The following is a 57,671-nucleotide window of genomic DNA, read 5'->3' as shown; positions in this document are numbered from 1 at the left end:
GTGAGATGCCGGTATCGAGCAGACGCTTGACGATTTTCAGGACGAGGATGTCCTTGAAGGAGTACAGACGCTGGCTACCTGATCCGGCAGCGCCACGGATGGACGGAACAACCAACGACGTTCGTGCCCAGTAGTCGAGTTGGCGGTACGTGATCCCAGCGATCTGGCACGCGCTGGGCACTCGATATCCGACGAGGTCGTCGGGGATGGAATCATCCGGGAACAGGCCCGGCTGCAGCTCTTCGGAAGACATTTCTGCAGTCGGCTCGGCACTATCGGCTATGCCCGTTCCGCGCTCATTCGACTGTTCTTCCACTGCCGTCTCCCTCTCGCTTCGCCATCATGTAACCAACCTGTGCTATCAGCAGTCACGAGAATCCCGTGCCGACCGAACTTTCAGATGTGAATCCAAGGCAGGTAATTCCATGAGTGGACTTACCCAGAGTACGCCTCGATCGACAAGGCGAGAAGATCTCCACCGCACGCAACGGTAAGACCACGAGGGTGCTCGGTCAACGCAACACGCCGACCGAGACTCAACCTCTACTTGAGAGTTGAAGACTAAAGCCTGATTACGGACAAACAGGACTAACCGTCAGTTGCCTTGAAGTCGTCCGGCGAGATGGTGTCGAGGAATTCCTTGAACTTCTCGACTTCGTCTTCGCGCTCGTCGGGAATGACCAGGCCGGCTTCGGCGAGAACGGCTTCCGACGCGAAAATCGGAACGCCGATCCGCAGTGCCAATGCAATCGAGTCCGACGGACGTGCCGAGACAGTAGTCTGCTCGTCGAAGACGAGATCCGCATAGAACGTGCCCTCTTGCAGGTCCACGATCCGCACTTCCTTGAGGCTCCGGCCGAAAGACTCGATCAAGATCTTGATCAGGTCGTGAGTCAGCGGCCGCGCCGGCTCGACTCCCTGTTGTTCGAGAACAATCGCGGTAGCTTCGGTTTGCCCGATCCAGATCGGCAGGTACCGATCGCCGTCGGACTCTCGCAGCAACAGGACCGGCTGATTCTGAGGCTGCTCGACACGAACTCCGATCACACGCATTTCGCCCATCGAGCTTGCCTCCAACCTGACGTGATCCAGCCGACCGGCTCCGATGCGGTCGTACTGAAATTCTATTCGAGTGTGCCCCGCTGATCGAGGAACTCAGCGATCGAGACTTCCCCGAACGGCCGATTTGACCAGACACGTGTGCAGAGTCAACGACAGCGCGGCCAGTTCCCGGACCATTTCCTCGGCGCGATCACGCGCTCCGGCGTCACGACCCTTGGCAACCGGTCCGGCGATCTGGGTCACCAGTCCCGCTTCGCGATCGGCAGCCAACTTGAACGCCCGCAGATGGCGAACCTCCAAGCCGTACTCGGACATCGCCTTCGCGGTGCGCGCCAATGTCACGGCGTCCTCGTCGAAGAAGCCTGCCGCGCCGGGAACGACCAAACCGGTGCGGATCAGATCGGTCAGAAACCGATCGTCGATGTCGGCGCGCGCGAGAAGATCCTGACGACCGACCCGAACTTCGCGATCGACTCGGAAAGCCTCGGGTGAGACATCGCCCGTAGCGATCGACAGGACGCGGGCACGACGAGGCGCAGGAACTTCTGCACTCACCGTCGCTGCGCCACTGTCGATCGCTTCGAGTTGTTCTTTGATCACTTTGAGCGGCAGGTACTGATCGCGTTGAGCGGTCAGCACGAAGCGAAGACGCTCGCAGTCCTCGACAGAGAATCTGCGGTATCCCGACGGTGTCCGTTGTGGGCTGATCAAGCCCTCGGACTCGAGGAAACGGATCTTCGAAATCGTCACGTCGGGAAAATCTGGACGCAACCGATCCAGCACGGAACCAATCGACATTCCGGGCTGGCTCTGCTGCCGCACTGCCGTCATTAGCTACCCGCACCTGCTGACGACTCGCCGACCTGCGAACCGCCGGCACGAGGGCCGGTGAGGAACACCAGACGGAACTTGCCGATCTGAACCTCGTCACCGTTCGCGAGAACTGCCGAATCGACAGGCTCACGGTTGACGTAGGTGCCGTTGAGGCTTCCGACGTCGACGACGTGGAAATCTGCATCTTCCTGACGGAACTCGGCGTGACGACGGCTGACGGTCACGTCGTCGAGGAAGATGTCGCTGTCCGGGTGTCGACCTGCCGACGTCGTCGGCTGATCGAGCAAGAAGCGGGATCCTGCATTCGGTCCCCGCTTGACCACCAGAAGTGCGGCTCCGGCGGGAAGGCCTTCCACGCCCGAAACCGGCTGCTCGGCGGCCGGTGCTGCAGAGGAGGTGTTGTCGAGCTCATTGAGGAAGTCCGCACGGAAAACCGAAGTGGTCTCCGCCGGCGACTCCCCATAGCCCGCGTCGTTACCGTTCTCGCTCACTGTTTCTCCTCCTGGGTCAATCATCCAGATCATGAATCACTGGACTACGCAGTGCACTTTCTTCACGAGCATCTTTCACAGTCACGTTCGATACGGCCCTGCGCCCCGACTCGGCACATGCGTACCTAACGACCGTACCCTGCGCAGACCGCCGTGTGCAGCGAGACAGGCCGCGACACAACACGAGTTGGCCGGTCCACGCGCAGGTTTTCTACTCGGACGTGAGCCCCTTGTATGCCTCCGCGTCCAGAGTTGCCGCCAGAGCGGCGTCGAGTGTGGCCTCGTCGGCAACCTCGAGCTCGACCAACCAACCCGTGTCGTACGGATCGGTGTTGACGAGGTCAGGCTGTCCGTCCAATTCACCGTTGGCTGCAAGAACTTTCGCAGTGAACGGAGCAAAGATGTCGGAGACGCTCTTGGTCGACTCGACCTCACCGAGCGATTCACCGGCGGTCACGTCCTCGTCGACAGCGGGAAGCTGGACGAACACGACGTCACCGAGCTGCGACTGAGCAAAGTCGGTGATACCGACTCGAACTGAGGTCGGGCCGGTTCGCTTCACCCACTCGTGCTCCGCGGTGTAGCGCAGATCGGTAGGTGTATCGAGCTCACTCACAGTGGCTTCCTTTCACAGGCCGTCCGAAAGTCGGACGCAAAAAGATCAATTTCCGGGTTGAGCGTATTGGCGCGGATTCAATTGTCGCAAGACGGAGATCGTGACCTGCTGCGATTGCTCGACGGACGACGTTCCGCCGTTGCGTGCGACATTGTCGAAGACGCCTCCGGGAATGTTCAACGCTGCCGCCAATGTCGGCGGATCCCCGATCGCGGTCACAGTGTACGGCTGCTCGATCCGGGTTCCGTCCAATTCGATCTCGCCGCCGCGCCCACTCACCCACGAGTTCACGCCGATACGAATGGGTTCGCCGTTCGCACCGGCAATCGAGATGGCCTCGGCACCGGCAGCACGCAGTTCCTGGATGAGATCGAGAATCACTTCCGATCCGACGCCGCCTGCTGGATCTGTCAGGGTCATCGTCACACCCGGTCCGGTAGCGGGAGCGGTCCCCACTTGAATGGAGAGCGAGGTCAGCCGCGCCCGCGCCTCGTCAAGCGCTGCTCCCGTGTTTCCGCCGGCTTCCAAAGTGGCAAGCGATTCCTGAAGATTCGCGACTTCCTGCCGCAGCGCGGCTTCGCGACGATTCAGGTTGTCGAGAACCACCAAGAGGTCTGCAGGGCGCGCGGCGTCGAGTGAATCTCCGGCCACTGTGCTGCGTACCTGTGTCGCAATCGCGACGCCGAGCACGCCCAGGAGCACGGCAGCGAGGATGGCGAAGACGACGTTGGTGCGATGTTTCGACGGTGAACGCAACTCGTGACGACCTTCACCCGTGGTCGTGACGGGTGGTTCTTCGGGTTCAGTCGTGGCGTGGTCGGACATGCCTCACGCTCCGAACAGTCGTCGTCGCAAGGCCGCTGCGTTCCCGAAGATCCGGATACCCAATACGACGACGATGGCCGTCGAGAGTTGAGTACCCACACCCAACTGATCGCCGAGCCAGACGATCAACGACGCGACGAGCACGTTGAAGACGAAGGAGACCACGAACACCTTCGCGTCGAAGATCTCGTCCAGATACGCGCGAAGTCCGCCGAAGACGGCGTCGAGCGCTGCAACGACAGCGATCGGAAGATAGGGCTGGATGACGTCGGGCACCTGCGGGCTGAAAACAACGCCCAAGACGATGCCGACGACCAGTGCTGCGAGTCCGTACAGGGCGGAACCGGCCTTCATCGAACTCCTTCTGTCACTTGGGCTCTGTGAGTTCTGTTGCCACCCGGACCGCGCGAGGCGTTGCAGGCGGCAGTGTCAACGAATCGTCCTCGGCCACCGCGAAACCGACTCCGTACAATTGCGAGACGCTCGACATTCTCACGTAGGCGTCGCTGACGACGAACTCTCTCTGCAGCGCGCGCGTGTCGCCGATCGCCTCGACGCGGTACGGCGAGAAGACAGGTTGGTTGTCGACGAGCATCGCGCCGCCCGCCTGACGGATGGTCACCGTCGGCCCGATTCGCACGCCGCCGACGGCAATTGCCTCCGCTCCGCCCGCCCACAGGGCGTTGACGACGGTCTGCAGATCGCGATCGAGGACAACGGTCTTACCGCCGACGCTGCGCTGGGACGCGTCGGTGAGGTTCGGGCGTCCGGCCGGGTCCGTCAGGGTCACGACCAGACCTTCTCCGTGAACAGCTTCGGCTCCTGCACCGGATTCGACCGCTCGCAGTTGATCGAGGACCGCGCTGCCGCGTGCATCGCCTTCGAGCGCCACGCCGCGCGCGGCGTCCACGTCACCGCCGAGTGAATCGCGGGACGCGGCCAGCGAATCGATACGATCCTCGGCGTCACGGACCTTGGCCACCAACTCGCTTCGAACCTCCTCGGTACCGGTCACCTGTTTGGTGGCCTGCACTGCGGACACCGTGACGATGAACCCGATCAACAGTGCGCCGAGAGCCAGCCACGGCCCGGTTTTCGAGGATCTGTTCTTGGTGTGCTCGTGTTGACGTTCGAATGCCGTTGCTTCGTAGCCCGGATCGAGATGTTCGGTCATGAGCGACCGAAGCAGCGACGGTACCGGGTTACGACGGACGTCCTCCCCGGTCGACTTCATCGGGGCACGACCTCGTGTGTTCGCGCCACGTCGACGGCCTTGAGCACGTAGATCACGGCAGTCCACACGTAGAGGACGGTTCCCCAGATCAGGAAAGCGAAACCGAAGGCATGGGTGAACGGTCCGATGGCCCAGTCTCCGTGTCCGGCAAGAATCAACGGCAGCGCGAACATCAGTAGGAAGGTCGCGGCCTTACCGAGATAGACGACCTCGGGCGGCGGCAGTCCACGCCGCCGGTAGATCGGCAACGTCAACGCGAGTAGAAGATCACGTCCGATCAATACCGCCGCGACCCACCAGGGAATGAAATCGCGGGCGACGAAGGTGACGAGTGTCGTGACGACGTAGAGACGGTCGACCAGCGGGTCGAGAAGCGCTCCCAGACGGGAGGTTTGTCCGAGCACTCTGGCCAACTTGCCGTCGAGCCAGTCGGTGAACCCGCTGAGCATCAACAGTGCCAATGCCCAGCCGTCCGAGTGCGTGACGAGCAGTAGATAGGCGAACAGCGGCAGAGCGAGTAGACGCACGATACTGAGCACATTGGGAACAGTGAGAATCCGATCCGTGGGGACCAGTTCTTGTTCGCCAGAGTTCACTGCACACACCTCGCGTCGTTCGATTGCCGTGCGGCCAGCTTTCCACAGCACGACGGACTATTCGCCGAGGCGCCGTAGCCCGAACTGTCCCGAGCGTGTCGAGCTGGTCTTATCGCCAGGCGAACACCGGTTGCTCGAGGTTGTCGATGCGCGTGGTCCGTCCGTTCAGAACTTCGCGGAACTGATAGATGACGGCTCCGGTCGGCGCATGGATCAAGCTCGTTCGGAACGGCCATTGAATCACCGGGTTAGGTGACTCCTCGATGGTGACGAATCGCGAGTCCACGTCGAGCTCCTCCGACGTCACGGCATACACCTGGGCCACCTCGTCGGGATTGGGTACCAGTCCCCCGATGTCCTCACCGGACCAGACGACGAACGGTCGGATCACAAATCCCGAACGGGTGACGTAGTCGTCGAGCCGGCCGATGATGTTCGACTCAGGGACGTCGACGCCCAACTCCTCGGACAGTTCCCGAACCGCTGCTTGTTCGGACGACTCGCCCGGGTCGACGCTTCCGCCCGGCAACGCGAACTGACCGGGGTGGGCGCGCATCTTGCTCGGCCGCTTTGTCACCGGGAACACCGGTGTTCCGTCCGCAGTCCGCATGACGACGATGACCACCGACGCCGAGCGCCTTCCGTCCAATTCGACCGACCGAGGTTCGAAGGCAGCTAGTGAGGCGGCCACGTGGTCCCGATTCAGTAAATCTCCGTTCACCATGGCTCGACAGTAGCGCCACGAGACTGAGACCCCCAGCCAGTCTGGTCCATTTTGACCGCTTCGCCTGATTATCGGTCTGTATTCCTGTCATGCTGAACAGGCAGAATCCACCGTGCGGCATGGCGAGAAGAGAACGTCGATGGCTGAGCAGTCCCAGACCCCCACCCCGCAGACCGACCAGAGCGCGCCGGGCGCGCCGAATCGGGCCTCCCGCTTCGCCTCCGAAGCGCTCAGTGTCCTGCGGCGCGTGCCGTTCACCGCGATCGTCGTGCTCACCATCACCGTCGTCGGGATCGCCACGGGTGCGTTGTGGAATCACGTCCGTACCTACTCGTGGTTCGACGACATCGCCTACGGAGTCCCTGCCTTGCAGGAAGGCAAGTGGTGGACTCTCGTCACGGGGTGGTTCTTCGGATTGACGCCAGGTCAGCATGTTTCGATCATCGTCGTCTTCGCCCTCGCGGTCGGCTGGTGCGAGTGGCGCCTGGGCACCAAGAACGCGGCCATCGTCACGATCAGCGGTCAGTTGGCGGGCGAAGTGGGTGCATCACTCCTCCTCTGGGCCGGCAGCCACACCGACTGGGATTGGGCCCGCAACCTCGCCACCCACCGCGACGTCGGTGTCACCACCGCCATCATCGCCGCACTCGCCGCAACAACCGCAACTCTGCGCTCGCCCTGGCGAATGCGAGTGCGCGCCATCCTGTGTGCGTACATCGCCATCGCATTTCTCTTCGAAGGCCGCCTCGCCGACGTACAGCACCTCATCGCGGTCGCGATCTTCCTCCCGGTGGGCGAGAAGTTCTTCGGCGACGGAGAGCGTGGGTTCATCCCCCGAACCCGACGTGAGATCCGTCTGCTCGGATTCATCGGCCTGCTCCTGATCGGCGTGGTCGAGATCGCCGTCTGGTTGTTCCCCGGAAGCGGACCGTTCGGGCCGACGGAAGCCGAAACCGGTTCGGGCTGGACCGCATTGGTCGACGTGATCATCGTTGCCCTGATCGCGGATCAGTTGCGACGAGGTCGCCGCTGGGCCTGGTGGGTTGCTGTGGTCTTCGGTTCTCTGACGGTTTTGGCCACCGCCCTCGTCCTCGGTTCGGTCATCTTCTTCGACTACGAAAGCGCCGGCGCCGTCACGGTCGGTACCGCGCTGCTCTGGCTTCTCGAACTCATCTTGTTGATCAAGGGCCGTCACGCTTTTCACGTGCCGATGCGGCGCAAGATTCGAGGCGGGCCGCTGTCCGGGAACGATCCTCGCGCCGCTGCGCGGGAACTGCTCAAACAGCACGGCGGCGGAACCATGTCGTGGATGACGACGTGGGACGGCAACAATTACTACTTCGGTGAGTCGGGTGAGAGCGTCGTTGCATTCCAACGACATGTCGGTGTCGTCGTCGTTCTGGCCGATCCGATAGCGAGCCCCGACAGGCTTGCCGCGGCGGTCGACGAATTCACGACGATGTCCGAAGCCAACGGCCTCACTCCTTGCCTGTTCTCCGTAGGAAGGGAGACGGCCGATGCCGCCACACGGCGCGGGTGGCGCACCGTTCAGGTCGCCGAGGACACGATCGTCGACCTACCGGAATTGCAGTTCACCGGGAAGTCCTGGCAGGACATCCGCTCGGCGCTCAACAAGGCCAAAAAGGATGACATCACCTTCCGGATGACAACACTGGCAGACGAACCGTTCTCCGTGTTGGCTCAGGTGCGCGCCATCTCGGAGGAATGGGTGGGCGACAAGGGACTACCCGAGATGGGGTTCACTCTCGGCAGCGTCGAGGAGGCGCTCGATCGCGACGTCCGGGTCGGCTTGGCCGTCGACCCGACGGGAAGCATTCACGGCGTCACCTCGTGGTTGCCGGTGTACGGCGAGGGCGGCGTCGTCCGGGGTTGGACCCTCGACGTCATGCGTCGACGCCCGGACGGGTTCCGCCCCGTGGTCGAATTCCTCATCGCATCGTCGGCTCTCGAATTCAAAGAACAAGGTGCCCAATTTGTCTCACTGTCCGGAGCACCACTCGCCCGCAGCGACGACGGCGCCGACGCCGCATCGATGGACCGCCTGCTCGACATGCTCGGAGCCGCGATGGAACCGCTCTACGGCTTCCGGTCGCTTCACGCGTTCAAGAAGAAGTTCAAGCCCAGATACGAACCCGTTTTCCTGTGCTTCCGCGACGAGGCCGACCTGCCTCGGATCGGAATCGCACTGACGCGTGCATACCTACCCGACGCGACGGCTCCTCAGCTGATCAAGCTCGCCACCAGCAAGAGCTGACGCCGTGCGGTCCTGGTTCGAGCACACGGTCGTCGACACCGGCAGACTCCCACTGTTCTTCCTTCTGCTCGCCTTTGTCCTGACGTTCCTGTTCATCCGCTTCAGCGTTCGAATGATCCGTGCGGAGGTCTCGTGGTGGCCGGGCAATGTCACGCCCGGCGGAATGCACATCCACCACATGGTTTTCGGCCTGATGATGATGCTCGTGTCCGGTTTTGCCTTCATCGCTCTGGCCGACTATCACACCCCGATCGCCAACTGTGTTCTCGCGTCGGTGTTCGGTATCGGCAGTGCGCTGGTGCTCGACGAGTACGCACTCGTGCTGCATCTACGCGATGTCTACTGGGCCGAGGAGGGTCGCTCGTCCATCGACGCGGTGTTCGTTGCCATCGCGATCTCGTTCCTTTTCCTTCTCGGAGTCCACCCGATCGGGTTCGCGGGAGAGTTCGACCCGTACGAGCAGGACCGTAGCCTGGCGACGTTGATCGGCGTCGTCGTCGCGATCGTGATCCAACTCGGACTCGCAGTGATCACGTTGATGAAGGGCAAACTCTGGACCGGCCTGATCGGACTGTTCTTCACCCCGCTTTTGTTGGTCGGCGCGATTCGATTGAGTCGCCCGGGTGCTCCGTGGGCGCGTTCGCGTTACCGCGACAAGCCCGCGAAGATGAGCCGCGCAGTGGCGCGTGAGCAGCGCTATCGCGAGCCGATGATCCACGCGAAGATCTACGTTCAGGAAGCGGTGTCGGGAAGTTTCGGTTCCACTCCCCCGCCCCCACCACCGCTCCCGGTCGTCGATACCTCGACGCCCACGTCGAAGGTCGGACTGTCGCAGCGGCTTTCGGACAGAATTCGCTGGCGTCGCACTCGCCGAAGACTACGAACAGTCCCGGTCTGGCGCCTCCCCGTGATCCTCGTCGTTCTGTCCGTCGTGACCGCGACCATCCTCGTCGGGATCGACGGAGACCTGGTGAGCGACGGCGACGTCGGCACCATTTCCGAGGGCGTGGACGCCGGGGCCACCGCAACGCTGCTCAGCGTCATCGCCGGCGGGATGATCACTCTCACCGGTCTGGTGTTCACCGCCATCACCCTCGCAATGCAGTTCGGCGCCTCGCAGATTTCGGTGCGGGTGGTCCCGATGCTTGCGCAACAGCGAGTGATGCGGTGGTCGATCGGCATGTTTCTGGCCACGTTCGTCTTCTCCTTGATCATTGCGCTCGATCTGGCGCTCGATTCGGAGAATTCCTCACCGACCATCTCAACGGCGATCGCACTGCTTCTGGCATTGGCCAGTGCGATCCTGTTCATCGCGTTGGTGGCGAAGGTCGGGTCGATTCTCAATTCCAGTCGGTTGCTGCGTTGGATAGCGGCCCAGGGTCGCAGCGCGACGATTCGTGCCTATCCGCTGTACGAGGACTTGCCTTCCGGCGCACCGAAACCCAGTCAGCCGCTCCCCCTCCCCCAACCGCGCGAGTCCGAAACCTCCGAAAGCGCCGACGCACTGGTGATTCGCCTACGCCACCTTTCACCCGACGGCCGGATTCTGCTGGCGATCGATCTCGCACGATTGCAGCGTTTGGCCGGCCGCTGGGACGTCTCGGTCGAGGTCGTCCCCAGCATCGGCGAGTTCGTCGCCCAGAACGCGCCCCTCTTCGAGGTACGCGGACCGTCACTGAAGGTTCGTCCGGACACATTGATGTCGTGCTTGATCTTCGGTGACACGCACAGTCCGGTCGTCAGCCCCGGTGCGGCGCTGCAGTCGATCGTGGACATCGCGCTCAAGGCGCTCTCACCCGCCATCAACGATCCGGGCCGAGCCGTCCAGGCTCTCGATCACATCGAGGACCTTCTGGTACTCCTCGCCCCACGGGTCCGCTTCGACACGTCAACCTCGGATCTCACACTGATCCGGGGGCAGCAACGCACCTGGACCGACTACGTCTCTGTGGCGACCGACGAGATCAGGCACTTCAGTACCAATTCCGCGCAGGTCCAGCGTCGTCTACGCGCGGTATTCGCGACCCTGCTCGAAGCCTGCCCGCCGGATCAGCACCCTCCGCTACTCGAGCGCGTCGACGCACTCGATGCGCAATTGACCCGAGAATGGACCGGCGCACTCGACCTTCGACTCGCGAGTGTGGCGGATCCGCAGGGATTGGGCTCCGAGGCCGGGGCGACCGGAAGAATTCACCCGCTGATCATCGGGTCCGCCGAACTTCCGGACGACCGTTCACCCGGGCAGACCGAGTCGCGTTCCCAGCCAACCTAATTGACTCGCCAATCCAGCCGACCACACCTGGAAGCTGTGTCCTCCGTCGACCTCGGCGTACTGGACGTCCATCCCTGCAGCCTTTGCGGCCTCGTACAGCGTTTGAAGACCCGGGCGGTAGTCGTTGTCCTGTTTGCCGACCACGAACACTCCGGCGCTGTCGGGGAACTTCTTCTCCCGGAGCAGATCCTGCGGATTCACTGCCGCGAACGCGGCTTCGTTGCCGCCGAACGCGGCATCGACCGTCTGCTTGCGATCACCGAGGGTGGGCTCGATCTGACCGGACAGATCCAGGAACGTCGGATACACGGCGGGGAAGTTCGTCGCCATCTGGAACGCGCAGGTACCGCCGTAGGAAAGTCCCCCGATCGCCCACTTCCTCGGGTCGGGATCCACCTGGAGGTTCCCGCGCACCCAGTCGGGAACATCGCGCGAAAGGTACGTTGCGACGTTTCCGAGTTGGGAATCGACGCAGAGCGGATTCGCCAGTTCCGACCCGGTCCCGTCAGCAACGACGACAACGGGAGCCAAGCCCGAATGCGCAGCGGCGTAGGCGTCCATGGTCTGGACGAGACGTCCGCCCTGTAGCCAGTCCTCGGGCGCGCCTGGTTGGCCGGCAAGCAGTACCAACACCGGCAACTCCGGTCGTGGGTTGGTGAAATACGCGGGCGGTAGGTAGATCTCGGCGTCGCGGGCGCTGAATCCGGAGACCGTCCCCGCAATCGTGACCGTGCTGACCTTGCCGGTCGACGGCATGTCCGCTGGAGCCTTCCATTGCGAAACCGGTACCGCGCCGTCCTTGCCGTCGTCCAGGTCGGCGAGTGAAACCTTCTCCGCGTCCGAGAGTCCCAGCGCTGTTCCCAACGTCGGATACGACTGGAACTGCAGATTCACGTGAGCCGCGCTCGACACGACCACCAGGAGCACGGAGACCACGGTGAGCACGCGGCCGTCGATCCGCGTCGCCGCAAATACCCGCGAAACGCCCAGCAGCACGCCGAGAATGCCCAACCCGATCCACACGTAGACCGGACGGGCAATCGGATCGGGGAACGGGTGCCACACCTTCTCGATCAGCCAGTACAGCACGAGAGTGATCGCGATTGCCGCGACGATGCAGACCGGAATCGAGATCAGCACGTGACGCCTCGATCTCGAGAAGATCAGCCACAGAAGTGCCAGAATTCCGAGCACCGTCACCACGGGCGGAACCGGGCCCGTGACCAGCGACAGGTCCGTGATCGTGTGCACGTCGTCTCCCGTCGCAGCCCTGTTTAGACAATATCCAAGAACAGGACATTTCGGAGCTGATGGCGTCAGATCACTGCGTTCGACGCCTGGGCACGTAGGTCTCGGGCCAGGTGATCCCGACGCTCGAGAACAAGCCTCCGCAGCGACGCGGGCGCCTCCGCATTGGCCTGGATCCAGGAATCGACAGCAGAGGTGTCTTCAGCTGCCGGGAAGAGTCCGTTCACCAACCGTCGGGCGATCTCGATGCTGCGTTCGGACCACCACTTCCCCAGGGACGAGAAGTACTCTGCCGCATATCCCTCGATCAACGACGGGTCCGTGCCCGAACGGAATCCGGCGATCGTCGCATCCAGGCGGTCGTTCGAGAGTGAGCCGTCAGTGGTCGCCGACGCCCAGGCAGCCGCCTTGGTCTCGGCATCGGGAATCGACGCCGCGGCGCGGACGTACGCCGTTCGACCCGCTGACGTGCTGTCCTTGCTCAGCTCACCGTCGAAGTCGCTCACACTCGCATGGCCGGTCGCCGACAGGGCGATCCACAATGCCCACCGCAGATCAGGATCGAGAGCCAGTCCGACCGGCCCCGGGCAGGTGCCGTCGAGTATCGACCGCACCTCGTCGGCGCGAGCATCGTTGACCGCTGCAGCGGCCGACAGAGCCCGTGCCCATGCCAGCTGTCTTCCGGACTCCGGTTCGGCTTCGAACACCGCCTTCCAGGTCGTTTCCAACCAGCCTGCACTTACATTGGGCCGCAAGCTTTTCGGAACGTAGTGAAGAACCGCGTATTGGGCATCGGTCAGGATCGAGCTGAGAATCGCAAGATCTGTCTCCGCGGGAGCGAATCGTTCCACCATGTCGAGGTACCGGAACACCGAGAGCTGCGCATCACGCACCGAGTTCCACAGCGACGACCAGATCACCCCGCGCGCAAGCGGATCGCTCACGCGGTCCAGGGATGCCTCGACAGTGGACAGAGATTCCGCGTCCAATCGCACCTTGGCGTAGGTGAGGTCTTCGTCGTTGAGCAGTGTGAGTGCTCCGGGCGGAAGGTCGACCGACGTGCGTGATTCGGTGATGTCGAGTTCGACGCGTTCGGTGCGAACAAGGTCTCCGGACTCGTTGTAGTCGTAGATTCCGACTGCGAGCCGATGCGGCCTCGGGTCCGTCTGGACCAGGTGTGTTCCGTCGAGCGACAGCGTGGACACCCCGGTGGTCTGCAACCAGATTCGGGCCCATTCGCGCACGTCGCGCCCGGAAGTCTCCGTGAGCACGTCGAGCAGATCGACCAGCGTGGTGTTTCCGTACGCGTGAGCCTTGAAGTACCGGCGTGCCGCTTCGAAGAACGCGTCACGCCCGACGAACGCCACAAGTTGTTTGAGGACACTGGCGCCCTTGGCGTAGGTGATTCCGTCGAAGTTAAGCTTCGCAGCTTCGAGATCGACGATGTCGGCGACGATGGGATGAGTTGTCGGAAGCTGATCTTGGAGGTACGCCCACGCTTTTCGCTTGATGGCGAATGCCACCCAGGCATCGGTGAAGCGAGTGGCTTCGGCGCTGACCAGCGATCCCATGAAATCGGCAAAAGATTCCTTGAGCCACAGGTCGTCCCACCAGACCATGGTCACGAGATCGCCGAACCACATGTGCGCCATTTCGTGCAGGATCGTGTTGGCGCGGCGCTGATGCTGCTCGTCGGTTGCGGAGCCGCGGAACACGTATGCCTCGGTGAAGGTCACCAGTCCCGGGTTCTCCATGGCGCCGAGGTTGTACTCGGGGACAAAGATCTGGTCGTACTTGCCGAACGGATACGGATAGTCGAAGTACTCGGCGTAGAAGTCCAACCCCTGACGGGTGATGTCGAAAACGTTGTCTGCATCGAGGTGTGGAGCCAACGACGCCCGGCACAGCGCACCCAACTCGACAGTGAGTTCGCCGCGACTCCACGACGACGCCACGCGGTGATACGGCCCGGCCGCGATCGCGGTGATGTAGGTCGAGATCGGCAGCGTCGGGGCGAAAGTGACGCGTTGTGCACCGTCCACGGAGAGAGTCTGGGTCGCGGGCTGATTCGACAGGACTTCCCAGCCGTCAGGTGCTGTCACCTCGAATGTGAAGGGCGCCTTGAGGTCCGGCTGCTCGAAGCAGGCGAAAACACGCCTGGCATCGGCGGGCTCGTATTGCGTGTACAGATACGTCTGATCGTCAGCGTCGTCGACAAATCGGTGCAGCCCTTCACCGGAACGGCTGTAGTTGCCGTGAGCTGCCACCCGAACGACGTTCGATCCGCCGAGTCCGCGCAGCACGATCCGGGATCCGTCGTACTCCACCGGAATCGACGCACCGTCGACGTCCACGGAATCGACTGCAGCACCGATGAAATCGAGCCACGTGGACTCCACCGAGGACGTCAGATCAATTGTCGCGACCGTCGAAAAGGTCTTCACGGCGGAGTCGACCGCCGATCGCAGATCCAACTCCACCCGGTAACCGGCGACGGAGATGGCTCGAGATCGTTCGGCGACTTCGCTTCGATTCAGGTTCGCAGTACTCACGCACTCGATCCTGCCAGGCCGCGCGCGGCGATGTGAGCCGCCGTGCGCCTATCCCTTGAACGCGCCCTGCCAGACGGTGTCGAACGGCGTGTGTGCCGAGACGCGGCCTTCGATGCCCGCCGTGACGAACTTCTTGGCCAGAGCGACGGCTTCTCCCACGTCGGCGCCCTTTGCCAGCTCCGCGGTCACTGCGGCGGCCAGCGTGCAACCGGCACCCGAGACGCGCTCTTCGCCGACCTTGGGGGCGGAGAGAACAGTCACGTCGGTCCCGTCGAACAACACGTCGACGGCGTCGCCACCGGCGAGTTCGACACCGCCCTTTGCGAGCACGTACTTGGGTCCGAGGTCATGGATACGACGTGCGGCCTCGATGAGGTCGTCGACGCTTTCGATGCTGTCCATTCCGGCGAGGGTGCGTGCCTCGAACAGGTTGGGTGTGACGACGGTGGCGAGCGGAAGAATCGAATCACGAAGTGCTGTATCGGTATCGAGAGCCGCGCCGGGCTCCTGGCCCTTGCAGATCAGGACCGGGTCGAGGACGACGTGGCGCCAGGACTGCCGACGCAGACCCTCTGCCACAACCTCGATCGTGGCAGGAGTTCCCAACATTCCGATCTTGACGACGTCCAGATCGTGAGCTGCCGTGGCAGCCTCGATCTGATCAGCGATCACGTCAGGAGCGATCGGCACGAAGCGATGACCCCAGTTGTTCTTGGGATCGAACGAGACGATGCATGTGGTGGTCGCTACGCCGTAGACGTCCAATGCCTGGAACGTCTTCAGGTCGACCTGCAGGCCGGCACCGCCAGTCGCTTCGGACCCAGCGATGACATAGGCGAGGTCAACCACAGCACAATCTCCTTCTTCGGACTTTCGAAACGTGCGTGGATGGCCACGAACGCGGGACCCAGTTTATCAACCGTTCCGACGTCTGGTTTTCGGCTATGCGGGCACCGGAGTTCCCCACGCGACGTCGTTGTCCTCGTATCCGAACGGCGGACCGACGAACTCGCCGCCGCAGGTGATCAGCGCGAGGGTTTCGGGTCCGTCGAGGCTGTTCAATCGCTCGACCGGCAGCTCGCCGTCCTTGCCGTAGTGATCGACCGCATCGATACGGTAGTTCCAGGTCTGTCCCCCGGCGCCCGCCACGGTCACGACCGAGCCGATTTCCAGTGTCGAGAACTTCTTTCCGAAACCGTCACCCTGATAGATGTCGTTGATGTGTCCGGTGATCACCACGGTGCCCGCGCCGGAGCCGGGAAATGCCGAATCTGCCCACCATCCGATCTCACTGACATCCTCGGGCGGAATGAGCGAGCCGTCCGTCGTCGTCTTGATCGGCAGGATGTCAGCGGTGCTGTTGCCTGTGCGCAGCGTGGTCGGGACATCCGGACCGTCGACTGCGGCGCGAACTGCCGGCGGCAAATCTTGTTGGCCGGTCGCGAGGACGCGGGTCGGCGAGTCACCGTCGTCGGAACATCCGCCGATCAAGAGCATTGTCGCCACTACTGCAGCGGCCCACGTTCGGCTGGCCGTGGATCCAGGTGCCGCTGTCACGGACGAGAAGTCGGGCCGGAAGGGACATGGGAAATCGGAACGCGGTTTCCGACGTCGCGACCGGGAAGCGCGCCGCCGTTGTCCCCGACGCCACCACCGGCACCGTTGTCGCCGTCACCACCGCCGTTCCCGCCACCGCCATTCCCGCCACCGCCTGGGCCTGGGCCGGGACCAGGGCATTCACCTTCCGAATCGGTAGTGTCGCCGCTCAAAACGATCTTGACCGCAGAAAGGTTGACTGTCCGATTCTGGGCTACCTGGCCCGGAGTGGCGACATCGAAGGCGAGCTTGGCACGTACGGGGATGACCGAACCGTCGTCAGCGTCGGTGACCGTTGACCCTGACCGGCCGAGATCTTGGGTCAACGTCATTCTGGAGATCAAATCCTGATCTCCGGTCAAGCCGGCGCCGTCGATCCGAAGGGTCCCTCGGACGGGACTTCCGTGGGCTCTGATCGTCACCGATGCGCGAAACTCGAGGATGTCTCCCGGCACTGTCCGCCACGCCTCGATCGAGTTGATTTTCGTTCCAGGCGATCCAGTCGAGATGTCGTACCAACCGTCGATCACGGCCGGATCGAGTGACATCGAATTTTCGTTGATTTCCGAGTTGCACGCGCGGGTGAGCGAAACGGGGGCAGCCGATCCCACTGCGGGGAGTGCTGTCGACACAACGGTCGCCAAGACGAAGGCCGTCGCGGTGATGCCCGCGGTACGCCTGCCGAAGATCGTCATTCTCTCGCTACCTTTTTTCCGCGGACCGTAGCTTCCGGTCAATTCAGTCAAAATACCAGTACAGCTGGACAAATAGGTCGAATTCCGTGCCGAATTCTTCTTGTTTTCTGTGAACTTCGGTTACGAGCAATTTCTCCGCACACGCGTTCCGGCAAGGGGTACATCGGATCAACAGGGGTCAGTAGTTACATTTCGCCCGCACATCGGAGCAGATCGCACTGATTTCTCACCGCATTGGACAGGTATTTCCGTTTCATAGCGGTCAGCCGGTGGAACAACGATCACTACAACGAGCGTGCCGGGCACGTGTCCGGGCGCCCCCACCGAATCAAGGGAAACCGTCATGTCGGATACAACATCAGTCAAGCAGGGTTTCGCGGTAGGAACATCGATCGGGGCAGCCGTCATCTTGGTGACGGTCGGCATCGTGCAGTTCTTCCAAGGACTCGCTGCCGTCGCCGAAAACGAAGTGTTCGTAGTCGGGATCGACTACGTCTATCAGTTCGACCTGACGACGTGGGGTTGGATCCATCTCGTGCTGGGCGCGCTCGTCGCTCTCGTCGGGCTTGCACTGTTCACCGGAGCGGCCTGGGCGCGGGTGTCGGCAGTGGTGATCTGCGCGATCTCGATCATCGCGAACTTCTTGTGGCTGCCGTACTACCCCTGGTGGTCGACTCTCATCATCGCGCTGAACATCGTCGTGATCTGGGCTGTGTCGACATGGAAGCCCACCCAGACGACGCACGCCGCTGCGCATGCACCGTCAACGCCGACTCAATCTGCTTGAGTTGAAAGTATGTGTAGGTGGATGGCGTATTCCGGAGAGCCGATACTGGCCCATGACTTGCTGTTCAGGCCACAGCACTCGCTGATCGACCAGAGCCTGCATTCTCAACTCGGGGCCACGACGACAAATGGCGACGGCTTCGGAATCGGCTGGTACGGGGAAGGCCCCCAACCGGCAGTTTTCAAGAGCATCGAACCCGCGTGGAACGACTCGAACCTGCGCGAAGTCACCTCCCAATTGCGCACCCCTCTGCTGTTCGCTCACATCCGCGCCTCGACGGGAACTGCAGTGCAGCGCAGCAACTGTCACCCGTTCCGGCACCGGCAATGGTTGTGGATGCACAACGGTTCACTACACGGATTCCACGACATGAAACGGGAATTAGTGACTGCCATTGATCCGTCGCTCTTTCTGGATCTCGAAGGATCGACGGACTCGGAAACCTTGTTCTTCCTCGCGCTGACGTTCGGCCTGACCGACGATCCGTTCGAAGGTGTCGCGAGGGCCGTCGGATTCGTCGAGCACACGGCCCGCTCGCAGGGAATCGACAATCCGGTTCAGATGACCGTCGCCACGTCGGATGGCATCTCCACCTGGATCTTTCGCTATTCCAGCGAGCACCAGTCGAGGTCGTTGTTCTTCTCCACCGAGATTTCCACGTTGCGCAAGCTCCATCCTGAGGTGGATGCCCTGCACCATCTGAGTGAGGAGACCCGAATCGTCGTCTCCGAGCCTCTACGTGACCTTCCCGGCGCCTGGAACGAGGTTCCCGAATCCGCCGCAGGCGTCATCCGGCCCGGACGGGACGAGATGCGGAGCTTTGTGCCGATCCCACCAGCCTGATTGGGTCATACAACCAGGCATAGCTATGAAATAGCTTGCATTCGAGGCGCTTTCACGAAAACTGAGAAAACGGAAACTCGGCACACTAGTCACGCGAGAGGATGAGCCGGAACGCCAAGCGAGCCTTCTCCGTATCCGGAGTGCCACCAGTGAGCAAATCGTTGTAGATGAACGACTCACCCACGCGAACCAGCAGATATGCCATGTCCTCGACGGGCAGGTCTGGCCGAATCTGCTCCGGTATTTCAGCTTCGATCAGCCTTCGCACGGATTCGACCATCGTGCCCTGAATCGGCCCCAGTCCAGTTGTGAGTATGCACAACGCCTTTTGCGGTTCCCGAGTCAAATACGTCCGGAAGAATTCGGTCTCGATTGTCGCCCGTGCATGGTAAGTGAGGACGTCGACAACCCTTGACGCTCCGCTTCCACCGCACTCCTCGAGGCCCATTCGCCACGTTCGGCGCGCCAGCGAATCGAGCACGTCACCGGTAATTGTGTCGCGATTCCCTGCACGCCGGAACAAGGTGGTCCGATCCACCCCCAACTCGGTGGCCAAAGCGTTCACATCGAGCGGTTTTCCGGCTGCGAACTGTCGTCGGGCGGCACTCAACGCTTCCGCGCGGATGTCACGTGTCTCGGCCATGGAGTGAATGTATCGCTGACGACGTGCTGGTCGGTAGCCGGAGGCGATCAGACGGCGCCATCGACGGCAATCGTTGCAACATTCATTGACTTTGTTGCAGGTGAGTGTTTATGGTTCCCCGGTACGTGATTCCAGTCACAACAGTTCAGTTGTTTACGGAGGAATGCGATGAACGATCACACGTGGACGACCCGACGATGAGCCCACTTCTGCAAGTACGAGACCTCACGGTTGACATTGGGACAGAATCGATTTCGAACAGACTCCTCGACCGAGTGAGCTTCGAGTTGGGGTCGGGCGAAATCACCGGCCTCGTAGGAGAGAGCGGGAGCGGAAAGACACTGACCGGACTCGCTCTGCTCGGTCTCTTGCCCCGTACGGCAACAACCAGCGGAAGCATCCGTTTGGAAGGACAGGAACTTGTGGGTCTGCCCGCCGCCGAGTTGAGGAAAATACGCGGTCGCGACGTCAGTATGGTCTTCCAGGACCCGAGTTCGGCTCTCAACCCCTCCGTCAGCATCGGTCGCCAGATCGTCGATGTGTTGAAGGCCCACCGCGACATCACGAAAGTCGATGCGGAGGACGTGGCTACAGATCTTCTCCACCAGGTCGGTCTGGCCGACCCGAGCAGAACCTTGAAGTCGTACGGGTACGAGCTTTCCGGCGGGATGTGTCAGCGGGTGATGATCGCGATGGCCCTGGCATGCGGTCCGAAGTTGCTGATCGCGGACGAACCGACAACAGCGCTCGACGTCACCATCCAAGCTCAGATTGTCGATCTCCTTCGAGAACTGGCCGAACAGCGCGATCTTGCCGTGTTGTTGATCAGCCACGACCTCGCGGTTGTCGCCGAGGTCGCGGATCGAGTCATCACCATGTTTCGCGGCGAGATCGTCGACGTCGCGCCACGAGACGTGCTGCTTCGGCGGCCCGCGCATCCCTACACGTTCAGCCTTCTCGAGGCGGCACGCTCGACATTCGAAGAAGTCTCCTCCCAATCACCCAAGGCGCGAGGCGATTTCACCAGCAAAGCCCCTGCTGACGGCGTGGGTTGCCGATACGTCGCCCGGTGCAACTACTCCGAGGAGCTCTGCATATCCGATCATCCACTTCTGATCGGATCACCGGAATCGGCAACAAGATGTCACCGCAGCGACGAACTCGAGTTGCTCGGACTGGTGAGCTGATGAGCAACACCGACGTCATCGTCGACGTTCGGAATCTGGCAGTCGAGTACGGACGCGGACGCAAAGCTCTTCGCGCGGTCGACGACGTCAGCTTCTCCGTACAGAGGGGCGAAACCCTTGCGATAATCGGTGAATCCGGATCGGGAAAATCCTCGACGGCTCACGCTCTCGCGGGTCTGGTGGCTACGGCCGCAGGCTCCATCACTATCAATCTCGACGACCCGGCGTTCGGCAAGGGTGGATCTTCCCATCTCATTTTTCAAAACCCTACGTCGGCCTTGAACAATCGGATGGCCTCATGGGCTTGCGTAGCCGAGCCGATGGCGCCAGGGCGTCTGCGCATCCCACAGTCCTTGCGGCCGAAAGCCGTCGAGCTGTTGCGTAGGGTCGGTCTCGGCGCTGAGCTTGCCGACCGCCTCCCGACCCAGCTCTCCGGCGGTCAACGCCAACGCGTGACCATCGCTCGTGCACTTGCCTCCAAGGCGCCACTGATTCTCTGCGACGAACCGGTTGCCTCCCTGGATGTTTCGCTTCAGGAAGAGGTGTTGCAGCTTCTTGCCGATCTCCGAGAAGAACATGACCTCACGTACATCTTCATTTCGCACGATTTGGGTTCGGTGGCACGGATCGCCGATCGCGTCGCGGTGATGTACCTCGGCCGAATCGTCGAGATCGGACCGGTTGCCACGGTCCTGAGGACTCCATCGCACCCCTACACGCAGGCGCTTCTCGCCGCGGCCCCGCACATCGAACTCGAGCGGCGCAGTCGTCGGAAAGCATTGGTGCGGGGCGAGTTACCCGACCCACGGAATCCACCCTCGGGCTGTCGATTCCGCACCCGCTGCCCGTTTGCGATGGATCGCTGTGCGTCGGAAGGGCCGTCACTTCGCGCGGCCTCGAATTCCGCACACAGCTCCGCCTGCCATCTATCGTCCCCGGCCACATCGATCGGAATCTCCAACCCGCCGCAGTAAATGCGTGCCGCGTCAGTCTCCCCCTTCCGAGAAGACCAAAGCGAAAGTCCACCATATGAATCCGCGTCTGTCTTTGCGATCCCGATATCCGATCACACGCTTCCAGAATCATGGGAAAAGTGGCCCACGTGTGCTGGTAGCTGCGTTTGCACTTTCTGCTCTTGTGCTCAGCGGCTGTTCGAGCAGCGCCACCGGTACCGCCGGCGATACCGGACCTGCCGATCCGAACGCCGAACTCAAGGTCGCGACATCGCACGTGCCCGCCTCGCTCGACCCGTGTGCGGGAAACATCGGATACGACATCGACTACTTACAGTTGATGTATGCACCACTGATCGATGCGGAACCTGCCACCCAGAAGTTGCGGCCCGGAATCGCCAGCGAGTGGGGCTTCTCCGGACCGGACAACCTGACGTTCGAGATGACGTTGCAAAACGGCTTGACCTTCCACGACGGTACAGCTGTCGATGCAGCAGCCGTCAAGGCAAGCATGGAACACTGCTTGAGTCTCGGAATCGTTTCCGTCCCGACGATCAAGCGCATCGAAGCAACGTCCCCAGATCACGTCACGATCTCGTTGAGTTCACCTACCTCCGGTTTACCAGGCTGGCTCAACGGCAGATTGGGAATGGTGGTCTCCCCCACTGCGCTGGCAGCAGCAGGGGCAGATTTCGCCAACAAGCCTGTAGGCGCAGGGCCGTACACATTCACCAGCGCAGTCCCGAACAGTTCATACACATTCAGTCGATTCGACGATTACAAACCGGCAGGTCCACCCAGCCCCCAGCTCGCCAAGATCCAGATCCAGGTGATCTCCAATCCCACAGCGCTGACAAATGCCCTGACATCGAACGCTGCGGATTTTGCATACGGGCTCACACCGTCGAGTGCTCCGATCCTCGAACGGAATCCCAACCTGAACGTCAGTCACGACCCGAGACTCGGAGTTGCGCTCGTCGTGATCAACAACAAGAACCCTGTGGTTAACGACGTCCGGGTTCGTCTGGCGATGCAGTATGCGCTCGACCGCAAGGCAATTGCGCGAGCCGCGCTGGACAGCTCGGAAGGAACTGCGGCGTTCGGTCAATATCCTCCCGGTTCGCAGTTCTACGACGAGGAAACCGAAGATGCATGGCCGTACGACCCGGAGAAGGCCAAATCGCTGCTAGCGGAGGCGGGGTATCCGAATGGGGTCACCGTGCGCGGACTAGCAGGCAACCTACCGCCGTACTCGACCAACGCGGTCCTTGTCGGAGAACAATGGGAGAGAGTCGGCATCAAGGTCGACTTCGTCGAAATGAGTGGACCTCAGGCGATTACGGAGTTCGTCGCACACAACAGCGCGGACGTCTTCAGCGTGGGATGGCCCACGCGAGCATCCGCACCGCTCAATTTCGAAGCCTCTCTGGGTTCGCGATCGTACTTCCGGCAGAATTCCGTCCCCAACGAGGAGTTGGAGAAGTTGATCGCACTGTTGAACAACACGTATGACGAAACCGCTCAGCTCGACATCGTCAAACAGATCAATCAAGTCGTGATCAAGTCCGCTGAGTACGTACCGTTGTACTTCACTCCCGACGTGGTCGCCTACACGAAGAACGTCCACGGGGCCGTTCCCGCACTGAACGGCTCCCCCAATCTGACGTACCTCTCGAAGTCATGACGACGACCTTTGTATCGCAAGAGAATTCGTTGGCCCCCGAGCCTGAGAGCGTTCCGACCCGAAACCCTCACCGATCGCCGGTGAATCCTTACATACGGATGATCGGCGTCCGGTTCGCACAGATAATTCCTACCGCGATTATCGCTAGTTTCATAACCTTTGCCCTTATCCGGATAATCCCCGGTGGACCAGCCGAGGCACTTCTCGGTCCGAACGGCAGCGATGAAGCGATCGCGGCACTCAACGAGCGCCTCGGATTGAATCAACCTCTGCTGGTCCAGTACTGGAACTGGGTGGTGTCGGCTCTGCACGGAGATCTGGGAACGTCGCTACAGAACAGCGCCCCCGTCGGCCCACAGATCCTTGCGCGCCTGCCGGCGAGCGCCGAGCTCGTTGTACTCGCACTGTTACTGTCCGCCGTCGTCGCCATACCGCTGGGTGTGTGGACCGCGACGCGGCAGGGACGACGCAGCGATGGTCTGACCCGCACGGTTTCGGGGATCGGACTCGCGGTACCGGACTTCTTCCTCGCTATCGTGCTGGTCGATGTCTTCGCCCTCGGTTTGGGAGTTCTACCGGTGCTCGGCTGGGTTCCTCTCGAGAACAGTGTGATCGACAACCTGAGCCATTTGGTCCTACCAGCAACGGCGCTCGCTGCCGGCGCAGCATCGATTGCGGTTCGGCAGACCAGGGCTGCGATGATCGAGACACTGTCAAGTGACTACGTACGAACTGCGCGTGCGATGGGTATCGACGAGCGGAAGATCGTGTGGCGCTACGCGCTACGAAACATCGTTCCCACGATTGTCACTGTCTATGGATTGCTCGCCGTGGCGATGCTGGGTGCGACGGTCATTCTCGAGCAGATCTTCGTGCTGCCGGGCCTCGGGAGCGCTCTCGTCATTGCGATCGACACGCGAGATTATCCGATGCTTCAAGGCATTGTGTTGCTGTTCGTCGTGATCGTGCTTCTCGTGAACATCCTGGTCGACGTCGTCAACAACATGATCAGCCCACAATTGAGGAAGGGAACGATCTCGTGAGCCAACTCGCGCTTACCACCGCAGGCGAGACCCGCTCCAAGTGGGCTCTCCCTCGACTGCACCCCGGATTATGGCTCAGCTACTGCTTTCTCGGAACGCTGATAGCGGCGTCCGTTTTGGCCTCGTTCGTGGCTCCGCACAGTCCGACCGATCAGAACCTGACCAACACGTTCGCCGGTCCGAGTGCACAGCACCTGCTTGGCACTGACGGCTTCGGTCGTGACGTGCTCAGTCGATTGATCTGGGGAGGACGCTCCGCCTTCTTCGGCGTCGCGATCGCTGTCGCTGTCAGTCTGCTGTTGGGAATTCCGTGGGGGTTGATCGCCGGATATTGGCCACGCTGGATCGGCGCGTCACTCCTCCGGGTGGCGGACGCATTGCTGGCATTCCCAGGTTTGGTTCTCGCAGTGGCTATTACCGGTGTTCTGGGGCCGAGCCTGATCACGTCGATGTCAGCGCTCGGAGTCGTCTATGCACCCACAATTGCAAGAATTCTGGCTGCCGGGGTCAGCGAAACGAGGAACCGAGACTTCGTTCTGAGCGCGCGACTCTCAGGATGCCCGCCGCACGTAGTGCTCCTGCGTCATCTTCTTCCGCACGCAATCGGGCCGGTTGTCGTTCAGGTGACCGTGCTCACCGGCCTGACTTTTCTCGCGCAGGCGGCACTCTCATTCCTGGGGTTGGGAATACAGCCCCCCACTCCGAGTTGGGGCGGTGACTTATCCGATGCGTACCTGCACATCTTGAGTGCACCACAACAGATTCTCCCCTCCGGCATTCTGATTTCATTGGTCGTCCTGGCCGTCTACCGAGTGGGTGATGCCGTCCGGGACCGCATGTATGTCAGAGGGAGATAGCCGGCGTAGAACAACCATCCGACTCGACTGTTCGAAGACCACACCACCAGCATGAAGGACTATCGATGACCTCGATCGCACCAGAAACCGCGCGCCGCGTCTTCCGTGGAGCCGAACCAATACACGGCATGATCTACTTCACCCCTTTCGGCGCGGAAGCATATGCCGCACTGGGCTTTACACACCCTCGAATGGGCTACTTCGCTTCGCGGTCTGCGCCCATGGGCGCAGTAGCGGCTGAAGTCACCATCGCTACGTTCTTCAACTTCAACCCCGAACTGGTACACGCGGTGCTGCCGGAAGCCTGGACAATCGCCACCCCCGAACAGATCCTCACCGCTCGACTCGACGCTGTCGACCGTTCGCTGCGCAAGGCCTGGGGAGAACATGTCGACGGCACCGAAGTTCGCGAAGCTGCCGAACTCGCACGTCGAGCCGCGGAACGCGCCTGCAACAGACCACAAGGGCGACCCCTGTTCGGTGGGCACGCATCATTGCCGTGGCCTGAGGAGCCTCATCTCGTGTTGTGGCATGCCCAATCCTTGCTCCGGGAGTTTCGCGGAGATTCTCATGTCGCACTTCTTCACGCCGAGGGACTCAACGGTGTCGAAGCGTTGGTAGTCCACGCCGCAACCGGTGATGTTCCTGCTGCTGCTCTGCAAATGAGCCGGGCATGGGACAACGATCAGTGGGCGGAAGGCGTCGAAGGTGTGCGGGCGCGTGGATGGCTCGAAGACGGCCCCGAGCTTCACCTGAACGAGGTGGGTCGCGATCGCCGGAAGCGGGTTGAGCATCAGACCGATGTGCTGGGGTCGTACCCGTACGAGGCGATCGGAGAGACCGGATGCAGTCGACTGATCGAAATCTCGGAACGTCTCTCCGGTGAAGTGATCGATGCAGATCTCGGATTTCCGGCAGCACTGGCAGCACGTCGCCGATTGCGTGCGTGACAGCAGGTCGTGAGTGTCGGACGTGGCTGGTGGTGATACGACGAGGGTGTCACCACCAGCCCCTTCACACGATTGTCGCCGAAGTCGGCTGCGCCCCGAATCTGCACAGTGAGAAGGCATCCGGATGAAACTGCCGTTGTGCCGAATTCCCGCTCCGTTTAGGTGATGATGGCTTGATGTGGAAACAGGCATTCGGGTTTGCTTTGTTCGGGGCGGCCGTTGCCTTGGTCGCCGCGTCGCTGACACAGGGATCTTCACAGGCATCGGCCACGATCACCCTCTTTTCGGGTGGCACGACAATCTCGGGCTTCGCGGGTGAACCGCAATGGAACTGGCCGATAGAGGCTGCGGTGATCGGCGCCCTTCTGGGCGCGCTGACCGGGTTCATGCTCCGCCTCGCGGGCGTGCGAATCTCCGGAGGCCAGGACAATCGAATGGTCCGAACTGTGGTGGCAGGCCTCGCAGGCGTCACGCTTGGGCTGACGCCCCTGTTGGTCGTGATCAGCATGGCATTCACCGGGTCGGTCGATATCGGATGGTCCCCGCTCCTGGTCTATGCCGTAAGCGGTCTCCTGGCTTATGGCATTTCGGTCGCCGCCGTGTTCGGAGTCCTTCGCGCTGCCGGGGATCGACTTACTGTTCGCACGACGCGAGCGGTGGCGGCGATGCTTCCGGTCGGGGCGTTGGCGGCGACGACTGTAGGTGTCGGTACTGCATGGAGGCTGGGCTTTTCCACCGCCACTCCCACCTGGATCGCGGTCGTACTGCTGGTCGTTCTCGTATTGGCCATGACGTTCGTTGCGGCCCGGGCGTGGGCTCTTCGGATTCAGCCTCGTGACTTACCAGAAGTCGCATAGGTAGTGGGACGATTGATTCGGACGGGTGCGTTGAGATGAGGGGCGAACAAATCTTCGCGGGACTCGTCGTCGGCCTCCTACTGGGAATGTTCGGCTACCTGCCATTGGTACTCCTGTGGCAACACTTCGCCGATGTCCCGCAGCCGCAGCTGTATCCGAACCGTTCGTTCACGTCGTTCGGGCCCAACCCACCACCGCTCACCTACTGGATAAGTTGGGCGGCGCCTGCCGCCGTGTTCGTCTTGCTCGGACTTACGACTATTCCCAGTCGTACCGGCCGGCAATTTACATGGCCATTGGTGCTCGCGTTCCTGCCGGTCGCGGCAATGGTGGCGTGGTTCTGGATCTCGATGGAACTGTTCTTCAGCCCCGACTGATCACTCACTCGGCTGCGTATCGCGAACCCCACTGCGCGCACGCGCAATGGCGCCCTTGTTGCGCAATGCGATCCCCTGATGCACCACAGCAAGTACCAATGCCAGCACTGCAGCAGGGAGGCTCCCCACCATCGACAGCAGAGAAGGCATATCAGAGCTGAAAGCGGCAAAGAAGCCCAATACTGCAGCGCAAAGCATTGTCGCCGAGACGATCCAGGAAACTAATGGTCGTGGGATCACGGCTGGAATAACGCACAGGGCCACCGGTAAGGCCAGCACCAAGAAGAGCTCCCGCCCGAAATAGTCGTGAATCGAGCGGTAACAATCGGCAGAACTGAGCGGGCCGAGGCCTATTTCGCAATCGGTGATCTCGTACAGCGGCCACTGTGCCGTCGCGGATCCCAGAATCCCGGTGGCGACCGCCAATACAACCCACGCGATCCGAATCCCCGTCATACGACGAGATCATGCCAGGAACGAAAAAACGCCCAGGAGCAGAAAGCAATCAAGAACACGAACTGGGCGGAACTACCTCTCGCGTCGCGCCAATTCTCGACGCGAGAGCACAACAGGTACGCCGTGTTCAACTCGCGGGCTGGGTATTGAGCTCGCTCGGAGCATCCGCCATCGTGAACGACTATTGGGAGACAGCACCTCTTTTGAGTGCAGGTATCGCGGTCGCGGTACTCGGAGCAGTTAACGGCCTACAGAGTTTGATTGTCACCGTGATGCACAATCGCAGGTCGCAACAGGCTTGAAGTTTTCGGCCGTGATTTGTGGGAGGGTCCTTGCATGGACACACAACCGCAGGCACAGTCGATCACCCCGGCTTGGAAAGTGTTCACAGCCATCGGTTTTGCAGGTGTTGTAGGCGCTGCCGTGACGTACTTCCGAGACGGGTCCACTGCGGCAGTGATTGCCGGGATGATCGTCCTCGCGATTGGTCTGCCGCTTACTGTCTGGTCCATCCTGCGAATGCTGCGCGAGAATCGAGGGCATCGCCTTCATTGGTGGAGAACGCCGCCGGTCAATCCGCGGAACGTCGACCTGTCTCGTGCTGTCGGCATTACGACTACAATTTTCGGTGCACTGACCATCTGGCTGAATACAACAGGTTCGGCGCCGTGGTGGTTGGCAGCAATCTTTACCGCCATTCTGATCGCGCTCTTCGGAGCAACCGTTGCCGTCCACAATATTCGCCTCCGTCGGCGAACCTGAGCTGGCCTTCCGCGCATGCCGGTTTCTGCGAGTGCCCGTGCGCGCCTGAGTTCCCACTTGGATCCAGATGACGAGATCCGGTACGTATTTCCGGCTGACGTTCTGATGAGCGCGAAACCGAGTGTGTTTGTTGTGGTGAGCCGAAAGGCCATCACGGTGTTCTCGACAAGCTTTCGTTCGAGAAAAGTGCCGAGGTCGATCCTCACCCAGTTTCCGAGAATGACCGTTCTCGGCCCGCTCGATACTGCGTCCACCCCGCATTTCGTCGTTGCGGGCATTACGTACGAGATCGACGAAGAATATGTTGCAGTCGTGAATGCTGCCGACGCGGAGATCACGTCGCCACAGGACTTCCCGCGTGATCCGTTGCCGAACCTCTGAGGCACAAACGAAAAGGCAGTTTCTCATTTCTGAGAAACTGCCTTTTCGATCTATCTTCGGTCGGGCTGACAGGATTTGAACCTGCGACCACTTGACCCCCAGTTATGTAACTAGGATTCACCCAGGAATTTCTCAATTCTCTGCCATTCACACCAGCTGGACTCTGACCTGCATAAATGTTAACAGAAACGAGACTTCACCATGTCCAACTTCGGACCCTGAGCCGGTCTACTGCGGTCTCACTGCGGTCCATCCGGCGAGACAACCACAAGAGCCAAAAGAAGGCCCCCACACCGCTCGAGACAGCAGCGTGAGAGCCTTCCACTCAGAACTGAATCCCTTGTTACTCCGTAACCAGGTCATGAATAAACGAGAGTGTTTGAGTTGTTTCATCTGAGTTCACCGGATGAGGCACAGGGTCCTCCCGGTGGGTTTTCCCTAGCGTGAGCCGGGGAAGTTTCGGTTAGGCGGGCACGAGTCCGGCCTGCGCTTCATAGAAGGTATTGACAGTCGGTCGGGCACCGTTCACCACCGAGTAGGCGACCCACCAGGTTTCGCGGTGCGCCTTGTTGGGGTCTGCACTCAGGTGAGGGCGTCCGAACCGGTACGACCGTGGGTCAACAAGTTCACCAGCCGTAAGAATTTCGTGTCGCCGCAGGACGTCGACGTCCTCCCACAGTCCAAGCAGCTCCAGCGCCAGCGCCTCCGCCGTCGTGTACGCCTCTGCGACGTCAGGGGTGCGCTCGGCAGGGTTGGGGCCATGCTGAACGATGACCGGCGCGATGTCGTGCAATTCGTCGACGATCCGTTCACACCATGGCCGGAACAGTTCCGGAACGAGGACATCCCCGACCTCGCGCATCGCCGCTGTTGCTTGCTTGTTGTAGCGGAACCGAACTGCGTTGCTGAGCTGCTGCAGGTTCCTGTCCGTCCCGACGGCGAGGGTCTGCAGGTGATTGACGACTTCTGCAGGGGCGAGGGACTGTTCGATCAGACCGTCAGCGATCCTGCCGAGGATCGCCGCTTTGGCTTCGTCGTTGGGCGTGAACTCTCGGAGTGCCGCGAGGATCAGTTCCTGTGATTCCTGCAGGTCGAGCAGCTTCCGGTGCAACGCGACGACGCGCTTTCCCGGTTCGATCTTCGCCCCGACGACGAGCCGTTCGACGATGGACAGTGCAGCGGAAAGGTCGTACACATGATGCTGCGGAGGAGTAGCCATTTTTGGTGCCTGCTTTCGCGGTAGACGGTGTGGACCGGGCTGATGCTTGCGGTCAGCGACGCTCGAGGATTCGGTCGCGCATCGAGCCAGCGGTGAGGTCGGTGGGGGTACACGCGCACGCCAGGTCCACTAGCGCGATGTCGGTCAACTCCCGCGCGCGTTGGGCGTCGACCTTTTTGCGGGTGCGGTGCAGCGGACGGGTGTCGGCCTGCAGCTTCGTGAGGATCGGCCGGTATCGGGCCATCGGCTGCAGTCGAGTCAGTCGTTCGTAGACGGGGCTGAGACCTTTTCGCGATCCTGCAAGGTACGCGAGGCAGCGCAGTAGGTGGTCGTCGGGAAGTTCCGGGACCGGCCTGGTGATGATCGCGGGAACTTTCGTCATCTTCGGACGTTGCTCCACACGATCCTTAGCTTTGCTAACCATATTGAGGAGACTAGTTGTCGGCAGCGGAGAAAGATAGACCGGTCAGCTAATTCGTGTCGAATTCGACTGCAGTGCGGCGGCATTCGCCGTACCGGGTAGCGTTGTCGGGATTGTCGAGCGGGCCATTGACCGCAAACCTGCAGCTCCGAGGCAATTTTCTGACGTAATCCTCCCGTATGGCCTGCGTCGCTATGTGTCGATATTTGTCACGCTCGGGGGACATCGAATCGATGTGGAAGCCTGAACGACGAAGGGGCATAGTGTCTTTCGGTACCTCAAGTCAGATGGTCGTCAGCACAGCCGAACTCGGCAGCGGCCCGTCTGACAAAGCGAATCCGCGGCGTTCGACCGGAAGTTCAGAGCGATTACGGCAGGACGGTCACCTCCTCCGCGCGCGTGTACATGTGCGCGCGAGCGGGAAAAAATGAACACTTCGTCACGTGCCTGACACCGCGATCCTCGAGAGCGTTGCCATCGCATTCCACGCTTTACGGATCGCAGGCGATTCGCCGTAGCCGAAATATGAACTCAGAACCGCGTAAGCCAGGGTGAACGAATATGCCATGGTCTGCAGGTAGCGCGCCGTCTCACGGGCGCTGAGCGAAATCGCCGCGAGATGGGCACCATCGCGGGAGGTCCCAGTTCGGACCAGTGTTCCGATGGCCAAGTTGTTGGCGTTGGCATGCACGGCCGCCGAATAAAAACGTTGCACGAACTCAGCCATCCCCTTGCTCTCACCCTCTTCCTGGTCGTAGTCAGCGAAGAACTCACGCATCAACTGGGTATCGGATGGGATGGGTTGGTCGATGTAGCGCCTACCGGTCTTGGAGGTCTTGAACGCCATGCCCAGGTCTGCAGACAGGTCGCTGATCTGTTGCAACTCTGTGTCGAGTTGAATCTTGTATTTGCGGGTGGCTGAATCGTCGTCGCAGTACTGCAGCCGTTCCTCGAGCGTCCGAATCCGAAAACTCATACTGCGCCGCAGTCGCTCTTGGGTCGTGACGTTGGACCGGACAAGCCAGACTGCCGTAGCGGACGCGGTGACGACAGTCCGCCCCAGAGAGATGGGGCTGAGAACGACCCCGTCGGCCAGAACCAGGTGTGCTGCAGCCCTCAAATGGTCCTCTGCGCTGGCCAGATACCGGAGCGCTTCGGCTTGAGCGTTCAGGATCGGTGCCTGACTCCATTCGCTCGCGAAACGCCGCTGGGCGTGCAGGTCTTTCCATGCCACGGAACCCGATTTGTGCGGGGGACGTACGTCAATCGGGTCAGCGCGGAACGTGTCGACGACGTCGATCACCAGCGCGTTCAACAACTCGAAGGATGCGATCACGGAGCTGACCGTAATCGGCAAGTCCGACATTTGCGGCGCACACAGGCACGCTATCCCCGTCGCCGCTTGCCGACATCATCGGCGTTCGGCGGTTTGAACTGGACGTCAGGTAGGGCCAACAGGCGTTGATAATCCCAATGCTCGAGGGTGGCCGCGATCTTGTCGCCCACCGTGTCAATTTCATTCAGCACCCACTTCATTGCATCCGCGATCAGATGCTGAAGGTTCTCGAGGTCGGTGCCTCCGTTCTCCGTCTGGACGAACATTCCGAAGCACACTGCCTGCAGGATTTTCTTCTCACCGTCTTCAGGTCCGATCACTACCCCCGGCTTCGCCTGAGCGAACGCGTTTTCGTCGTGGGCGATGTGCTTGTCCCGCAGGGCTTTGAAGTGCCGGAACACCACGTCAGCTTCCGGCGCTGGGTAGATTTCTTCCTTCAGTAGCCGGAACCGGCCAGCGTGGGACGTCCCGAAGCATTTCGACCACGCCACGATCGCAGATCGCCACAACGCTTGCCTGATCACCGGCACCTGAATTTCGGTTAGTTGCAATGCCGTAGCGCATTGATGAGCGAACTCGAGGTCTTGACGGTGAAGCAGAAGGTGACTGAGCCGTTTCGCATCTTCCCCTTCGATCTGGGCGAGCTTGACGGCCGTCGGGAACCCTTCGACTTGAATCCGTCCGTCCTCGAATCTCATGCCTTCCAACTTCATGGTGGTGAGCGTAAAGGGTCACCGATCAGCCCCGCCACGGAACGTGGCCTGTACGTGCTCCAGGACTGCGAAAGTGGGCTTGCCGTCGATCAGTGCAGGCGGACGACTATTCGCAGCCAGAGCGTTTCCTGGGGCGTTGCGATGACGCCATGCCGGACACGTCGGGTCGTGGCTGACGGTGACGTGAACGAACCCGAACGGGTCGACGGTCGGCGGGCCGAACATTCCTGTGCAGTCGAGGCAACCGGCGTGCCCCTTACGGGCGAAAACCTCGATGATCGGTTTGGTCGTTTTCATGGCTTCCTCTCCACATCCGCTCGGTACGGATGGATGCTGTTGGCTGAAATATCAACGGGTGGGGTGTCTTTCGGTACCTCAACCCACTTGCTTGTCGACGTAGATCACTTCGGTACCGGGCTACTGCGGCTTCGCAAAGCGCGACGTTTAACCGGATCCTGAGCGGTCTCAGCTCTGCGGTGTCGCCGTCCTGCAGGTGTCGGGCTTAGCTGGCGCACTCGAGGGCGTCTCCGACCGTGCCAGGCCCCTCTAGTCAGCTCCCTCTAGTCGGGCGGTCCTGATGCTCGGCGTCGCTGGTGGACTTACCGCCTGTCGGCCTCGCCGTTAATTGCACGATCGCACATAGCTGCAGCGGACTAACGTGCTGATCAACACCGCATTTACCACCGATGGCCGGGTGAAATTCGCCGGCCGTTTTGGTGTCGCTGTACTGGAGTCTCAAGCCGGGACAGCGGCACATCCTGCTGTTGACTTGGCTTGCCTAGCTCGGTGTTTTGCGGACCTCTTGCGCCCTCCGCCCTGCAATGGTGCCGCGAACTTGGATCAGCCCCATATACGTGCGCGCCGGAAGGACGTTGTCGAAGTGCTCGCTGTCGGTCCCGTAGATGAGCTTCTTCACAGTCGATGTGCGTCGCCATTGGCCACCGTCTGTGTGTCTGAGGATCAACCTCAAGACGCGCGTATATGTTGCTTTGTCATTCACAGTGATTGCCTCTCTCTTCGTCGCCCTGCAACGGTCGCTCGATGCGGGCCATATGGACCCGCCCTATGGATGCCGTCCTAGGAACCCCCTCTTGCCCCCCGAATAGGCCCCGTACTTAACGTCTTCCGGGCATCCCGTCCTCCCGTTCCATCCCTTAAGGGATGGAAACGTCGGAACGCTACGGAATTGGCGCTTCGTTCCAGACCGTTCCGGGAACGACATTTCATATGTTGACCTGCTCGTATAGGTGAAGAATTTGGTACCGTCCCGCACCGTTCCGGCCGTTCCGGGAATCGTTCCGTGAGGGGGTACCGTTCCGCGCCATTCCGGAACGGTTTTCCGGCGTTCCGGAACGGTCTCGGATCGGCTCCTTCTGGCTCTCATTCGAGCGCTTTCGGCGTCTCGTCGGGCACTGTTTCGGGACGCTCTTTCCGGCGCACCAGAGCCTGACGGACTCTCTCGTTTCCAATCTTGCGGCCGTTCGCCCTGAGCATCTCGGTAGCGTCCTTGTTGGAAATGCCGTTAGCTGCCCCCAACTCGTCAAGAGCGATGTTCACCGCCTCGACTTCACTGCTGACAGCGTGTATCGGTCCCCATGCGATCGCCCCGGTCCCAGACTTCCCGGCGTTCAGGACATGCCCCAACGGACTGTCCACGCGTCGGAGTTGGACTGATTCGGCGTGCTCACCAAGCCTGGACCGCTCGAGGTCCAACGTGAGGTTGTTGCGGTTACCTGCTTCGGCGGTCAACACCCAATGCGTGTCGATGTCCGACATCTTCTGCGAGCTACCCCGAGCACCCTGTTTAGGGTCCTTACCTGTGTGGTCGAGCCGGATGATCGTCGCGTCCGGATACGCGTCACGGATGGGCATGATCGTTAGCCGGTAAAAGTCGGACCACGGTTTCGAATCGTTCTCGTCACCGTCGATGATGCGGCTCACGGTATCGATGACGATGACATCGGGGTTGATGCCTGCGATCAGTGCGTGCAGCTCCTGCGCACCTTCACGTGTGTTCAGCGGGTGAAACGTCGGGTACGGCAGAATCTTCAGATGTTCGCTGATGTCTTTAGACGCGAAGCCCATCTTCGTCAGCGTGCTATGCATCCACCGTGTGCCGTTCTCGAAGTCGAGGTACAGAATCGTCGGCGGTTCGAAGGTGACCGTGGGATCGACCGCTGACCGGCCCATCGCCCAGTGACCGGCCATCCAGTACGTCAGGATCGATTTACCGGCCTTCGCTGCAGCCGTCAGTCCCACGTAGCTACCCCGCGCGATGATGCCCTTCTCGAGCCATACCAACGGCTCCGGTGGGTCGGACATCAGGACGTCGAGGTCGACGGTTGGGAAGCGCGCGAGCGCAGCGTCGATTAGTAGCTGTCGGGCTTCCATCTCCGCTGGCGCTGCACTGCTGGTGGTCGCTAGTTCGCTCCCAGGACTGTCACCGACCCCGACCCCGATCCCGGACATAACTGCATCTGTACCGACACCCAGCACCGACGCCTGCAGCGGTGCGAGTTTGGTCATCGGCAGATCGTTGACGTAATGCTCGCGGACATACTTTTCGGTGTCGTAGCGCAGCATTTCAGGATGAATGGCGTACTTCGCTTGGACCTTGCCGAGTGCCCACTTCATCTGATCGATGTACTCGCGTTGCGCTTCGTCTTCGTTCTTCCAGTTCCCGCCGCGCGTGTCGTCGGTGCGCAGTGCGACGAACGCATCCCCTGCAGCGTCGATTGCTTCAGCCGCGTTGACGTACCCGAACAAAGCCATTTCGATCAGGCTGATCAAACTGGGCAGCCATGCGTTGTGCAGACCCTTAGCGTCGGCCTGTACCCGCATGAAGTCGATGTGCTCGTTGACTATTTCCGGGTGCGACGCGTTGGTGCAGTTCTCGCGAAAGTAGGTGATCGAGTCGAGTGTCGCCTCGGATACCTCGATGTTGGTGCCGTTCCACGCCACCTTGTCTTTGCGGGACTCGAGCCACTGCGCCAGCTCTTCGGACATCTCGGGGATGGTTCCGACACGCTTCCAGCGGTAGGCGCGGCCGAGCGATGCCCAACGGTGCTTCGACGGGGCCGATACGGCGATCGCGTTGCCGTGCCTGATTTCACCGGCCGACTCCATCCCGTCGATGCCGGGAATAGCGGACGTGTGCCCGAAGTGGAAGCCCTGGCGGGGCCGGAAGTAGTAGTGGCCGCGTCGGTGGTCGATCGTCGACGACGACTGGAAAGGGGCGTCCTCGAGTTCGTCCCAGAACCGTTCGGGGATGTTCTGTGCGTTGTCCGCGTCGACGATCAGGATGTCGGGTCCGGCGTGGACGCCGAGACCGAGCGTGTCGAACGGAACCCACCTGTAAATATCTGTCTGCGTGACGACACCCTCGAGTGTCGACGTGTCCGGTTCGGTGAACCACTTCTCGATGACCTCGGGATCGGTGGTGGACTTGTTCTGCCACCCCCGGCCGAGCAGCCCGCCCGGATTCTTCGACGCGTCTTCGCCTGGCTTGTTGGCCGTCGGCTGACTCGTCAGCGGCAACACTCGGAGACCGGCAGCGGCCAGAGCCTGCGCCGCATCGAGCAGTGTGAGGTCATCGGAAAGCAGAGTTTCGGGCAGTACGTACGTCGGTTCAGTGGCGCTGACCGATGCAGGGGCAGGTTGAGTCACGGTGCTCTCAGGGTCCTCAGCGCTGGCAGCGCTACTGGGTGTCGAATGGTCGAGGGTGTTGCGGGCGTCGGTCATGCTGTCGCCTCGCCGTGCTCTGCCAGCCACGCTGTCGCGAGCTTCGCGACCTTTCTCTTGGCCGCATATTTGCGGTTCCGGCCGTCACGGCACGCGATGCAGACGCGCCACCCGTTAGGCGTGGTGTACAAGTTCTCCCCGAACAACTCGTGCCCACGGTCGCAGAAGATTTTCGCGGCGTTCCGGGCTGATGGGCCGGAACCGAGCAGGATGTTCATACGACGGGTTATCTCGTCCAAATGGTCAGGATTGACGCACAGCGGCGTCCGGCACGTGTGGTCGATCTGATGTCCCGGCCGGATGGCACGGCCATGTTCGAGGGTCCAAGCGAGCTGGTGACCGTAAACGGTCCGGCCCTTGAGCGACAGCGTCGGGTAGCGCCCGTTATGAGCGCCCTGCCACATGTGGCAGCCGGTGCTGTCGACCACTATCTTTGCCGTGAACCGGCGCTCGAGACGTTTCCGCTCGTCGGGGGTCATGGCGGTCACGATCGTTGCCATCCACGGCTGACTGCCATGCTGGTGAGGTTGCCTAGGCATGAAAAAGGCCCCTTTCAGGTAGTTGGTTGGCAGTCCCGAAGTCCGGGGTACCGGTCGTTCTGTCACCTGTGGGGGCTGGAGATTGGGTAGAGCGTTAAGCAGTCGCTGCAGATGTGGCTGCTATGTCCGTCGCTCTTGCGGAAAGAAACTCCGCAGGGCAAACCGGTTGAGGGCTTTCCCGAGCTGGTCGAGCACTTCGGCTTCGGACAATTCGCGCGGATGGATCACACCGACAACGCGACTGCCTTTGCTGTCGATGGGCAGGGTCGTGACGAACACCCAACCGGGCATGAGGTCGAACACTCCGTCGAAGGGGAAGGCGAACGCGCCGTGCTCGTCCCGAATGCGCTTGGTCACTTCGTCCACCGCCATCCCGATCCGGGGTGCGTTGGACCGGAACCGAAGCCTGTTGTCGAAGGTTCCGAATCGCGGGTTGTGCAGCGCAATGAAGCAGTAGTTGGGCGGCGATTCCGGGACGCTCGGTGGCGTAGCGGTGAACGTGGACGTGTTCGTCATGATTCGTGCCCTTTCTTGGTGGGGCCGATGTCGCGTCGGGTCATCGAGTACTCGAGTAGTGAGCCGAAGTGGTCGACGTCTTTGCGGCGTGGACGGAGCGAGCGCAGGACGCCAGCTAGGGCGCGTGACCTGGGCGTATCATGATGCATGTGAGTTTCCAATCTCTTTAGGCGGAGTAGGGCTTGCAGGGTGATCAACCCAACGGAATGCCGCGAGCTACGGTTCGCGGCATTTTGCTTACGTCAGTGCCCCCCCCGCGCAGCGATGCCTCGAAACGGGCGTTGTTGTACGCGCGCAGGTCACCCAACCTGTAGGTGATGCGCCCGTTACGTAGAAACGATGCTGGGCCTCGGCGGTTCCCATCCGTGCGATCTTGGCGGCATGTTGTCACCGCTTTCCCGATGAACACCGCCGTAGCGTGAAGTGTCACGAGAGCACTGTCCGGTGTCGACTCATCAATCTCAGCGGGATCAGTGATCAACCTCTGATAACTGCCCGGCAGCTGTGGCGAGGCTTGAACCATTTGTTTGACCCTTTCGTAGGGTTTTTCGACCAGAATCCACTGATCGCTTGCCGTCAACAGACAAGCACAGGCGTCATGGTGCCACAACTCCCATAAGTACGAATTATGCTGTGCCACAAGCAATTAAGGTACATCGGACATAGTGCGCTGGAAGAAGCTGCACCTATCGTGAGCTGCATATCTGCTTATTTGTAACTGCCGAATGACCAAGTAGACAAGCAGCCAATATCTACAAAGTGATCTACATCACATTTAGTCTTGAGGTTAAGTGGTCACAAGTTGATCAGACCGTTGCTAGGTTGCTCGGTATGACAGATTCACCATCCACCCAAAGCACCCAACGACAAACCAAACGAAACAGGCGCGCTGGTGTCATCGACCGCTGGCACACCCACGAAGATCTTGTCGACGAGAACCGTGAACCGATCCATAGCGCATGTAAGTGCAGGACAACGAAGAAACCAAGCGCGCGGCATGGCAAGGGTCTGCAGTATCAGGCGCGGTGGGTAGACGACAACGGCAAGGAACAGGGCAAATCGTTCCGAACCAAAGCAGAGGCAAAAGCCTGTGCAGACAGCGAGACAGCCAAGCTGGAAACAGGCCGATACGTCGACCCAGCCAAGAGGGGGACCACGGTCGCTGAGATAGCCGACTCGTGGGCACACCGTGAGTTCAAAGCGGTTGGGACCCGCACGACCTACCTCACGTTGGTACGCGCCTATATCTTGCCGACATGGGGTTCGACGCCGATAGCGGAGGTGAAACACTCTGCCGTTGCGCGCTGGGTCACGACGCTCTCCGCTTCCGGAAGCAAGACAGGATCAACTCTGGCACCTTCCACGGTACGTCAAGCTCACAAGGTGTTCTCACAGATTCTCGTCTCCGCAATGCGTGACGGATTCATTCATGCGAACCCCGCCGACCACGTCCCGCTCCCCCGACTGCCGCGCAAGACCCCTAAATTCCTGACCCCCGAAGAGGTCGAGCGAGTCGCTTGCGCTGCAGACTATCGAGCAGCCACCAAACGGCCGGGTTCGCGTACCGACCTAAAGCCGGTAGCGGAGTTACCGACGGACGACGACGGTGTACCGATCATTCCCCCGTCAACGCCAACCACGAACGGGTTGATCGTGCGATTACTCGGCGCGACCGGTCTACGTGCCGGAGAACTGTTCGGATTGCGTGTCGGCGGCATCGACCTGGTAGATCGAAAACTTCACGTAGTGGAGGGCGTCGTCGAGGTGCACAAGCTCGGCTTAGTCGTCGGTGAGACCAAATCTCATCAGGAACGCTGGGTGCCGTTCCGTTCGTCGCTGGTGGAGCCTCTGCGCGTCCAGATCGCAGACAAAAAACCAGATGAGTTCCTATTTCAGTCAGCAAAAGGTGATGCGGTGCGACTGCGGAACTGGTCCCGTCGCTACTTCTCCCCCGCTGCAGCCCTGGCGGGTGTATCCGACGACGTAACGGTTCACTGGCTACGGCATTCAGCGGCCACCCAAGCTCTCGCTGAGGGCATGAACCATGTCGATGTCCAGCTCATCCTCGGGCATGCAAGTCCAAGCATCACCATGGATGTCTACGCTCACGTCGACCCAACCAAGCTCAAAGCCATCGGTGATGACTGACTGCGGTCTATTGCGGTCCGGAAAAACTACTGCGGTCCAACTGCGGTCCAGACAGCAGTAGAGGCACTACCCAAAGTTCTGGATAGTGCCTCTGATCTGCGTCGGGCTGACAGGATTTGAACCTGCGACCACTTGACCCCCAGTCAAGTGCGCTACCAAGCTGCGCCACAGCCCGTCCCACGCCCTTGTTTCGGGCGCTTGGAAAGATTACATCAGGGACGGGCCGAAGTACCAATCGGCTGGTCAGAGCCTTTTCGGTACCGATTTGGACGCAGAATCAGCGGCCCTTACGGTCACGCTTCTCGCGCACTCGTACCGATACGCGGATCGGGCTGCCGTCGAAGTTGAACTCTTCACGCAGACGCCGCTCGATGAAGCGGCGGTAGCCGGCCTCGAGGAAGCCCGTGGTGAAGAGAACGAATGTCGGCGGGCGTGTGCTTGCCTGCGTGGCGAACATGATGCGCGGCAGGCGGCCACCACGCATCGGCGGCGGCGTGGCTGCCACAACTTCCTTGAGCCAGGTGTTCAGGCGACCTGTGGGGATGCGCTTGTCCCAGGACTCCAGAGCCGTGTCGAGAGCCGGCACGAGCTTCGCCACGGCGCGACCGGTGTGGGCGGAGATGTTGACTCGCTGAGCCCACGGAACGCGGACCAGATCGCGGTCCACTTCCTTGTCCAGCATGAGTCGACGGTCCTCGTCCACGAGGTCCCACTTGTTGAATGCGATCACCAATGCACGACCCGTGTCGGCCACCATGCTCAGAACACGCAGGTCCTGCTCGGTGATCGGCTCGTGTGCGTCGATCAGCAGGATCGCGACCTCAGCGGCCTCGATTGCACTCTTCGTACGCAGCGACGCATAGAACTCCGCGCCGCTGGCATGGCTGACACGCTTACGCAGACCAGCCGTGTCGACGAAACGCCAAGGGCGCCCGCCGAGTTCGACGATCGAGTCGACCGGGTCGACGGTGGTGCCGGCAACGTTGTGCACGACGGACCGCTCGTCACCGGACAGCTTGTTGAGCAAGCTGGACTTTCCGACGTTCGGCTTTCCGACGAGAGCAACACGACGCGGACCACCGCCGGGGATACCTTCACGCGGGGTTTCCGGTAGCTTCTCCAGAACCTCGTCGAGCAGGTCGCCGGTACCGCGTCCGTGCGTTGCACTCACGGAGTACGGCTGACCAAGGCCCAAGGACCACAGCGCTGCAACCTCGGACTCGGTGCGTCCGTCGTCCACCTTGTTGGCAACGAGGATGACCGGAGTCTTCGAGCGGCGAAGCACACGAGCCACAGCTTCGTCCGTCGCCGTAGCGCCGACAACGGCGTCGACGACCAGCAGAATGGCGTCAGCAGTTCCCATGGCCAGCTCGGCCTGACGGGCAACGGCCTGCTGGAGGCCCTTTGCGTCGGGCTCCCATCCGCCGGTGTCCTGGACGAGGAAGCGTCGTCCGGCCCAGTTCGCCTCGTACGAGACGCGGTCACGGGTAACGCCGGGGATGTCCTCGACTACCGCTTCACGACGGCCGATGATGCGGTTGACGAGCGTCGACTTGCCGACGTTCGGTCGACCGACAACAGCCAAGGTCGGGACGGCAATGTGCGCTTCGCCTTCGCCGTCCGCTTCGAGATCGGCGTAATCCCACTCCGATTCCTCGGACCAAGTTCCGTCACCGGCATATTCGGTTACCAGATCGTCGCTCACTGCACTGCTCCAGTTCTGTCGCTGACCACCAACAGCAACTTGGCGATCACATCTTCAATTCCCAATTCGCTCGTATCCACCAGGATGGAATCCTCGGCAGGGCGCAACGGCGACACTGCCCGAGTCGAATCGAGATGGTCACGGCGCTGCACATCAGCCAGCACCGCTTCGTAATTGTCTTCACGGCCTTGGCCGACGTTCTGCGTATTGCGCCGTGCCGCACGAGTTTCCGCCGATGCGGTCAAGAAAATCTTGACGTCGGCATCGGGAAGCACAACTGTTCCGATGTCGCGACCTTCCACGACGATCCGCTCCGCACCGGCCGCCAACTCACGCTGAGTGGCGACCAGCAGGTCGCGAACCTCGGGCACAGCCGAGACCGCGGAGACAGCCTTGGTGACCGCGTCGCCGCGGATCTCCTCACTGACGTCCGCGCCGTCGAGATGCACCTGCTCGCTGCTCGGATCGGTACCGATGGACCACGGCAACGCCGCAACGGCGGCCGTGATCGCGGCGGAATCAGCCAGATCGATTCCCTGACGCAGCACGTGCAGGGTCGCGATCCGGTAGATGGCTCCGGTGTCGAGGTAGCGAGCGCCCAAACGCTGCGCCAACGCGCGAGAGACGCTGGACTTGCCGGTTCCGGACGGTCCGTCCATCGCGACTACCAGCGGCATGGACGAATCGGTCACAGGCCGACCGCCTCGTACAGTCCACCGACCTCGCTACGTCCGAGGACGCGCTGCGTTCCCGGACGCTGATCGCCGAGAGCGACAACTCCGACGTTGGTGCGTACCAGGCGGACAACGGGGTGACCGACGGCATCGAGGAGGCGACGCACGATGTGCTTACGGCCCTCGTGCAGGACGAGCTTGACGAGCGTCTTGCCCTCGTTGATCTCGAGCACGGTGAACGCGTCCACCTTGGCCGGACCGTCGTCGAGAGTGACACCGTCACGCAGCTGCTTGCCGGTGCTGCGCTCGACGACGCCGTGAACCGTGGCGAGGTACGTCTTCGGAACCTCGAACGACGGGTGCATCAGGCGGTGAGCCAGATCGCCGTCGTTGGTGAAGAGGAGCAAGCCTTCGGTGTCGGCGTCGAGGCGGCCGACGTGGAAGAGCCGCTGACCGGACTGAACGCGCTCGGAGACGATGTCACCGACGCACGGGCGACCGAGGTCGTCGGACATGGTGCACTGCCACCCACGCGGCTTGTTCATCGCGAGGTAGACGAGGTCCTTCTGCACGACGACGCGGACGCCGTCGACACGAACCACTGCGTTCTCGGGGTCGACACGCAGACCCTGTTCGACCACGATGCGGCCGTCGACCTCGACGCGCCCCTGGTCGATCAGCTCTTCAGCTGCACGGCGTGATGCGACGCCGGCCTGAGCCAGCACCTTCTGCAAGCGGACGCCGTCGCCCTTCGGCGGGCCGTCGTGCTTGGTGATCTCGGCATGCTGGTGACGTGCCGGCTTGGCGTTGGAGACCAACGGGTTCTGAGAGACGACGCGCTGCGGCTTCTCGGTCTTCGGCTTGCCACGCTTGTTGGTCGCCGGCGGTGTCGGGGCTGCCGGGCGCTTGCGCGGAGGTCCGTCGAACTTGGATCCACGAGGTGCGTTCGACCATGCGCCGCCGCGAGGAGCGTCGGGGCGTGCGCCGCGCTGATCGTCACTACGACGGTCAGCGCCGCCACGCGGTGCGCGACGGGCGTCGACGTGGGGGGTACGGCGGTCGTCGCTGCGAGGTCCGCGGCGATCGTCAGTGCGGGGTCCGCGCCGGTCGTCGTTGTAACCACCACGGCGGTCGTCGGTGCGTGCGGGGCGACGGTCGTCACTGCGCGGAGGGCGACGGTCGTCGCTGCGCGGGGGGCGACGGTCATCGTTGAATCCACCGCGACGGTCGTCCGTGCGGGGACGGTCGGATCCGGCGTTGCGGTCGTATCCGGAGGTACTGCGGGAAGTGTTGCTGCGTCCACCACGGGGCGCTTCGCTGCGTGCGCCGCGGGGGGCGTCGCTGCGACCACCACGGGGTGCTTCGCTGCGTGCGCCGCGGTTGTCGCGGGAGTTGTTACGGTCCGGTGTGCCATCTCGGCGAGCGGGATTGTTCACTTTTTTCCTGTCAGTTTTCTACTGTTTCCCGAGCGTGGTCGGGTCTTTCTCGGTGCTGACGACGGACGGTATTCCGGTCAGTCGTCGACTTCGGTGTCCACTACGTCAGTGGGCACGTCGGCCTTGTTCATTCTCGCAAATCGCGGATCGGATTCCAGGCTTTCGCTGATGTCGTCGATGAGATCGACATCAGGCAAGAGCGGGGCCAACTCCGGGAGCTCGCTCAGCGAGGCCAGCCCGAGCCGTTCGAGGAACAGTTCGGTCGTGGAGTACCGTGTCGCGTTGGTGTCCGGGTCCGGCCCGGCTTCCGCGATCAGTCCGCGGGCAAGGAGGGTGCGTACCACCCCGTCCACGTTGACGCCTCGTACCGCACTGATCCGCGCACGAGTCAACGGTTGACGGTATGCGACTACGGCCAAAGTTTCCAATGCCGCCCTGGTCAATTTGGTGCGTGCGCCGTCCAATAGCAGCTTTTCCACGTACGGGGCAAACTCTTGTCGCGTGTACAGACGCCATCCGTCGCCCGCGTAGCGAAGGTCCATTCCGCTGCCGCGAGCGGTCAATGCGGCCGACATCGACGTCAGGCGTTCTTCGACTCGTTCCGGTGCGGTGCCGGTGACCGATGCGAGCTGGTTCACTTCGGCCGGCGAATCCACGACAAGCAGAAGCGACTCCAGCACTGCGTCGAGCTGATCGTCGTCGAGTTCGAAATCGGGGGCGGAATCTTCGGACTCCGAGGCGTGTTCGGTAGGCTCGATCATCTCGTCTAGCTGCGAAGACTCTGATTCCGTCGGCTCGGCGTTCATCCGTAGTCCTCCTCTGTGACCGGCGCGGCCGGGTCGTCTCCGGTCCAACTCACCATCAGCGGTCCGAGTGCTTCGGGTTGCTCGAACACGATGACCTGCCGGCGATACAACTCGAGCAACGCGAGAAATCTTGCGACTATCTCGACGGTGATCTCACACTCGGCAACGAGGTCCCCGAAGGGTGTCCACTCCCCTATGCCTCGCTCGCGCAGCAACTCGAGAATTCGCTCGGCTTGTTCGGGTATCGAGATATTGGACACATGGAGGTGATCGAGGCCCACCGTGGGCACCGGACGCGGCGTGAACACCGTCGCCGCTATCTCCGCAAAACGCTGCGGATCGACGCCCAACAGCACCTCCGGCAGAAGTTCGGTGAACTGATCCTCGACCGCCACCGAACGCGGATAGCGCCGCAGCGCCGCTTCCTCGAGCTCACCGAACAGCGCCGCAACTTGTTTGTACGCCCGGTACTGCAGCAGGCGCGCGAAGAGAAGATCGCGAGCTTCGAGAAGTGCCAGATCCTCCGCGTCCTCGACCTGCCCGGCAGGCAACAGCCTGGCGGCTTTCAGGTCCAGAAGAGTGGCAGCGACGACCAGGAATTCCGTCGTCTGATCGAGGCCCATCGCGCTGCCGAGTTCCTTGGTGTACGCGATGAAATCATCCGTGACCGTGTGCAGGGCAACTTCGGTGACGTCGAGTTGCCGTTGATTGATCAGGTTCAACAGCAGATCGAACGGGCCTTCGAAGTTCCGGAGAGTGACTCGGAAACCGGCAGCTTTGGCTGCGGTCTGAGCGTCGGTCGGCACGTTCGGGTCGATCGAATCCGGTGCGACTTCGACCGGATCTTCTTGCGATGCAATCAGTTCCACTAACGACCAGACCGGTGAATGACCTCGCGGGCCAATGCTCGATATGCCTCGGCCCCAGCCGACTTCGGCGCCCATGTCGTGATCGGCTCACCGGCGACGCTGGTTTCGGGGAACCGAACGGTACGGTTGATCACCGTGTCGTAGACGACGTCGCCGAAGACCTCCACGACGCGCGCCATCACCTCCCGTGCGTGCAGGGTCCGGGCGTCGAACATCGTGACGACGATGCCGGCCAACTCGAGCTTGGGATTGAGACGATCGTGCACCTTTTCGACAGTGTCGTTGAGGAGTGCCAGGCCGCGCAGGCTGAAGTACTCGCATTCCATCGGAATGATGACCGAATCGGCGCACGCCAGAGCATTCACCGTGAGCAAGCCCAGCGACGGCTGGCAGTCGATGAGCACGTAGTCGTACCGATCGAGAACCGGGTGGAGCACGCGTCCCAAGGTCTGCTCACGTCCGACTTCGGTGACCAATTGGATCTCGGCGGCCGAAAGGTCGATGTTGCTGGGCAGGAGGTCGAGGCCGTCGACTCGGGTTCTCATCAGCACGTCGTCTATGGACACACGCGGTTCGACCAGGAGATTGTGGACGGTCAGTTCGAGGTCGTGATGCTGAACGCCCAGTCCGGCAGACAACGCGCCTTGTGGATCGAGATCCACCAGGAGCACTCGACGACCGTATTCGGCCAACGACGCGCCCAGGTTGATGGTCGACGTCGTCTTGCCGACGCCACCCTTCTGGTTGCACATCGCGATGATCATCGCGGGTCCGTGATGCGCCAACGGTGTCGGTTGAGGCACCTCGCGGACCGGCCGGCCCGTCGGGCCGAGTTCTTCCGCGAAAACGGTCAGTGTTTCCGCAGGTGGAGAGGCTACTGGCGTCGTATCTATTTCGAACATCGCCTCTGGTTCGGAGGGTACAGCTGGTGCTGATTCGTTCACGCGCTCGAAGAGTTGGGCATTGACATGCGGCGGCGCGGACTCCGCCGCTGGTGGCTGCGATGTCGACACGGTCCGATGCTCCCCTACTCTTTCGGCGGTTGCTCTCGGCGCCGGCAAACCCCCGAAACTGCGGTGGAGGCCGCTCGCGCTCCTTGAACGCTACCGCTTACATCACCGAATGGTCTCGCAGACACGCATGAGCCAACCAACCCCTAACGGGCACGCGGGTGTGCCTGAGCCCACACTTCGCGCAGCGCGGTGACGGTGACCAGCGTGTAGATCTGCGTCGTGGTTACCGAAGCGTGACCCAGGAGTTCCTGCACGACACGTACGTCCGCGCCGCCGTCGAGCAGGTGTGTGGCAAACGAGTGCCTGAGCGTGTGGGGCGAGACGTCCGCCTTGATTCCGGCCGACGCGGCCGCATCCTGAAGTATCTGCCACGCACTCTGACGCGAGAGTCGTCCACCGCGAGCGTTGAGAAACAGGGCAGGAACACCGCGCGTCGCCAGGCTGGGGCGCCCACGGACGAGATACGCGTCGACGGCGGCGATCGCCGGCCTGCCGACGGGTACGATCCGCTGCTTGCCGCCCTTGCCCTTGAGCAGCACGGAACGGGCTTCGGTGTCGATGTCGTCGACGTCCAGATCGATCGCTTCGGTGATGCGTGCTCCGGTCGAGTACAGAAGCTCGAGGAGAGCGCGATCCCTCAGGTCGCGGGGCCCGTCACCGGCCGCACCGCCACCCGAAGCGTCGAGTAGGGCTATGACGTCGTCGAGCGGCAGAGCCTTGGGCAACTTGCGTCCGGGCGTCGGCGGCTTGACCGTCCGAGCCACATCGACACCGACCAGGCCCTCGGCGGCGGAGAACTTGTGGAATCCGCGGACCGCGATCAGGGTGCGCGCTGCCGAACTGGCCGCCAACGGTACGACTCCGGCATCTTTGTCACCCAGGCGCAGATGTGTCACGAATTCGGTGACGTCGTTCTCCGTCACGCCCGCGACGTCGTCGATGCCGCGCCCGTTCAGATAGTCCGCGTAGCGATTCAGGTCGCGGCGGTACGAAAGAAGAGTGTTGCGCGCCGATCCTCGCTCGACCGCTAGATGGTCGAGATACGAGTCCACCTGTCGGGCAAGCACTTCAGGCTCGCGACTTGCGTTCTCCGAATGCGCGAGGACGATCGGGCCACGGTGCGTCGGCCGGGCGCAGCGGCTTTCCCGTCGAGCGTGCGGTAGCGATCGCGAGAATGCCCGATACCGCGGTGGCATTGACGATGTCGCCGCGCAGCGCCATGTCGACGGCGTCGGCGAGCGGAACTCGCGAAATCTCGAGATCGGCTTCTTCGTGTTCGGGATCGTCGCGCTCCACCTCGTGCAACCCCTCGGCGAGGAAGACGCGAACCGCCTCGTCCGTGAACCCGGGCGAGAGAGCTACATCGACCAGCACCGACCATCGATCGGCGCCGAGTCCGGTTTCTTCGCCCAGCTCACGCGCTGCTGCCTCGACCGGGCTCTCGCCCGCAGCGTCGAGCAGACCGGCGGGGATTTCCCACAACCGGTGCCCGAGCGGGTGACGGTACTGGTGAATCAGCACCAGGTTGTCCTGCTCGTCCAGTGCCACGACGGCAACGGCGCCGTGATGCTCGACGACTTCCCGATCGGCACGCTGACCACCAGGCATCGCAACGGTGTCGACACGCAACGCGATGATCGCGCCGGTGTAGACCGTCTTGGAGTCGAGGGTGTCGAATTCGTGCCGACCGGGATCGCTCATCTGTGGCTAGACCTTTTCCACGTTCTCGACTGCAGCGTCGAGCGCCGTCTCGGTGGCGGCGGTGTCGATCGTCTCGTCACCGTGGACGTCGACGGGCAGGCGCTCTTCGAGCTTGTACGTCAACGCCGCTTCGACGAAGGCGGCGAACAGCGGGTGCGGGCGCGTCGGGCGGCTCTTGAGCTCCGGGTGTGCCTGGGTGGCAACGAAGAACGGATGCTGCTCACGCGGGTACTCGACGAACTCGACCAGGTGGCCGTCCGGTGAGGTTCCGCTGAACTGCAAGCCGGACTTGGCAATCCGATCGCGGTAGGTGTTGTTGACCTCGTAGCGGTGACGGTGACGCTCGGAGACGTCCTCGGTTCCGTAGGCCTGAGCGACGACGGAACCCTTCGTCAGCACGGCCGGGTAAGCACCCAGACGCATGGTGCCACCGAGGTCGGCGTCACCGGCGATGACGTCTTCCTGATCAGCCATCGTGGAGATGACCGGATGCTTGGTGTCCGGCTCGAACTCGGCCGAGTTGGCATCGTCGAGGCCGACGCTGCGAGCAGCTTCGATGACGACGCACTGCAGACCCAGGCACAGACCCAGCAGCGGCAGCTTGCGCGAACGTGCGAAACGGATCGCGCCGAGCTTGCCCTCGATGCCGCGGATGCCGAAGCCGCCCGGGATCAGAACACCGTCGACGTCACCGAGAGCGGCCTGCGCTCCAGCTTCGGTCTCACAGGCGTCCGACGGGACCCAGGAGATCTCGACCTTGGACCGGTTCGCGAATCCACCGGCGCGCAGAGCCTCGGTGACGGAGAGGTATGCGTCGGGCAGGTCGACGTACTTGCCGACCAATGCGACGCGCACGGTCTCACGCGGCTGGTGAACACGATCGAGGAGGTTGCCCCACACGGTCCAGTCGACGTCGCGGAACGGAAGACCGAGCTGGCGAACGACGTAAGCGTCGAGGCCCTCACGGTGCAGAACCTTCGGGATGTCGTAGATCGAGGGAGCGTCGGGCGTCGAGATGCAGGCGTCGACGTCCACGTCGCACATCAGCGCGATCTTGTTCTTGAGGCCCTGCGGAACGTCACGATCGCAACGAAGGATCAGCGCGTCGGGCTGAATGCCGATGCTGCGCAACGACGCAACCGAGTGCTGCGTGGGCTTGGTCTTGAGTTCTCCGGAAGGGCCGAGGTACGGCACGAGGGAGACGTGCAGGAAGAAGACGTTGTCGCGGCCGACGTCGTGGCGGACCTGGCGAGCGGCTTCGAGGAAAGGCTGCGATTCGATGTCGCCGACGGTTCCACCGATTTCGGTGATCACGACATCCGGGCGGTGGCCCTGCAGATCCGGGCCGCTCATCTCGAGGATGCGACGCTTGATCTCGTCGGTGATGTGCGGGATGACCTGAACGGTGTCACCGAGGTACTCGCCGCGGCGTTCCTTGGCGATGACCGTCGAGTACACCTGGCCGGTGGTGACGTTGGCCTGACCGGAGAGATCACGGTCGAGGAACCGCTCGTAGTGTCCGACGTCGAGGTCGGTCTCGGCACCGTCTTCGGTGACGAAGACCTCGCCGTGCTGGAAGGGGTTCATGGTGCCCGGATCCACATTGAGATAGGGATCGAGCTTCTGCATGGTCACGCGCATTCCCCGCGCGGTCAACAACTGTCCCAGGCTCGAGGCGGTCAAACCTTTGCCGAGCGAGGAAGCTACACCTCCGCTGACGAAGATGTGCTTGGTGGCGGTACGCGTGTTAGTGCGTGACTGTGGCAAAGGGGCTCCCGTGACGACTGTGCAGGGCTTGGTCTGATGAAGCATGCTGGGGCCTGCCGACCCACGGGATTTCACGGTAACACCTATCGGGGGTCGGCGCCTACAACGCGCCGACTTTCCACCCCCGATGTGACCGGCGTATCAATACCGGGGTGTCAGTTGGTGGGTGCGCCGACGGTAACCGCCGCCGCTCCCGGTCCCGTGCCGTAGCGACCGGCGCCGCCGTTCAACTGTTCCTGCAGCGCCAACGGCGTCGTGATCTTCCCCGACTCCCGATCGATGTTGTCGATGGTCGTCAATCCCGCTGAGAGCGCCGCATCCGCACGTGCGACGGCAACCGGACCACTGCCCTCCGCCGAGCCGGGTCGGCCCGCGAGAATCGTTCCTGCGCCGCGCCCGTCGAGAGCGCCGGCAAACCGGGCGATGACCGCGCCGCGGTTACCGGTGGCTGCGTCGGATTCGCTCTTGTTGTCGCCGGTGAGAACGACGGCAAGCTGAGCCGGCTTGACCGCTCCGTCGTCGTAGCTGATGAAGCCGGCACTGCGTAGCGAGTCGAGCGCGAGATTCATCTCGTCGGGAGTGCTCTGCGGTTCGCTGTTCTGCCCGTTGAGAAGCAGAACCGAACCGAGAAGATCGCCCGCAAGGCTTCCCTGATCGACCGCACCGGTCTTGAGGGTGATGCCCGCAGGGATGACATTGGTGACGACGGTCCGCAAGCGGTCGCCGCCCGTGGCGTCGACAAACGAATCGGTGAGCGAGACGCGTCCGGTCACGGCGCCGCCGGCGGCAGTGACGAGTCGGTTGACACCGTCGAGATCACTGGGATCCGCGTCCGGTGCCGTGATCACGACGACCGTGCGACCAGCGAGACTGTCGCGCACGACGCGGCCACCCACGGCAGCATCGAAGCCGTCCGCGGAATTGAGTTGCTGCTGAAGCTGATTCGACTGTTGATTGAGGTCTTCGATCTCGTTCTGCAGGTCCGCCTTGTCGTCACGCAGACCGGACAGCAATCCACTGGACAGCATTCCCGAACCGAGCACCACGCCGATCGCGAGTGCCAGAAAGATTGCCGCTATGGAAATTGCATGTTGACGCATCGAAATCACTTGAAGAGCCCCTGACCCCACAGCGCGAAGCTGTTCCACGTTGTGATTGCCCAGTCGAGAACTTCACTACCGGCATTGGACACGACCAGGGCGACGATCACTGCCACCAGGGCGGCGAGCACCAGGAGCGCGATCGCGCCGCCGGACACTCGACTTCGATACAGCGTTGCGACGGCTTTGGCGTCGACCAGTTTCGGCCCCACCTTGAGCCGTGTCATGAACGCCGACGGATTGCTTTCACGGCGTCCGCGGTCGAAGAACTCGTCCAGGGACACCACGTTGCCGACCGTCACGATCAGTGAAGCTCCGTGGTGATCGGCGAGCAGCAATGCAAGATCGGTCGGTGAGCAGGTCGCCGGGAACGTCATCGCCCCGATACCGAGATCCTGGATTCGCGAAAGGCCCGCCGCATGTCCGTCCTGGTCGGCGGGCAGAACAACTTCCGCGCCGGACTTGAGGGTGGAACTGGTGATTTCCTCCGGGTCGCCCACGATCAGATCGGGGCGGTATCCAGCCTTGCTCAATACGTCCGCACCTGCGCCGACACCGATCAGGATCGGCGAATACTCCTTGATGAAGGGTTTGAGGTTCTTCAGATCTGCCTCGTGTTCGGGGCCGTCGGAGACGACCACGACATGGCGATCCTTCAAGTCGATGTCGATGTCCGGAACACCGATTCCGTCAATCAGCAAAGGGCTTTCGGTGCGGATGAACTCGATGGTGTTACCCGAGAACGCTTCCAGGTGATCGACCAGTCCGGTCTTGGCCTCGATCATCCGGTCGGAGATCTCGGCCTCGGTCTGCTCTTCACCCTTGACGAGGCTCTTCTCGCCGTTGAAGATCTCACCCTCGTGCAGGCGGATCTTGCTGCCGTCCTTGACGTTCTTGAAGACGTCACCGTCGACGGCATCGATCAGAACGATGTCGTTGGCGACGATCACTTCCGGGCCGAGGTTGGGGTAGCGCCCGGAAATCGACGGCGACGCGTTGACCACGGCCATGACTCCGGCTTTCACCAGAGCGTCGGCGGTCCGGCGATCGATGTCGACTTCGTCGAGGATCACGATGTCTCCAGGACCGACACGGCGCAGAAGCTTCGCCGTGTTCCGATCGGCCCTGGCGATTCCACTGATCCCAGGCAAGGATTCGGTGTTACGTGAGAGCAATCCGGGCATCTTCATGGCTTCGATGATGAACCTGAAACCGCGTTGACCGGTGGAGGCGCGCCGACAACTACCACATCAGTCACACCAACACCACAGAACCTTCAATCTGTGACGCGGGCCGCATTCGCGATCTCGAGCAGTTCTTCGGCGTGCGCACGACCGGTCTCGGTGTCGTCCAGCCCTGCCAACATACGGGCCAATTCGACCACCCGATCCGAATCCGACAGAGTCCGCACACCACTGCTCACCACTCCGCCTTTGTCGTCGACCTTGTCCACCACGAGGTGGGTGTCGGCAAACGCAGCAACCTGCGGAAGGTGGGTGACGACGATAACCTGATGCGTGCGAGCAAGTTTCGCCAATCGACGTCCGATCTCGACAGCAGCGCGACCACCGACCCCCGCGTCCACCTCGTCGAAAACCATCGTCGCGCCGGTGTCGCTACCAGCGAGAACAACTTCGAGCGCCAGCATGACGCGTGACAGCTCGCCACCGGAAGCGCTCTTGCTGATCGGAAGTGACGGTGCCCCACTGTGCGCGGACAGGCGAAATTCCACCTCGTCGACGCCGGCAGACCCCGCATGCAGGTCTACTCCCCCGACACTGAGCGGCGCCGAGTCCTGCGGGCCGGCAGGCTGCGAACGCACAGTCACCTCGAGGCCCGCACGTCCCATCGCCAGACCGGCAAGTTCCGCGCTGACCGCTTTGGCGAGCTTTGCCGCTGCCTTGACTCGCGCGGCGCTCAGCTTTGTGGCGGCTTCCGCCGTGAGGCCAGCCGTCTCCTCGACCTGCTTGGACAACAGCGACAACGCATCCGAGGACACGTCGAGTTTGGACAGACGAGCGCGAGCGGTATCCGCCCATTCGAGAACACCGTCGACATCGGCGGCGTACTTACGCGTCAGAGTTTTCAGTTCGGATTGCCGCGACAACAGCGAGTCCAGTGCCCCCGGATCGGCAGGAAGCCCGGACAGGTAGGTGTTCAGGTCACCGGCAACGTCGGTGACGACGGCAATAGCGTCGGCCAACCGGGAACCGAGACCGTCCAGATCGGCATCGGTGACCGACTCGATCCGCGCCCTCGCTTCGGACATCAGGTCGAGCGCAGGCATGACGCCCACATCGCCGCTGGCCATGTCGTCACTACCGGCGAGGGCAGCGTGCGCCTCTTCGGCCGCGGAGCGCAAAGAATCGAGTTCGCTGAGCCGACGCACCTCGGCAACGATCGCCGTGTCCTCGCCGGGCTCGGGTGCCACGCCGTCGATTTCGTTGAGCGCGAAGGTCAACTGGTCTGCTTCCTGCGCCAGTTCACGAGCCTTCGACGTGCGCTCGATCAACTCCGAACGAGCGTCAAGCCACTCCCGACGATGTTTGCGGTACCTCGTCAGCAGCGTTCCGATTGTCTTGTCCCCGAAGCGGTCCAGAGCGTTGCGCTGTTGGTCGGGACGAAGCAACCGCAGCTGATCGTTCTGTCCGTGGACAGTCAGCAGCGGATCAGTGAATTCGGAGAGAACTCCCGCCGGCACGCTACGGCCGCCGAGATGGGCGCGCGAGCGGCCGTCGCTGCCGACCGTGCGGACGGCGATGATGGTCCCGTCCTCGTCCCGCTCGGCGCCCGACGATTCCAGGATTCGGACGATCTCACGCTCGGTGGCCGGTGAGACGTCGTCGGCGATGAATCGTCCTTCGACAACGGCTCGCGACGCACCCAATCGCACTCGACCGGCATCCGCTCGCGCCCCACTGAGGAGGTGCAAGCTCGTGACGACCATCGTTTTACCTGCGCCGGTTTCACCGGTCAGGACGGTCAGGCCCTCGTGAAACTGGGCGCTGGCCTCGGAGATCACACCAAGACTGTCGATACGGATCTCTGCGAGCACGATTAAGGCTTCCTTCCTCGCCATCCGGTAACCGGAAGCTCGAACTTGCGAACCATCCGATCAGCGAAGGGCGCAGAGTCCAACCGGACCCACTTGACGGGAGTGGCGCCGCGAACGATCTCGACGCGAGCGCCGGCAGGCAGTTCCAACGTTCGACGGCCGTCGCAGAAGACCAGGCCGTCATGGCTACCGGCGACGGTCTCCACCGCGATGATCGAATTCGGGCTGGTGACCAACGGCCGCGCGAACAGCGCATGCGCGTTGCTGGGTACGACGAGCAGCGCTTCGAGTTCGGGCCACACGACGGGGCCGCCTGCGGAAAATGCATACGCGGTCGAGCCTGTGGGAGTGGACACGAGAACACCGTCGCAACCGAAGGCAGAGACCGGTCGGCCGTCGACTTCGAGGACAACTTCGAGAACTCCCAGACGCGAACGATTCTCGATACTGGCCTCGTTGAGCGCCCACCCGCGGTCGATGATCTCGTCGTCCACCCGAATCACGACGTCGAGTGTCATACGCGACTCGACGCGATATTCCTTGCGAACTACTTGTGCGAGAGCCTCGTCGAGATGCTCGGCCTCGGTCTCTGCCAGAAATCCGATGCGTCCGAGGTTGATGCCCAGTACCGGAATGGACGCTTCTTGAGCGAGCTCGGCGGCGCGCAGGAACGTGCCGTCGCCACCGAGAACCAGTACCAACTCGCATCCGACGGCGGCATCAGGGCCGGGATGAACAACGGTGACGTCGAGACCCGGCGCGGAGAAACCCGCGGGTTCCGTCATTGCTTCGATGCGCGAGCTGTCTGCTTCGTCGACGAGGACGCGCAGTCCGATTCCCGCGCGCTCGAAGATCTTCCCGACCCGCTTGGCAGTTTCCGTGATGTCACGTCGACCCGGGTGTGCGACAAGAAGGATCTCGCGCGACTCGCCGTTCGTGACCGCGTTCACTGGGGCCCTTCCTCTACAGCCTTGCGAATCATGTCCTCCACCGTGGGGACATCGTCGGTGTCGGTATCCGTCTCTTCATCGCCGGATGAACCTGTCTTTCGAAGCCACAGGAAATACTCGACATTTCCCGACGGACCGGGCAATGGGCTGGCCACCACACCTAACGTCCGCAGACCTACCTTTGCAGCAGCCTCCGACACGTCGAGCACAGCGGAGATTCGCAATTCCGGATCTCGTACGACGCCACCGGCACCGACGCGGTCCTTGCCCACCTCGAACTGGGGCTTGACCATCGGGACCAGGTCCGCACCGTCAGCAGTACAGGCGACGAAGGCCCCGAGTACGAGTTTGAGAGAAATGAACGACAGGTCCGCGACAACCAGATCGACTGTTCCACCGATCGTCTCGGCATCGATAGCGCGAACATTGGTTCGGTCGATGACATGCACGCGGTCGTCGGACTGAAGGCGCCACACCAATTGGCCGTAACCGACGTCGACGGCGACAACTTCCTTCGCACCACGCGTCAGAAGAACATCGGTGAACCCACCGGTGGAAGCGCCCGCGTCAAGGCATCGGCGTCCTTCGACCGTCAATCCTTCGGACCCGAAAGCGTCGAGGGCACCGATCAGCTTGTGTGCCCCTCGCGAGGCCCACGAGACTTCCTGCTCGACCTCGACTACCCGAAGTGGAGTTCCTGCCTCGATCGCCGTCGCAGGCTTGGTCGCGACTGCGCCCGAGATGAGAACTCGGCCTGCGGAAATCAGTTCTTGCGCATGATCTCGCGACCGTGCGAGTCCGCGACGGACCAGTTCGGCATCCACCCGTGCTCTACGTGCCACGTCAAGCCCTGTCCACAGAGGCGAGCGCCTGGACGAGCACCTCGTGTGCCTGTTCCAAAATATGTGCCTTCTGCGGAATCACACCTGCTCCGTGCTGATCGTTCGGATCGTGTTCGATGCCGCCGAGGCGCGCCAGCAAACCGTCGACGTCAGAACGTATACGTTCCGGATCGACGGTCTGGCGTGGCCCGGGCAACGGCGATCCGTTACTCGAGTTTCCGGGGTGCGGTGTCGGCGTGCTCATCGCGCACAACGCTAGTGCATGACTCTCGGTTACGCATACACCCGCACCCCCGCGAGTCGAACACATTTGCGAGAAATCAGACGAGCCAGGAAGCAAACAGATCCGCCACGCCGGCGTCCGACGCTTCCAGTGTCTGGAACGACGGATTGGCCCATGCGACAGGCGCAACCGCGCGCAGAAGCGACATCTCGCCACCGACAACCGGGCCGTCGACAACCAGCGCCGATCCGTTCACGGAGACAGACCACTTGGAGTCCGCACCCACCAGCGATTCGACGGCCGGCTGATTGAGGGAATCCAGAGTTGCTGCAATGTAGGTGGGACGCTGCTCAATCGGAGCCCGCAGTACGTCGCCCGGCGTGCTCACACCGGTGAGAACCAACAACGAGTCGACCGAAACAGCATGTGCGCCTTCGATATCGGTATCCAGACGATCGCCGACCACCAGAGGACGCGAACACCCGCTGCGAGCGAGCGCATCCTCCATCAGCGGTGCAGCCGGCTTACCTGCCACCACGGGTTCCTGCTTGGTCGCAGCGCGTAGAGCTGCCACCATCGAGCCGTTTCCGAGAACCAAACCCCGTTCCGACGGCAGTGTGGTGTCCAGGTTCGCAGCCACCCACAGCGCGCCGGCCCTGATCGCCAAGCACGCCTCGGCGAGGATCGTCCAGTCGGTCTCCGTCGAATGTCCTTGAACGACAGCAACCGGAGAATCCGCGAACTCACGAACCGGAATCAATCCGACGCGGGTCACCTCGTCGGCCAATGCGTCGGTACCGACGACCAGAACAGCGGCACCGGGTTCGAGACGCTCCGCCAACAGGCGCACTGCCGTCTGAGAACTGGTGACGACACGATCATCTTCGGAATCGAAACCGAGTTCGGTCAGATGCGCCGACACTGCCGACGGCGAGCGACTCGCATTGTTGGTCACGTAGTACAAAGCCTGCGTGCCCTGCCCCAGAGCAACCTGGGTGCCGGGAATCGCATGAGCTCCGGCGTACAGCGTGCCGTCGAGATCGAGCAAAAGTACGTCGTACTGAGTACGAAGCACGGTCACTGATCTTCTCCGGTCAACTCGGCCACCCGTTCTTCAGCATCCGTGTCACCCTCGAGGTCTGCAGCTGCAGCATTGAGGAACCACTTCAGTCCGTCTTCGACACGACCGGCTGCAACGAGGGCATCGGCATAGGCGTAGAACAGCCGAGCCGCGGCTTCACCGGTACGCGCTGCGTCCAGATCCTTGGTCTGCAGCGTGACAACTGCCTGATCGAACTGACCGAGATCCATGCGGGCGCCGGCGACGACGATCCTCAACTCCGAAGCCTCGTCGCCCGAAAGCAGGGCAGCCTCGTCGCTGCGGCCGAGTTCGATCGCGCGCTCGGGTCGACCCAAACCGCGTTCACAGTCGGCCATGACAGCGATCAGACCCGGTCCACCAGCCATTCGACGTGCAGCACGAAGCTCGGAGAGAGCTTCAGCCCATTCACCGGCGTGGTACGCGGTGATTCCAGCAGCTTCACGAACGACGGCAATACGGCCGGCGCGCTGACGAGCAGCGCGAGCGTGGAGCAGTGCGAGTTCCGGGTCTTCATCGACGAGCTTTCCTGCCATGACGAGGTGACGCGCAACGGTGTTGGCGTTGTCCTTGTCGAGGCTGAGCAGATCCCGACGAACGGCCGGGTCCAACTCGGTGGGCTCTACGTTATCGGGCAAATCCGGTTCGTCAGGTCGTGCTTGCTGACGGTTGCGGTCGCCGTCGCGCCCACGAGGGGTGAACCCACCCTCGCCGCCGCGACGTTGTCCGCCGTTGAATCCGCCGCCGCGGTTACTGTTTCCAGCACCACCACGGTTGTTGTCTCCGGCACCACCGCGGCGGTCTCCGCCTGCAGCGCCGCGTGATCCACGCCCGTCGTTGTCACGACGGGGGCCACCTGATCGAGGCGCTCCTCCCCCACGGAAGGACCGACGCTCGTCGCCATTCTCCGACACAGTCATTCCTCTCATACAACGCACGAAAGGGGACCCAATATGTTGGGTCCCCTTTCGGTTAACGGGTGTTCGGCGGTGTCCTAC

At 62.0% G+C, this 57,671-nt stretch carries 57 protein-coding genes and 1 tRNA gene (1 of these 58 running past the window's edge); 15 read left to right on the top strand and 43 right to left on the bottom strand.

All coding sequences use genetic code 11. The features are described 5' to 3' along the window. The 10 genes from DBV08_RS19285 to DBV08_RS19240 all read right to left on the bottom strand — a co-directional run. Positions 1 to 253, bottom strand: partial view of a MerR family transcriptional regulator gene (locus tag DBV08_RS19285; protein ID WP_021344354.1) — the 5' end (the start) only. It extends 302 nt beyond the left edge of the window; 253 of the gene's 555 nt are visible here — the first part of the coding sequence; it begins with the start codon at positions 251 to 253; its stop codon lies beyond the left edge, outside the window. A 335-nt stretch (positions 254 to 588) separates the two neighbouring features. Further along, positions 589 to 1,062, bottom strand: a complete 474-nt coding sequence (locus DBV08_RS19280; RefSeq protein WP_003946194.1) for a bifunctional nuclease family protein — start codon at positions 1,060 to 1,062, stop codon at positions 589 to 591. Positions 1,063 to 1,155: 93 nt separating this feature from the next. After that, complete coding sequence (locus DBV08_RS19275) at positions 1,156 to 1,893, bottom strand: MerR family transcriptional regulator (RefSeq protein ID WP_003946161.1); 738 nt, start codon at positions 1,891 to 1,893, stop codon at positions 1,156 to 1,158. Next, positions 1,893 to 2,387, bottom strand: coding sequence for a glycogen accumulation regulator GarA (gene garA, locus DBV08_RS19270; RefSeq protein ID WP_003946166.1), 495 nt, complete (start codon positions 2,385 to 2,387; stop codon positions 1,893 to 1,895). Before garA ends, DBV08_RS19275 begins: the two co-directional genes overlap by 1 nt. A 211-nt stretch (positions 2,388 to 2,598) precedes the next feature. Next, positions 2,599 to 3,003, bottom strand: coding sequence for a glycine cleavage system protein GcvH (gene gcvH, locus DBV08_RS19265; protein WP_003946160.1), 405 nt, complete (start codon positions 3,001 to 3,003; stop codon positions 2,599 to 2,601). Positions 3,004 to 3,048: 45 nt separating this feature from the next. Beyond that, entirely contained in the window at positions 3,049 to 3,828 is a 780-nt protein-coding gene (locus tag DBV08_RS19260) for a DUF881 domain-containing protein (protein ID WP_124568524.1), read from the bottom strand. Positions 3,829 to 3,831: 3 nt separating this feature from the next. Next, positions 3,832 to 4,182, bottom strand: a complete 351-nt coding sequence (locus DBV08_RS19255) for a small basic family protein (RefSeq protein ID WP_003946178.1) — start codon at positions 4,180 to 4,182, stop codon at positions 3,832 to 3,834. A gap of 13 nt (positions 4,183 to 4,195) precedes the next feature. Beyond that, on the bottom strand, positions 4,196 to 5,062 hold the full coding sequence (locus DBV08_RS19250; protein WP_124568523.1) for a DUF881 domain-containing protein: 867 nt from the start codon (positions 5,060 to 5,062) through the stop codon (positions 4,196 to 4,198). After that, positions 5,059 to 5,658: a CDP-alcohol phosphatidyltransferase family protein gene (locus DBV08_RS19245; protein ID WP_185564755.1), complete on the bottom strand. Its 600-nt coding sequence runs from the start codon at positions 5,656 to 5,658 to the stop codon at positions 5,059 to 5,061. The genes DBV08_RS19250 and DBV08_RS19245 overlap by 4 nt, the downstream gene beginning before the upstream one ends. A 109-nt stretch (positions 5,659 to 5,767) precedes the next feature. Next, a complete protein-coding gene (locus tag DBV08_RS19240) occupies positions 5,768 to 6,382 on the bottom strand; it encodes a CoA pyrophosphatase (protein ID WP_095970048.1) in 615 nt (204 codons plus the stop codon). Positions 6,383 to 6,521: 139 nt separating this feature from the next. Between DBV08_RS19240 and DBV08_RS19235 the strand changes: the two genes are divergently transcribed. Both DBV08_RS19235 and DBV08_RS19230 read left to right on the top strand, forming a co-directional pair. Continuing rightward, positions 6,522 to 8,657, top strand: a complete 2,136-nt coding sequence (locus DBV08_RS19235; RefSeq protein ID WP_124568521.1) for a bifunctional lysylphosphatidylglycerol flippase/synthetase MprF — start codon at positions 6,522 to 6,524, stop codon at positions 8,655 to 8,657. A gap of 4 nt (positions 8,658 to 8,661) precedes the next feature. Then, entirely contained in the window at positions 8,662 to 10,929 is a 2,268-nt protein-coding gene (locus DBV08_RS19230; RefSeq protein WP_124568520.1) for a DUF2254 family protein, read from the top strand. Here DBV08_RS19230 and DBV08_RS19225 read toward each other — a convergent pair. The 5 genes from DBV08_RS19225 to DBV08_RS19205 all read right to left on the bottom strand — a co-directional run bounded on the left by DBV08_RS19225 (position 10,891) and on the right by DBV08_RS19205 (position 17,020). Then, positions 10,891 to 12,180: an esterase family protein gene (locus DBV08_RS19225; RefSeq protein ID WP_124568519.1), complete on the bottom strand. Its 1,290-nt coding sequence runs from the start codon at positions 12,178 to 12,180 to the stop codon at positions 10,891 to 10,893. The genes DBV08_RS19230 and DBV08_RS19225 overlap by 39 nt on opposite strands. Before the next feature lie 65 nt (positions 12,181 to 12,245). Next, positions 12,246 to 14,729: an aminopeptidase N gene (gene pepN, locus DBV08_RS19220; protein ID WP_124568518.1), complete on the bottom strand. Its 2,484-nt coding sequence runs from the start codon at positions 14,727 to 14,729 to the stop codon at positions 12,246 to 12,248. 48 nt (positions 14,730 to 14,777) lie between these two features. After that, the gene (gene thiD, locus DBV08_RS19215) at positions 14,778 to 15,578 is read right to left on the bottom strand and encodes a bifunctional hydroxymethylpyrimidine kinase/phosphomethylpyrimidine kinase (protein WP_003946192.1); all 801 of its coding nucleotides are present in this window, start codon (positions 15,576 to 15,578) and stop codon (positions 14,778 to 14,780) included. Positions 15,579 to 15,671: 93 nt separating this feature from the next. Further along, positions 15,672 to 16,286, bottom strand: coding sequence for a class F sortase (locus DBV08_RS19210; RefSeq protein WP_260395654.1), 615 nt, complete (start codon positions 16,284 to 16,286; stop codon positions 15,672 to 15,674). Further along, the gene (locus tag DBV08_RS19205; RefSeq protein ID WP_124568517.1) at positions 16,283 to 17,020 is read right to left on the bottom strand and encodes a hypothetical protein; all 738 of its coding nucleotides are present in this window, start codon (positions 17,018 to 17,020) and stop codon (positions 16,283 to 16,285) included. Before DBV08_RS19205 ends, DBV08_RS19210 begins: the two co-directional genes overlap by 4 nt. A gap of 343 nt (positions 17,021 to 17,363) precedes the next feature. Between DBV08_RS19205 and DBV08_RS19200 the strand changes: the two genes are divergently transcribed. Continuing rightward, positions 17,364 to 17,807, top strand: a complete 444-nt coding sequence (locus DBV08_RS19200; protein WP_124568516.1) for a hypothetical protein — start codon at positions 17,364 to 17,366, stop codon at positions 17,805 to 17,807. A gap of 21 nt (positions 17,808 to 17,828) precedes the next feature. Next, positions 17,829 to 18,650 (top strand): class II glutamine amidotransferase, encoded by an 822-nt coding sequence (locus tag DBV08_RS19195; protein ID WP_124568515.1) that lies wholly within the window; start codon positions 17,829 to 17,831, stop codon positions 18,648 to 18,650. An 85-nt stretch (positions 18,651 to 18,735) separates the two neighbouring features. Here the strand turns inward: DBV08_RS19195 and DBV08_RS19190 are convergent, their stop codons facing one another. After that, complete coding sequence (locus DBV08_RS19190; protein WP_021333511.1) at positions 18,736 to 19,293, bottom strand: QsdR family transcriptional regulator; 558 nt, start codon at positions 19,291 to 19,293, stop codon at positions 18,736 to 18,738. 275 nt (positions 19,294 to 19,568) lie between these two features. Here DBV08_RS19190 and DBV08_RS19185 point away from each other — a divergent pair, with 275 nt between their 5' ends. From DBV08_RS19185 to DBV08_RS19150, 8 genes are all read left to right on the top strand, one after another. Then, positions 19,569 to 20,480 (top strand): ABC transporter ATP-binding protein, encoded by a 912-nt coding sequence (locus DBV08_RS19185; RefSeq protein WP_161120793.1) that lies wholly within the window; start codon positions 19,569 to 19,571, stop codon positions 20,478 to 20,480. Then, on the top strand, positions 20,480 to 21,454 hold the full coding sequence (locus DBV08_RS19180; RefSeq protein WP_185564753.1) for an ABC transporter ATP-binding protein: 975 nt from the start codon (positions 20,480 to 20,482) through the stop codon (positions 21,452 to 21,454). Before DBV08_RS19185 ends, DBV08_RS19180 begins: the two co-directional genes overlap by 1 nt. A 130-nt stretch (positions 21,455 to 21,584) precedes the next feature. Then, the gene (locus DBV08_RS19175) at positions 21,585 to 23,117 is read left to right on the top strand and encodes an ABC transporter substrate-binding protein (protein ID WP_185564751.1); all 1,533 of its coding nucleotides are present in this window, start codon (positions 21,585 to 21,587) and stop codon (positions 23,115 to 23,117) included. An 80-nt stretch (positions 23,118 to 23,197) separates the two neighbouring features. After that, positions 23,198 to 24,160 carry an ABC transporter permease gene (locus tag DBV08_RS19170; protein ID WP_158510646.1) on the top strand — a complete coding sequence of 321 codons (963 nt, stop codon included), beginning with the start codon at positions 23,198 to 23,200 and terminating at the stop codon, positions 24,158 to 24,160. Beyond that, entirely contained in the window at positions 24,157 to 25,017 is an 861-nt protein-coding gene (locus DBV08_RS19165) for an ABC transporter permease (protein WP_020969703.1), read from the top strand. The genes DBV08_RS19170 and DBV08_RS19165 overlap by 4 nt, the downstream gene beginning before the upstream one ends. A gap of 65 nt (positions 25,018 to 25,082) precedes the next feature. Further along, positions 25,083 to 25,967: an SCO6745 family protein gene (locus DBV08_RS19160; protein ID WP_063316365.1), complete on the top strand. Its 885-nt coding sequence runs from the start codon at positions 25,083 to 25,085 to the stop codon at positions 25,965 to 25,967. 176 nt (positions 25,968 to 26,143) lie between these two features. Beyond that, the gene (locus DBV08_RS19155) at positions 26,144 to 26,824 is read left to right on the top strand and encodes a hypothetical protein (protein WP_124568510.1); all 681 of its coding nucleotides are present in this window, start codon (positions 26,144 to 26,146) and stop codon (positions 26,822 to 26,824) included. A gap of 35 nt (positions 26,825 to 26,859) precedes the next feature. Beyond that, the gene (locus DBV08_RS19150) at positions 26,860 to 27,201 is read left to right on the top strand and encodes a hypothetical protein (protein WP_124568509.1); all 342 of its coding nucleotides are present in this window, start codon (positions 26,860 to 26,862) and stop codon (positions 27,199 to 27,201) included. Here DBV08_RS19150 and DBV08_RS19145 read toward each other — a convergent pair whose 3' ends face one another. Further along, positions 27,202 to 27,657 carry a hypothetical protein gene (locus DBV08_RS19145; protein ID WP_124568508.1) on the bottom strand — a complete coding sequence of 152 codons (456 nt, stop codon included), beginning with the start codon at positions 27,655 to 27,657 and terminating at the stop codon, positions 27,202 to 27,204. 336 nt (positions 27,658 to 27,993) lie between these two features. Between DBV08_RS19145 and DBV08_RS19140 the strand changes: the two genes are divergently transcribed. Continuing rightward, the gene (locus tag DBV08_RS19140) at positions 27,994 to 28,419 is read left to right on the top strand and encodes a hypothetical protein (RefSeq protein WP_124568507.1); all 426 of its coding nucleotides are present in this window, start codon (positions 27,994 to 27,996) and stop codon (positions 28,417 to 28,419) included. Between the two features lie 219 nt (positions 28,420 to 28,638). Then, positions 28,639 to 28,800, top strand: coding sequence for a hypothetical protein (locus DBV08_RS32610; protein ID WP_221621613.1), 162 nt, complete (start codon positions 28,639 to 28,641; stop codon positions 28,798 to 28,800). A 463-nt stretch (positions 28,801 to 29,263) separates the two neighbouring features. Here the strand turns inward: DBV08_RS32610 and DBV08_RS19130 are convergent, their stop codons facing one another. The 8 genes from DBV08_RS19130 to DBV08_RS19095 all read right to left on the bottom strand — a co-directional run bounded on the left by DBV08_RS19130 (position 29,264) and on the right by DBV08_RS19095 (position 37,285). Then, positions 29,264 to 30,019 carry a hypothetical protein gene (locus DBV08_RS19130; RefSeq protein WP_124568505.1) on the bottom strand — a complete coding sequence of 252 codons (756 nt, stop codon included), beginning with the start codon at positions 30,017 to 30,019 and terminating at the stop codon, positions 29,264 to 29,266. A 52-nt stretch (positions 30,020 to 30,071) separates the two neighbouring features. Then, on the bottom strand, positions 30,072 to 30,401 hold the full coding sequence (locus tag DBV08_RS19125) for a hypothetical protein (RefSeq protein ID WP_029255435.1): 330 nt from the start codon (positions 30,399 to 30,401) through the stop codon (positions 30,072 to 30,074). A gap of 478 nt (positions 30,402 to 30,879) precedes the next feature. After that, entirely contained in the window at positions 30,880 to 31,776 is an 897-nt protein-coding gene (locus DBV08_RS19120) for a hypothetical protein (RefSeq protein WP_124568504.1), read from the bottom strand. Between the two features lie 50 nt (positions 31,777 to 31,826). Next, a complete protein-coding gene (locus DBV08_RS19115) occupies positions 31,827 to 32,489 on the bottom strand; it encodes a hypothetical protein (protein WP_124568503.1) in 663 nt (220 codons plus the stop codon). A gap of 18 nt (positions 32,490 to 32,507) precedes the next feature. Continuing rightward, positions 32,508 to 32,786 carry a hypothetical protein gene (locus DBV08_RS19110; protein ID WP_124568502.1) on the bottom strand — a complete coding sequence of 93 codons (279 nt, stop codon included), beginning with the start codon at positions 32,784 to 32,786 and terminating at the stop codon, positions 32,508 to 32,510. Positions 32,787 to 33,869: 1,083 nt separating this feature from the next. Further along, positions 33,870 to 36,230 carry an AAA family ATPase gene (locus tag DBV08_RS19105; protein ID WP_124568501.1) on the bottom strand — a complete coding sequence of 787 codons (2,361 nt, stop codon included), beginning with the start codon at positions 36,228 to 36,230 and terminating at the stop codon, positions 33,870 to 33,872. Continuing rightward, positions 36,227 to 36,769, bottom strand: coding sequence for an HNH endonuclease signature motif containing protein (locus tag DBV08_RS19100; RefSeq protein ID WP_124568500.1), 543 nt, complete (start codon positions 36,767 to 36,769; stop codon positions 36,227 to 36,229). The genes DBV08_RS19105 and DBV08_RS19100 overlap by 4 nt, the downstream gene beginning before the upstream one ends. A gap of 120 nt (positions 36,770 to 36,889) precedes the next feature. Continuing rightward, a complete protein-coding gene (locus tag DBV08_RS19095) occupies positions 36,890 to 37,285 on the bottom strand; it encodes a hypothetical protein (protein WP_124568499.1) in 396 nt (131 codons plus the stop codon). Positions 37,286 to 38,044: 759 nt separating this feature from the next. On the opposite strand from DBV08_RS19095, the gene DBV08_RS19090 reads away from it, so the two are divergent. Next, positions 38,045 to 39,433 carry a tyrosine-type recombinase/integrase gene (locus DBV08_RS19090; protein WP_124568498.1) on the top strand — a complete coding sequence of 463 codons (1,389 nt, stop codon included), beginning with the start codon at positions 38,045 to 38,047 and terminating at the stop codon, positions 39,431 to 39,433. Between the two features lie 101 nt (positions 39,434 to 39,534). Here the strand turns inward: DBV08_RS19090 and DBV08_RS19085 are convergent. The 18 genes from DBV08_RS19085 to DBV08_RS19000 all read right to left on the bottom strand — a co-directional run bounded on the left by DBV08_RS19085 (position 39,535) and on the right by DBV08_RS19000 (position 57,593). Next, positions 39,535 to 39,608, bottom strand: a tRNA-Pro gene (locus DBV08_RS19085). Between the two features lie 102 nt (positions 39,609 to 39,710). Then, complete coding sequence (gene der, locus DBV08_RS19080; RefSeq protein WP_003946199.1) at positions 39,711 to 41,138, bottom strand: ribosome biogenesis GTPase Der; 1,428 nt, start codon at positions 41,136 to 41,138, stop codon at positions 39,711 to 39,713. After that, entirely contained in the window at positions 41,135 to 41,815 is a 681-nt protein-coding gene (gene cmk / locus DBV08_RS19075) for a (d)CMP kinase (RefSeq protein ID WP_029255443.1), read from the bottom strand. The genes der and cmk overlap by 4 nt, the downstream gene beginning before the upstream one ends. Positions 41,816 to 41,826: 11 nt before the next feature. Then, positions 41,827 to 43,248, bottom strand: coding sequence for a pseudouridine synthase (locus tag DBV08_RS19070; RefSeq protein ID WP_124568497.1), 1,422 nt, complete (start codon positions 43,246 to 43,248; stop codon positions 41,827 to 41,829). A gap of 77 nt (positions 43,249 to 43,325) precedes the next feature. Then, positions 43,326 to 44,009, bottom strand: a complete 684-nt coding sequence (gene scpB, locus DBV08_RS19065) for an SMC-Scp complex subunit ScpB (RefSeq protein WP_124568674.1) — start codon at positions 44,007 to 44,009, stop codon at positions 43,326 to 43,328. A gap of 41 nt (positions 44,010 to 44,050) precedes the next feature. Continuing rightward, a complete protein-coding gene (locus tag DBV08_RS19060; protein ID WP_095970026.1) occupies positions 44,051 to 44,923 on the bottom strand; it encodes a ScpA family protein in 873 nt (290 codons plus the stop codon). Beyond that, entirely contained in the window at positions 44,923 to 45,936 is a 1,014-nt protein-coding gene (locus DBV08_RS19055; RefSeq protein WP_124568496.1) for a ParA family protein, read from the bottom strand. The genes DBV08_RS19060 and DBV08_RS19055 overlap by 1 nt, the downstream gene beginning before the upstream one ends. Before the next feature lie 143 nt (positions 45,937 to 46,079). Next, on the bottom strand, positions 46,080 to 47,003 hold the full coding sequence (gene xerD / locus DBV08_RS19050; RefSeq protein WP_124568495.1) for a site-specific tyrosine recombinase XerD: 924 nt from the start codon (positions 47,001 to 47,003) through the stop codon (positions 46,080 to 46,082). Between the two features lies 1 nt (position 47,004). After that, entirely contained in the window at positions 47,005 to 47,637 is a 633-nt protein-coding gene (locus tag DBV08_RS19045; protein ID WP_124568494.1) for an NUDIX hydrolase, read from the bottom strand. A gap of 6 nt (positions 47,638 to 47,643) precedes the next feature. Then, the gene (locus DBV08_RS19040) at positions 47,644 to 49,404 is read right to left on the bottom strand and encodes a CTP synthase (protein WP_185564779.1); all 1,761 of its coding nucleotides are present in this window, start codon (positions 49,402 to 49,404) and stop codon (positions 47,644 to 47,646) included. A gap of 155 nt (positions 49,405 to 49,559) precedes the next feature. Continuing rightward, a complete protein-coding gene (locus DBV08_RS19035) occupies positions 49,560 to 50,513 on the bottom strand; it encodes a copper transporter (protein WP_019748590.1) in 954 nt (317 codons plus the stop codon). Further along, positions 50,510 to 51,694, bottom strand: coding sequence for a putative cytokinetic ring protein SteA (gene steA, locus DBV08_RS19030; protein ID WP_124568493.1), 1,185 nt, complete (start codon positions 51,692 to 51,694; stop codon positions 50,510 to 50,512). Before steA ends, DBV08_RS19035 begins: the two co-directional genes overlap by 4 nt. Positions 51,695 to 51,780: 86 nt before the next feature. Further along, positions 51,781 to 53,559 carry a DNA repair protein RecN gene (gene recN, locus DBV08_RS19025; protein WP_124568492.1) on the bottom strand — a complete coding sequence of 593 codons (1,779 nt, stop codon included), beginning with the start codon at positions 53,557 to 53,559 and terminating at the stop codon, positions 51,781 to 51,783. A 2-nt stretch (positions 53,560 to 53,561) separates the two neighbouring features. Then, complete coding sequence (locus DBV08_RS19020) at positions 53,562 to 54,509, bottom strand: NAD kinase (protein ID WP_003946132.1); 948 nt, start codon at positions 54,507 to 54,509, stop codon at positions 53,562 to 53,564. Next, positions 54,506 to 55,351: a TlyA family RNA methyltransferase gene (locus DBV08_RS19015; protein ID WP_124568491.1), complete on the bottom strand. Its 846-nt coding sequence runs from the start codon at positions 55,349 to 55,351 to the stop codon at positions 54,506 to 54,508. Before DBV08_RS19015 ends, DBV08_RS19020 begins: the two co-directional genes overlap by 4 nt. 1 nt (position 55,352) lies before the next feature. Further along, entirely contained in the window at positions 55,353 to 55,595 is a 243-nt protein-coding gene (locus tag DBV08_RS19010; protein WP_095970021.1) for a hypothetical protein, read from the bottom strand. A 76-nt stretch (positions 55,596 to 55,671) separates the two neighbouring features. After that, complete coding sequence (locus tag DBV08_RS19005) at positions 55,672 to 56,655, bottom strand: HAD-IIA family hydrolase (protein WP_124568490.1); 984 nt, start codon at positions 56,653 to 56,655, stop codon at positions 55,672 to 55,674. Next, entirely contained in the window at positions 56,652 to 57,593 is a 942-nt protein-coding gene (locus tag DBV08_RS19000) for a hypothetical protein (RefSeq protein WP_073513327.1), read from the bottom strand. The genes DBV08_RS19005 and DBV08_RS19000 overlap by 4 nt, the downstream gene beginning before the upstream one ends. Positions 57,594 to 57,671: the final 78 nt, after the last annotated feature.

Source organism: Rhodococcus sp. KBW08, assembly GCF_003852455.1.
In the GTDB taxonomy this organism is placed as follows: Bacteria; Actinomycetota; Actinomycetes; order Mycobacteriales; family Mycobacteriaceae; genus Rhodococcus_F; species Rhodococcus_F baikonurensis.
Note: the sequence above shows the minus strand (reverse complement) of the source record. Positions and strands in the feature narration are given on the sequence as shown.

Bases quoted from the DNA above. Each gene is read 5' to 3' on its own strand.
- DBV08_RS19195 (WP_124568515.1), top strand. From the start codon at position 17,829: ATGGCGTATTCCGGAGAGCCGATACTGGCCCATGACTTGCTGTTCAGG.
- DBV08_RS19010 (WP_095970021.1), bottom strand. From the start codon at position 55,595: ATGAGCACGCCGACACCGCACCCCGGAAACTCGAGTAACGGATCGCCG.
- DBV08_RS19105 (WP_124568501.1), bottom strand. From the start codon at position 36,230: ATGACCGACGCCCGCAACACCCTCGACCATTCGACACCCAGTAGCGCT.
- DBV08_RS19140 (WP_124568507.1), top strand. From the start codon at position 27,994: ATGGACACACAACCGCAGGCACAGTCGATCACCCCGGCTTGGAAAGTG.
- DBV08_RS19125 (WP_029255435.1), bottom strand. From the start codon at position 30,401: ATGACGAAAGTTCCCGCGATCATCACCAGGCCGGTCCCGGAACTTCCC.
- DBV08_RS19145 (WP_124568508.1), bottom strand. From the start codon at position 27,657: ATGACGGGGATTCGGATCGCGTGGGTTGTATTGGCGGTCGCCACCGGG.
- DBV08_RS19000 (WP_073513327.1), bottom strand. From the start codon at position 57,593: ATGACTGTGTCGGAGAATGGCGACGAGCGTCGGTCCTTCCGTGGGGGA.
- DBV08_RS19100 (WP_124568500.1), bottom strand. From the start codon at position 36,769: ATGCCTAGGCAACCTCACCAGCATGGCAGTCAGCCGTGGATGGCAACG.
- DBV08_RS19200 (WP_124568516.1), top strand. From the start codon at position 17,364: ATGTCGGATACAACATCAGTCAAGCAGGGTTTCGCGGTAGGAACATCG.
- steA (WP_124568493.1), bottom strand. From the start codon at position 51,694: ATGAAGATGCCCGGATTGCTCTCACGTAACACCGAATCCTTGCCTGGG.
- DBV08_RS19045 (WP_124568494.1), bottom strand. From the start codon at position 47,637: ATGAGCGATCCCGGTCGGCACGAATTCGACACCCTCGACTCCAAGACG.
- DBV08_RS19275 (WP_003946161.1), bottom strand. From the start codon at position 1,893: ATGACGGCAGTGCGGCAGCAGAGCCAGCCCGGAATGTCGATTGGTTCC.
- DBV08_RS19250 (WP_124568523.1), bottom strand. From the start codon at position 5,062: ATGAAGTCGACCGGGGAGGACGTCCGTCGTAACCCGGTACCGTCGCTG.
- DBV08_RS19205 (WP_124568517.1), bottom strand. From the start codon at position 17,020: ATGACGATCTTCGGCAGGCGTACCGCGGGCATCACCGCGACGGCCTTC.
- DBV08_RS19150 (WP_124568509.1), top strand. From the start codon at position 26,860: ATGAGGGGCGAACAAATCTTCGCGGGACTCGTCGTCGGCCTCCTACTG.
- DBV08_RS19130 (WP_124568505.1), bottom strand. From the start codon at position 30,019: ATGGCTACTCCTCCGCAGCATCATGTGTACGACCTTTCCGCTGCACTG.
- DBV08_RS19155 (WP_124568510.1), top strand. From the start codon at position 26,144: ATGTGGAAACAGGCATTCGGGTTTGCTTTGTTCGGGGCGGCCGTTGCC.
- DBV08_RS19180 (WP_185564753.1), top strand. From the start codon at position 20,480: ATGAGCAACACCGACGTCATCGTCGACGTTCGGAATCTGGCAGTCGAG.
- DBV08_RS19280 (WP_003946194.1), bottom strand. From the start codon at position 1,062: ATGGGCGAAATGCGTGTGATCGGAGTTCGTGTCGAGCAGCCTCAGAAT.
- DBV08_RS19095 (WP_124568499.1), bottom strand. From the start codon at position 37,285: ATGACGAACACGTCCACGTTCACCGCTACGCCACCGAGCGTCCCGGAA.
- DBV08_RS19235 (WP_124568521.1), top strand. From the start codon at position 6,522: ATGGCTGAGCAGTCCCAGACCCCCACCCCGCAGACCGACCAGAGCGCG.
- DBV08_RS19160 (WP_063316365.1), top strand. From the start codon at position 25,083: ATGACCTCGATCGCACCAGAAACCGCGCGCCGCGTCTTCCGTGGAGCC.
- DBV08_RS19240 (WP_095970048.1), bottom strand. From the start codon at position 6,382: ATGGTGAACGGAGATTTACTGAATCGGGACCACGTGGCCGCCTCACTA.
- cmk (WP_029255443.1), bottom strand. From the start codon at position 41,815: ATGCCGCTGGTAGTCGCGATGGACGGACCGTCCGGAACCGGCAAGTCC.
- DBV08_RS19260 (WP_124568524.1), bottom strand. From the start codon at position 3,828: ATGTCCGACCACGCCACGACTGAACCCGAAGAACCACCCGTCACGACC.
- DBV08_RS19115 (WP_124568503.1), bottom strand. From the start codon at position 32,489: ATGAAGTTGGAAGGCATGAGATTCGAGGACGGACGGATTCAAGTCGAA.
- DBV08_RS19255 (WP_003946178.1), bottom strand. From the start codon at position 4,182: ATGAAGGCCGGTTCCGCCCTGTACGGACTCGCAGCACTGGTCGTCGGC.
- scpB (WP_124568674.1), bottom strand. From the start codon at position 44,009: ATGATCGAGCCTACCGAACACGCCTCGGAGTCCGAAGATTCCGCCCCC.
- DBV08_RS32610 (WP_221621613.1), top strand. From the start codon at position 28,639: ATGACCGTTCTCGGCCCGCTCGATACTGCGTCCACCCCGCATTTCGTC.
- DBV08_RS19190 (WP_021333511.1), bottom strand. From the start codon at position 19,293: ATGGCCGAGACACGTGACATCCGCGCGGAAGCGTTGAGTGCCGCCCGA.
- DBV08_RS19110 (WP_124568502.1), bottom strand. From the start codon at position 32,786: ATGAAAACGACCAAACCGATCATCGAGGTTTTCGCCCGTAAGGGGCAC.